This window comes from Streptomyces sp. NPDC059443, from assembly GCF_042750105.1.
Taxonomy (GTDB): Bacteria; Actinomycetota; Actinomycetes; order Streptomycetales; family Streptomycetaceae; genus Streptomyces.
On the sequence record NZ_JBHYVM010000030.1, the window covers coordinates 9,815 to 54,973 of the forward strand.

Below are 45,159 nucleotides of genomic sequence, written 5' to 3' on the forward strand. Positions count from 1 at the left end.
TCGCGGCGGGGGGTGGCTCGGTCCCCCGCCCCCCCCCCCCCCCCCCCCCCCCCCCGGGTCCGGGCAGAGCCCGCCCACGGCGAAGCCGCAATTCGGCGCTGCGGGAAGGGGCGGGGTGGGGGAAAGGCTCCGCGCAGCGGACCTCGCAGCTGCCCGACAGCGGGAGCACGATCCACTCCGACTCCCCGCACTCGTGCGCGTACACCTCCCCCGGTACGAGGTCGAGTACGAGCAGCCTCGTCCACTCCATCACCCGCTCAGACACCACCGGCACGGCCGAGCACCTCCTCCACTTCCCCCGCGAACGGCATCGCCGTCGAACACGCCAGCCGGGAGGCCACGATCGCCCCGGCCGCGTTCGCGTAGCGGACCACCCGCTCCAGCTCCCATCCCGCGAGCAGCCCGTGGCAGAGGGCCCCGCCGAACGCGTCTCCCGCGCCCAGCCCGTTGACCACGGTCACCGGCACCGGCGGGAGCTCCGCCACCGTCCCGTCCCGGTGGACGGCCAGGACGCCTTCGGGGCCCCGTTTGACCACCGCCAGCTCCACCCCGGCCGCGAGCAGGGCGCGGGCCGCCGCGTGCGGCTCGGTCTCGCCGGTGGCGATCGCGCACTCCTCGGCGTTGCCGACGGCCACCGTGGCGAGCGAGAGGGCCCGGCGGTACCACTCCCCCGGCCCCGCGGCACCGTCCGCCGAGGCGCCGTCCGCCGAAGGCCACAGCATCGGGCGCCAGTCCAGGTCGAAGACGGTGATCCCGGCCTTCGCCCGTGCCTCCAGCGCGCCCAGGGTCGCCGTCCGGCTCGGCTCGGCGCTGAGCCCCGTACCCGTCATCCAGAACACCCGCGCAGACCAGACGGCGTCGAGGTCCACCTCCTCCGCGCGGATCTCCAGGTCCGGCGCCTTCGGGTAGCGGTAGAAGTACAGCGGGAAGTGGTCCGGCGGGAAGATCTCGCAGAAGGTGACCGGGGTCGGGTAGTCCGCCACCTCGCCGGCCCAGCGGTCGTCCACCCCGAACCCGCGCAGCTCCGCCCGCAGATAAGCCCCGAAGGGGTCCGCGCCGGTCCGGGTGATCACCGCAGTCCGCCGCCCCAGCCGGGCCGCCGCGACCGCGACGTTGGTCGGGGAGCCTCCCAGGAACTTCCCGAAGGTGTCCGCCTCTCCGAGCGGTACGCCCGTCTTCAGGGGGTAGAGATCCACCCCGATGCGCCCCATCGTGATCAGGTCGAACGCCAACGGATCCGTACTCGTCACCACCACGTCTTTCCTCCCGTCCCCATGCTCCCCGTCCCTCCGAGCCTCGCACTTTAAGGTGGCCGCATGACGTCCTCATCGCCCGCGTTGACCCGTATCCGCATCGGTTCGGCTCCGGACTCCTGGGGCGTCTGGTTTCCCGACGATCCGCGGCAGACCCCGTGGGAGCGGTTCCTCGACGAGGTCGCCGACGCCGGGTACGAGTGGATCGAACTCGGGCCCTACGGCTACCTGCCCACCGATCCCGTCCGGCTCACCGACGAGGTCGCCAAGCGCGGTCTGCGGGTTTCCGCCGGAACCGTCTTCACCGGACTCCATCACGGGCCCGCCGTGTGGGAGGACACCTGGGAGCACGTGTCGCGGATCGCGGAGCTCACCCGGGCCATGGGCGCGGCGCACCTCGTCGTGATCCCCTCCTTCTGGCGGGACGACAAGACGGGCGAGGTGCTGGAGGAGCGCACCCTGACCCCCGCCCAATGGCGCGAACTGACCACCCAGACCGAGCGGCTTGGGCGCCGGGTCCAGGACCTCTACGGGCTGCGGATCGTCGTCCATCCGCATGCAGACACGCACATCGACACCCCTGAGAACGTGGCCCGGTTCCTGGACGCCACCGATCCCGCGCTGGTCTCGCTCTGTCTGGACACCGGGCACTACGCGTACTGCGGCGGGGACAGCGTCCAGGCCGTCGAGACCTTCGCGGAGCGCATCGGCTACCTGCACCTCAAGCAGGTGGACCCGCGGATCCTCGCCGAAGTCCTCGCGGAGCAGGTGCCCTTCGGGCCGGCCGTGGCCCGTGGGGTGATGTGCGAGCCTCCGGCCGGGGTGCCCGCGCTGGAACCGGTGCTCGCGGCCGCCCAGCGGCTCGGCGTGGACCTGTTCGCCATCGTGGAGCAGGACATGTACCCGTGCCCGCCCGACCGGCCGCTGCCGATCGCCCGCCGCACCCGCGCCTACCTGCGCTCCTGCGGCGCCCGCTGACCGAACCCCGGAACCCCGAACCGCCCGCCACCCCTCACGGAGGAACGCGACATGACCAGCACGCTCGGCATCGCCGTCATCGGCACCGGGAAGATGGGCTCCGACCACGTCCGCCGGATCGGGCGGACCGTCGGCGGGGCCCGGGTGGTGGCCGTGGCCGACCCGGACGGGGACCGGGTCAAGGAGGTCGCCGCCGGGCTGGAGGGCGCGAGCGCGCACACCGATCCGGCGGCGGCGATAGCCGCGCCCGGCGTGGACGCCGTACTGATCGCCTCCCCGGGCCCCGCCCACGAGGAAGCGATCCTGCACGCACTGGAACGGGAGTTGCCGGTGCTGTGCGAGAAGCCGCTGACCCCGGAGCCGGCAGGGGCCCTGCGGATCATGGAGGCGGAGGCCCGGAAGGGGCGCCGGCTGGTCCAGGTGGGCTTCATGCGGCGCTACGACGCCGAGTACGCCCGGCTCAAGGAGCTGCTCGACGAGGGCGGGATCGGGCGGCCGCTCTTCCTGCACTGCCGGCACCGCAACGCCGCCTCCCCGTCGTTCTTCACCAGCGACATGCTGATCAGCGACTCGGTGGTGCACGAGGTGGACGCGGCCCGCTGGCTGCTGGGCCAGGAGATCACCGCCGTGACGGTGCTCTCCCCCACGCCCACCTCCGCCGCCCGCGAGGGGCTGCGCGATCCCCGGCTCGTGCTCATGGAGACCTCCGGCGGGGCCGTCGTTGACGTGGAGATCTTCGTCAACTGCGGCTTCGGCTACCAGGTCCAGTGCGAGGCCGTCGGCGAGTCCGGCAGCGCCAGGATCGGCGACGGCCACGCGATGGTCGTCCAGTCGGCGGGCCGGTGGGGCGGGGAGATCGACCAAGACTTCACGGTGCGGTTCGCCGACGCCTACGACCGCCAGCTCCGCCGCTGGGTCACCGCGGCCGCGCGGGGCCGGGTGGACGGGCCCGACGCGTGGGACGGCTACGCGGCGGCGGCCGTCTCCGAGGCGGGCCTGGCCGCGGCACGCAGCGGCGTACGGACCCTCGTGGAGCTGGCGGAGCGCCCGGCCCTCTACCGCTGACCCGGCATTCCGGCCGACCCCTGTGCCACGTGAGCCGCATGAGCTACATATGTCATATGAGCCGCATGAGCGGTATGTGCCGTCTGTGTCACAGGGGTCTCCTTCGTGTCACGCATATCCCCATTACGCGGGTTTTCCGTCACAGCCGACCGACAGCCCCTCCCCTGACCTCACCGTCCGTCGTTCCCCGGGCAGAACCTGAGTGATCGTCAGTGTCCACGCGCCGGCTCCCCCGACGGCCTCCCGGCCGGCCCCGCGGCGTGGACAAGGAGGTGTCGAGGATGAGCGACCGACAGCTGTGGTCGTACAAGGAGATCGCCGCTCACATCCGGGTCCAGCCGGACACCGTGCGCTCCTACCGCAAACACGGGCTGCTGCCCGCGCCCGACCACGTGGAGGGCGGCAAGCCCTACTGGTACGCCGACACCATCCGCACCTGGGTGGCCCGCCGCCCGGGCAACCGGGGCCGTCGCGAGGACTGACCCCGGCCACCCGGCCGCCGGGCCGCCGGACGGGACCCTCCCGGGCCCCGTCCGCCGGCCGCTAGCGGCTTCCCGCCGGTACGGGCTCCACCTCCGCCTCCTCGGGTGCCGGTGCGGCCTCGCCCTCGCTCAGGCCGAACCGTTCGTGGAGTCTGCGCAGCGGCGCGGGCGCCCACCAGGTGGCCTTCCCGGTCAGCTTCATGACCGCCGGGACCAGCAGGCTCCGGACGATCATCGCGTCCATCAGCACGGCCAGTGCGATGCCGAGGCCCAGCATCTTGGTGTTGGTCACCCGCGAGCTGCCGATGGCGACCATCACCACCGCCAGGATCACGGCCGCGGCGGTGATCAGTCCGCCCGTACGGGCCAGCCCGGTGCGCACCGCGCCCTCGTGGTCCCCGGTCCGGTCGTACTCCTCCTTGATCCGGGATATGAGGAACACCCCATAGTCCATGGAGAGCCCGAAGGCGATGCAGAACATCAGCACGGGCAGGGAGGTCTCGATGTCGCCCGTGGCGGTGAAGGAGAGCGGTCCGGAGAGGTGCCCCTCCTGGAAGACCCAGACCACCGCGCCGAACATCGCGGTCAGGCTCAGTGCGTTGAGCAGGACCGCCTGGAGGGGTATCAGCACGCTCCCGGTGAGCAGGAAGACCAGGAGCAGCGTGGCCAGCACCACGACGGCCAGGGCCAGGGGCAGCTTCTCGGCTATGGCGCTGCGGGTATCGACGAGACGCGCCGCCTGTCCGGTCACGGAGGTCTCGAAGGGGGCGTCCACCTTGCGGACTTGGCCGACCAGGTCCTGGGCCCGCTCCCCGATGGCCTCGCCTTCGGTGAGTACCGAGAGGTACGCGTACCCACCGCCGGAGGCGGAGCTCACCGGCCCCTCCACCCGCACCACTCCGGGCAGGGCCTCCACCCGCCGCTTGTAGCCGTCGAGGTCGGCCGGGGCGGGCGCCCCCTCGGTCAGCACGGTCAGGGTGCCGCCGGGGCTGCCCGGGAAGGCGTCGCGTATCTGCTGTTGCACCACGTGCGATTCGGCGGTCTTCGGCAGCTGCCGGTCGTCCACGGAGCCGAACTTCACCCCGAGGAAGGGCAGTCCGAGGAACACCAGTCCGGCCGTGGTGGCCAGCGCGAACAGCGGGGCGCGTCGCATCACGAGCCCGGTCAGCCGGGCCCAGCCCCGCCCGCCCCCGGCCCCGCTGCCGCCGTCTTCAGCGGCCGTCCGACGCCGCCGCCACAGCCGCCGCAGGTCGAGGGAGTTGACCCGCTCCCCGAGCAGCACCAGCGCCGCGGGGAGCAGGATCAGCGCGGCGGCCGCGGCGAGCAGGACCACCGCGACCCCGGCGTAGGCGAAGGAGCGCAGGAAGTACATCGGGAAGAACAGCATGGCCGAGAGGGAGACGGCGACGGTCAGCGCCGAGAAGAGCACCGTGCGCCCGGCCGTCCGCAGGGTGGCTCCGACGGCCGCCACCGGGTCGCGCCCGGCGGCCAGCTCCTCACGGAACCTGCGCACGATGAACAGGGCGTAGTCGATGGCGAGTCCGAGCCCTAGCGCGGTGGTCAGGTTCTGCGCGAAGACGGAGACGTCGGTGAACTCGGTGAGACCGCGCAGCACGGCATTGGTCCCGAGGACGGCGACGATGCCGACTCCGAGGGGCAGCAGGGCCGCGATGGCGCTGCCGAAGACGAGGACGAGCAGGACGAGCGTGACGGGCAGGGCGATCAGCTCGGCGCGCAGCAGGTCTTCCTGGACGGTGGAGGTGATCTCGCGTTGGACGGCGGCCGGTCCGCCGAGGGAGACCTTCACCGGGCCGTGCTCACCCCGGTAGCGCGGGGCGATCCGGTCGAGCACGGTGATGACCGTCTTCTCGTCTCCGAGCACCCGGGCGGCGATCAGTGCCTGCCGGCCGTCCTCGGAGCGCAGGGTGGGCAGGCGGGTCCGCCAGTACGAGCCCACGCCGGCCACCCCGTGCTCGGCGGCGAGCTCGGCCGTCAGGCGCTCGGCTTCGGCGGCGACGGCGGGGTCGTCCACCCCGGCGGCTCCCGCCCCGGTCCCGGCGTCGACGAGCAGGAGCAGATTGGGCTGGGAGCCGGGGAACTCGCGCTCCAGGGCCCGGGTGGCATAGGTGGACCGGGCTCCCGGGTCCTCCCAGCCGCCACTGCCCAGCCGGTCCGCGACTCCGCCCCCCGCGAAGACGGCCAGTGCCGTGACCACGAGCGCGAGCAGCAGCGAGAGCCTCGGACGTGCGGTGACGATCCGGGTCCACCGGCCGCCCTCCCCGGGCGACGGCGGTTTCTTGACTTCGGACATGACTCGGTGTCCCCTTCACCGTGATTGCCAGGCCACATAGACTGGCAAATACGAGCAGTCGCTCGCGTTTTCCAAGAATGCGAGCGATCTCTCGCGTTTGTCAATCACCCACGGGAAGCAACGGGAAGCAAGGGATTGGACATGCGGGAGACCTCCAGGACCGGGAGCACCGACAAAGCGGGTGAAAAGGACCTCACAGAGGCCGCCGAGGCGACCCCCGAAGCGGCCCCCGAGGCGACCCCCGAAGCCGCTCCCCGCCGCCGCCAGGCCCGCGGGGAACGCCGTATCGCCCAGCTCCTGTCGGCCGCCGCCGGGGTGTTCTGCCGCACGGGCTACGCCGCGGCCAGCACCAATGCCATCGCCCGCGAGGCCGGCGTGTCCCCGGGCACGCTCTACCAGTTCTTCCCGAACAAGGAGGCCATCGCCGTCGAGCTGGGCGGCCAGCTGCTCCAGCGTGCCCACGAGGCGCACGGCCAGGCCTTCCTCCCCGAGAACCTGGAACGGCCGCTGCCCGAGGTGATCGACGCCGTCCTGGACCCGGTCATCGCCTTCAACTGCGAGAACCCGGCCTTCTGGGCGCTCATGCACGGCTCCGGCGTCCCCGGGATCGCCCAGGAGCACGACGAACTGCACGCCGGGATGCTGACCCGCATCGAGGGAGTGCTGCAATCCCGCACCCCGCCCGCGGCCGGGCCGGCGGCGGATTCGGCCGAGCTCACCCACGTCGCGCAGATGGTCCTCGTCATCGTCAAGGCCTCGCTCGAACTGATCCTGGCCAGCGAGGGCGCCGAACGCGCCGCGTACGTCGCCGAGCTGAAGATCGTCCTGCTGCGCTACCTGGACCCGATGCTCACCACGCCTCCTCCTCGCTGACCCGCGCCCCGGAACCGCCGCCCGCCACGGGCCCGCCCTCCCTGGTACCGGCACCGACACCGGGGGAACCCGCCCGCAATCGCAGCCCCACCAGCGGAAACACCAGTACGGAGACCATCCCGGCCCCCACCAGCGCCGCCGCCTCCCCCGACCCGAGCTTGCCGTCCTGCACCCCGAGGGTGGTGATCGCCACCACCAGCGGAAGCGCCGTGGACCCGAACAGCGCCAGCGCCGACCGGTCCCGCCGCGCGAGGTCCCGGGGGGCCAGCAGCCACATGGGCAGCCCGCGCACGACGAGGAACAGCAGCAGGAAGACCGGCAGCAACAGCAGCACCCGCCCGCCCCCGAGCAGCGCCTTCAGGTCGAACTCGATCCCGGTGACCACGAAGAACAGCGGAACCAGGAAACCGAAGCCCATGGCCTCCACCTTCGAGAGCACGACCTCGCTGCTCTCCGGGGCGGCCCCTTGCAGGACCAGACGGGTGATCAGCCCGGCGGCGAAGGCGCCGAGCAGCACGTCGAGGCCGAGCACCTGGGCGAGACCCAGGAACGCCACGAGCATCAGCACCACCAGCCGCACCGCGAACTGCCCGCTGCTGTGCAGGGTCCGGGCGATGACCCGGGAGAACCAGGGCGGCTTGGGCCGCATCGCCCAGAACACCGCCGCGGCCGTGAGCACCGCGAAGGCGATCAGCAGGGCCGCCGAGCGGCCCGGCGCCCGCCCGCTGAGCAGCAGCGCCATCGCGATGATCGGTCCGAACTCGCCGACCGCGCCCATCGCCATCATCACGGTGCCGAACCTGCCCTGAAGGTCCCCCGCGTCCCGCAGGACCGGCAGGATCGTGCCCAGGGCGGTGCTGGTGAGCGCGGTGCCGATGTAGACGCCCTTGTCGAACCCGCCGCCCGACAGCAGCAGTCCGATGCCGAGCCCCAACGCGAGGGCGGCCACCCAGGCCCACACCGACCGCTTCAGGGTGTCGCCCTTGACCTGGGCGAACTGGATCTCATAGCCGGCCAGGAAGATCAGCATGGCGAGACCGAGCTGGCTCAGTACGTCGACCACCTCGCCCGAGTGCGCCCACCCGAGGATGTCGGGCCCGACGAGGACGCCCAGCAGGATCTCGAAGATCACCAGCGGAACGGGCAGCCAGCGCGAGACCCCGTACGCGAGCAGGGGGGCGAGCACCGCGATCGCCATGATCAGAATGAGAGTTGTCCCCGAATGCCCCATGGGTGCCATTTACATACGCTTTCCAGCACTTGTCCACTTCACGGCATCGCGGTACGGCGCCGGGCCAAGGCCTCCGCGAAAGATCCCGGAGAATGTTCGCATCCATACCCCCTAGGGGTATAGTCTCTGAGTGTCGGGGCCCGGTGGAGCGATCCACCGCCTCCCGCCGCCCGGATACGCCCTTGAAGAGGAGAACGACATGAGCGCCGACACGGACACCCAGACCACCACCGTCTACCGGGTGACCGGCATGACCTGCGGGCACTGCGAGGGCGCGGTGACCGCCGAGCTCTCCGCCCTGGCGGGCGTCAGCTCGGTCAAGGCCGTCGCCGCGACCGGCGAGGTCACCGTGGTCTCGGCCGCCCCGCTCGACGAGGCCGACGTACGCGCCGCCGTGGACGAGGCCGGGTACGAGCTCGCCGGCCAGGTCTGAGCCCTTCCCCTTCAGCACGCATCTCTTCGGCACAGCCCCGCCGGGCCGTACCGGCCAGCTCATACTGGTTCCGTACGGCCCGGCCCTCCCCCTGGAGCCCGGATCATGAGCAGCAGCACAGTGCACGACGGACCCATAGCGACGGCCGGTGCCGCCGAGGCCACGGCCGCGCCCGCGGCCACGGCCACCGCTGAGGTCGAGCTGACCATCGGCGGGATGACCTGCGCCTCCTGCGCGGCCCGCATCGAGAAGAAGCTGAACCGGATGGACGGGGTCACCGCCTCGGTGAACTACGCCACCGAGAAGGCCAAGGTCTCGTACGGCACGGGCGTCGAGGTCGCCGACCTCATCGCGACCGTGGTCAAGACCGGCTACACCGCCGAGGAGCCCCCGCCGCCGGAGCCCGAGCACGTGGAGGAGTCCGCGGCGCCCGAGGAGGTGCGCGACCCCGAACTGGCCGCGCTGCGCCAGCGCCTCCTGGTCTCCACCGCGCTCGCCCTGCCCGTCGTCCTGCTCGCGATGGTCCCGGCCCTCCAGTTCGACAACTGGCAGTGGCTCTCGCTCACCCTCGCCGCCCCCGTCGTCGTCTGGGGCGCCCTCCCCTTCCACAAGGCCGCCTGGACCAACGCCCGGCACGGCGCCGCCACCATGGACACCCTGGTCTCGGTCGGCACCGGAGCCGCCTTCCTCTGGTCGCTGTGGGCCCTGTTCTTCGGCCACGCCGGAATGCCCGGCATGCGCCACGAGTTCGACTTCGCCATCTCCCGTACCGACGGCTCCTCCGCGATCTACCTGGAGGTGGCCGCCGGAGTCGTCAGCTTCATCCTGCTCGGCCGGTACCTGGAGGCCCGCTCGAAGCGGAAGGCCGGAGCCGCCCTCAAGGCACTGATGCGCCTGGGCGCCAAGGACGTGGCCGTCCTGCGCGGGGGCTCCGAGGTGCGCATCCCCGTGAGCGCGCTCGCCGTCGGCGACCGGTTCGTCGTCCGGCCCGGCGAGAAGATCGCCACCGACGGCACGGTCGTCGAAGGCAGCTCCGCCGTGGACGCCTCCATGCTGACCGGCGAGTCCGTCCCGGTCGAGGTCGCCGTCGGCGACTCCGTCACCGGCGCCACCGTCAACGCCTCCGGCCGCCTGGTCGTCGAGGCGACCCGCGTCGGCTCCGACACCCAGCTCGCCCGGATGGCCAAGCTGGTCGAGGACGCGCAGAACGGCAAGGCCGAGGTGCAGCGCCTCGCCGACCGGATCTCCGGCGTCTTCGTGCCGGTCGTGCTGCTGCTGGCGCTGGGCACCTGGGTGACCTGGCTGCTGATCACCGACAACCCGACGGCCGCGTTCACCGCCGCCGTGGCCGTCCTGATCATCGCCTGCCCGTGCGCCCTGGGCCTGGCCACACCGACCGCGCTGATGGTCGGCACCGGGCGGGGCGCGCAGCTCGGGATCCTGATCAAGGGCCCCGAGGTACTGGAGTCCACCCGCCGCGTGGACACCATCGTCCTGGACAAGACCGGAACGGTCACCACCGGCCGGATGACCCTGGCCGGCGTGCACCCCGCCGAGGGCGTGGACGAGACCGAGCTGCTGCGCCTGGCCGGTTCGCTGGAGCACGCCTCCGAGCACCCGATCGCGCGGGCCATCGCCACCGGCGCCGCCGAGAGGGCCGGGGCCCTGCCGGTCCCTGAGGGCTTCGAGAACCTCGCCGGGCTCGGCGTCCAGGGCGTGGTCGACGGCCACGCCGTCCTGGTGGGCCGCGAGAAGCTGCTGGCCGACTGGTCGATCGCGCTGCCCGCCGCCCTGGCCGGGGCCAAGGCCGCCGCCGAGGCGGCCGGTTCCACCGCCGTCCTGGTGGCCTGGGACGGGGAGGCCCGCGGGGTGCTGACCGTGGCCGACGCGGTCAAGGAGACCAGCGCCGAGGCGGTGTCCCGGCTGCGGGCCCTGGGGCTGACCCCGGTCCTGCTGACCGGCGACAACAAGGCCGTCGCCGAAACGGTGGCCCGCGAGGTGGGCATCGACGAGGTCATCGCCGAGGTCCTCCCGCAGGACAAGGTGGACGTCGTACGCCGGCTGCAGGCCGAGGGCCGTACGGTCGCCATGGTCGGCGACGGGGTCAACGACGCGGCCGCGCTCGCCCAAGCCGACCTGGGCCTGGCGATGGGCACCGGGACCGACGCGGCGATCGAGGCGAGCGACCTGACCCTCGTACGGGGCGACCTGCGGGTGGCGGCGGACGCGATCCGGCTCTCCCGGCGGACCCTGGCCACCATCAAGGGCAACCTGTTCTGGGCCTTCGGCTACAACGTCGCGGCGCTGCCGCTGGCGGCCGCCGGACTGCTCAACCCGATGATCGCGGGGGCCGCGATGGCCTTCTCCTCGGTCTTCGTGGTGACCAACAGCCTGCGGCTGCGCTCCTTCCGCTAGTGACCACCCTTCGCAACTCGCACACACTTCCTTCACGCGAGACGCAGATCACAGCGACCGCAACGTAACCATCGGGCGGGCTCGTGGGTCTAATGGGGCGATGCCGGGAAGTCTTGGGACTTCCCGGCACTTGGACACCCGGTCCGGGTCCCGTGGGGGGAATCCGTTCCGGGGTAAGGAAAGCGCCCCGACCTTCGACCCGTGGGGGGATCGATGGCGGGGCGCTTTTCCTGTCTTTGCGAGAGCCTCGGGTCAGCGGGACTCGACCGGGACGAAGTCGCGCAGGACCTCGCCGGTGTAGATCTGGCGCGGACGGCCGATGCGGGAGCCGGGCTCCTTGATCATCTCGTGCCACTGGGCGATCCAGCCGGGCAGCCGGCCGATCGCGAAGAGCACGGTGAACATCTCGGTCGGGAAGCCCATCGCGCGGTAGATCAGGCCCGTGTAGAAGTCCACGTTCGGGTAGAGGTTGCGCTCGACGAAGTACTCGTCGGCCAGCGCGTGCTCTTCCAGCTTGAGCGCGATGTCGAGCAGCTCGTCGTCCTTGCCGAGCGCCGAGAGGACGTCGTGCGCCGCCGCCTTGATGATCTTCGCCCGGGGGTCGAAGCTCTTGTAGACGCGGTGCCCGAAGCCCATCAGGCGGACGCCGTCTTCCTTGTTCTTCACCTTGCGGATGAAGGCGTCGACGTCGCCGCCGTCGTTCTTGATGCCTTCGAGCATCTCCAGAACGGACTGGTTGGCGCCACCGTGCAGGGGGCCCCACAGGGCCGAGATGCCGGCGGAGATCGAGGCGAACATGTTCGCCTGCGAGGAGCCGACCAGACGCACGGTGGAGGTCGAACAGTTCTGCTCGTGGTCCGCGTGCAGGATCAGCAGCTTGTCGAGCGCCGCGACCACGACCGGGTCCAGGTCGTACTCCTGGGCCGGCACGGAGAAGGTCATGCGCAGGAAGTTCTCGACGTAGCCGAGGTCGTTGCGCGGGTAGACCACCGGGTGGCCGACCGACTTCTTGTACGCGTAGGCCGCGATCGTCGGAAGCTTGGCGAGCAGCCGGATCGTCGAGAGGTGGCGCTGCTTCTCGTCGAACGGGTTGTGGCTGTCCTGGTAGAACGTCGACAGCGCGCTGACCACGGAGGACAGCATCGCCATCGGGTGCGCGTCACGCGGGAAGCCGTCGTAGAACCGCTTGACGTCCTCGTGCAGAAGCGTGTGCTGGGTGATCTCGTTGCGGAACGACGCGAGCTGGTCGACGGTCGGCAGCTCCCCGTTGATCAGCAGGTAAGCGACCTCGATGAAGGTCGAGCGCTCGGCGAGCTGCTCGATCGGGTATCCGCGGTAGCGCAGGATGCCCTGCTCACCGTCGAGGTAGGTAATGGCGGACTTATAGGCGGCGGTGTTTCCGTAGCCGCTGTCCAGGGTGACCAGCCCGGTCTGAGCCCTGAGCTTCGCAATGTCGAAGCCCTGGTCACCGACGGTGCTCTCGACCACCGGGTAGGTGTATTCACCGTCCGCGTACCGCAGTACTACAGAGTTGTCGCTCACGTCATCCCTCACCGACGTAGTGCCTCTTCTTCGAGGTGCCCTGACTGCCTCTACCTTCCCCCATTTGGCGCAGGAGAGTGCACTCGGGGTCGGCCTTTGGCGGTTTCGACGGCACTCAGTGCCGCCAAGCTGCTCATCCTGCCCCTCCGCGCCGGTTGGTGGAACCCCAAATGATCGATCATTTAGGTGATGTTTCCCACCGGTATACGTCCGGACAGTCTGGGTGCTACGGCGGTGTACCTCCTGCCTGCGGAAACGGTACGCACCGCCTGACCGAGGGCTTTGCGGGACCCGACCAGGACGACCAATTTCTTCGCCCGGGTCACCGCCGTGTAGAGCAGGTTGCGCTGGAGCATCATCCAGGCCCCGGTGGTGACCGGGATCACCACGGCCGGATATTCACTCCCCTGGGAGCGGTGGATGGTGACGGCGTACGCGTGTGCCAGCTCGTCGAGCTCGCCGAACTCGTACTCCACCTCCTCGTCCTCGTCGGTGCGCACCGTCAGGCGCTGTTCGTCCAGGTCCAGGGCGGTAACCACGCCGACCGTGCCGTTGAAGACGCCGTTGGCGCCCTTTTCGTAGTTGTTGCGGATCTGGGTGACCTTGTCGCCCACCCGGAAGACCCGGCCGCCGAAGCGCTTCTCGGGCAGGTCCGGCCGGGCCGGGGTGATGGCCTGCTGGAGCAGGGCGTTGAGGTTCCCCGCGCCGGCCGGGCCCCGGTGCATGGGGGCGAGCACCTGGATGTCGCGGCGCGGGTCGAGCCCGAATCTGGCCGGAATGCGCCGTGCGGCGACGTCCACGGCGAGTTTTCCGGCCTCCTCGGTGTCCTCTTCGGGGAAGAGGAAGAAGTCGGGCAGCCCGTCGGTGATCGGCGGCAGGCCGGTGTTGATCCGGTGGGCGTTGGTGACCACGCCGGACTGCTGGGCCTGCCGGAAGATCGTGGTCAGCCGGACGGCGGGGACCGGCCCGCCCTCGGCGAGCAGATCGCGCAGCACCTCGCCGGCGCCGACCGAGGGCAGCTGGTCCACGTCCCCCACCAGCAGCAGGTGGGCTCCCGGTGCCACGGCCTTGACCAGTTTGTTCGCCAGCAGCAGGTCGAGCATCGAGGCCTCGTCCACGACGACCAGGTCGGCGTCGAGCGGGCGGTCCCGGTCGTACGCCGCGTCCCCGCCCGGTTTCAGCTCCAGCAGCCGGTGCACCGTGGAGGCCTCGGCCCCGGTGAGCTCGGCCAGCCGCTTGGCCGCCCGGCCGGTGGGGGCGGCGAGCACCACCTTGGCCTTCTTGGCGCGGGCCAGTTCCACGATCGAGCGGACGGTGAAGGACTTGCCGCACCCCGGGCCCCCGGTGAGGACCGCGACCCGGCGGGTGAGGGCGAGGCGGACCGCGTCCCGCTGCCCGGGGGCGAGCTTGGCCCCGGTCCGGCCGGCGAGCCAGCCCAGCGCCTTCTCCCAGTCCACCTCCCGGAAGGCCGGCATCCGGTCCTCGTCGGCGTTCAGGAGCCGGCGCACCTGGCCGACCAGCGACAGCTCGGCCCGGTGGAAGGGCACCAGGTACACGGCGGTGAGGTCCGGGCCGCCCGCCGGGTCCGGCACGGATTCCCGTACGACCCCTTCCGGATCGGCGGCGAGCTCGGCCAGGCAGTCGATGACCAGTCCGGTGTCCACCTGGAGCAGCTTGACCCCGTCGGAGATGAGCCGGTCCTCGGGCAGGAAGCAGTGGCCCTGGTCGGTGGACTGGGACAGGGCGTACTGGAGGCCTGCCTTGACCCGCTCCGGGCTGTCGTGCGGGATGCCCACGGCCTGGGCGATGCGGTCGGCGGTGAGGAAGCCGATGCCCCAGACGTCGGCGGCGAGCCGGTAGGGCTGGTTCTTGACCACGGAGATGGAGGCGTCGGCGTACTTCTTGTAGATGCGCACCGCGATGGAGGTGGAGACGCCGACCCCCTGGAGGAAGACCATGACCTCCTTGATGGCCTTCTGCTCCTCCCAGGCGGCACCGATCATCTTCGTCCGCTTGGGGCCGAGGCCGGGCACCTCGATCAGTCTCTTCGGCTCCTCCTCGATGACGTCGAGGGTGTCCGTGCCGAAGTGCTCCACGATCCGGTCGGCGATCTTCGGGCCGATGCCCTTGATCAGGCCGGATCCGAGATAGCGCCGGATGCCCTGGATGGTCGCGGGCAGGAGCGTGGAGTAGTTCTCGACGGTGAACTGCTTGCCGTACTGGGGGTGCGAGCCCCAGCGGCCCTCCATGCGCAGCGATTCGCCCGGCTGGGCCCCGAGGAGAGATCCGACGACCGTGAGCAGGTCACCGGAGCCGCGGCCGGTGTCCACCCGCGCGACCGTGTATCCGCTCTCCTCGTTGGCGTAGGTGATGCGCTCCAGCACCCCCTCGACCACTGCCTGTTGCACCGCCGCGTTGGTAGTCATGTGCCGAAACTACCGCCTGCCACCGACGGCCCGCCGGGCCTGTGGACAACCGAAAGGGGGTCCGGCCTTCCGGCCGGACCCCCTCACGGTTACCCCTCCCTCGTCGGACTTCCCGATCCCCCCAGATCCCTCCCTGGAAGCGCCGACGCAACATACGACCCGCGACCCCCGCCGGTGGTTGCACGCCGATTCACACCTTTACTCCGTCATTACCCAAGGGTGATCCCAGCGCGATCCGAGGTGCCGGCGAATCGCCACAGAAGTAGCGTTTCCGGCATGAGCGAACCTTCATTCCAGGACGACGTGATCAACGAGCTCGGCGACGACCGGCTGACCGAGATCGCCGGACTCCTCGGCACCGACGCGACCGGCGCCCGCGAGACCGTCGCGACCACCATCGGCGCGATGACCGGCGACCTCCAGGCGAAGGCCGACACCGATGACGACGACGGCAACGAGGTCCGCCAGGCCTTCGCCGAGGTGACCGAGGCACCGCTGGAGGGCGTGGCCACCCTCGGCGGCGGCCTGGGAGGGATGCTCAGCGGCGGGATGATGGCCGGGGTGCTCGCCAAGGTGAGCAAGCCCGTGGCCAATGCCGTCTCCAAGAAGACCGGCATCCCCGCCCCCACCATCGCCCGCGTCATCGAGCTGCTGATCCCGGTGCTGCTGGCCGTCTTCGCCAAGCGCGCGGCCGCCGGCAAGGGCGGGGGCGGCGGTACGAGCCCTTCGGCCGCCGGGTCCGGCGCCGACTCCCCGATCCCCTCCCCCGGAGCCGTACCGGGCGCGGCGGGCGCCACGCCGGGTGCCCCGGGCGCCACGCCGGCCGGCGGCGGCCTCGGCGACCTGCTGGGCCAGATCCTGGGCGGCGGCAAGAAGTAGTCACCCGCGCGGCGAGGCGGGCAGGTACGGGGGCGGGAGCCATCCCCCGGCCCCGCCCCCTCCGCGCCTCGCTATCCTCGGGCGCCGTGACTCCTCCGCCTCGCGAACGAGGAGGCTTCTCACTCGGGCCCGAGGACCCTCATGACGGCCAAGCCCTGACCGCTCCGTGGGAGGGCACCAACGTATTGCTCGGCCGCTCGCCCGCGGGCTCAAAGCCGAACAGTTCACCCAAGTGGGCGACACCACCTCAAGCGGGTCTGGATCGCCGAGCTGGACGGCCGCCCGGTCGGCCCGGTGATGTGCGTACGGGAGGACGGCGCGCCGGGCGCCTGGGGGCACCTCCCAGCGGTAGCTGGGGGAGGCTGCGGCTGCTCCTGGTGGAACCGGCGGGCCGCGGCCACGGCATCGGGGCCGAGCTCGTCGCCACGGTGGTCGACTTCGCCCGCTCGGTCGGCTACCGCGAACTGGTCCTCTGGACCAACGACGTGCTGACCTCGGCCCGTTCCCTCTACCAGCGCGCCGGATTCACCCTGGTCGCCGAACGCCCCCACCGGTCCTACGGGGTCACCCTGACGGGGCAGGACTGGCGGCTGCCCCTACGGGAGCACCCGTAGGCCCCGTAGCCCTCGTAGACCCCGTAGCGACGACCGCGCCAACGGCCGTACGGGGCTTCGCGCCCCCCGGAGCCAGCGAGGTGAGCGCCACCCCGCCGACGAGCAGGGCCGCGGCCACCCAGCGCAGCCCCGAGATCCCCTCCCCGAGGACCAGCGCGGCCGAGGACATCCCGAACACCGGGACCAGCAGGGAGAACGGCGCGACGGCGGAGGCCGCGTAGCGGCGCAGCAGGTAGCCCCAGGCCCCGAAGCCGAAGACGGTGGACACCCAGGCGACGTACCCGATCACGGCGGCCCCGGACCAGTCGAGGCCGCTCAGAGCGGCCAGATCCCGCTCGGGGCCCTCGATCAGCAGCGAGAGCCCGAACAGCGGCAGCACCGGGACCAGGCACACCCAGACCATGAAGTTGAGCGCGTCGGGCGGCGCGGCCTTGCGGGTCAGGACGTTGGAGACGCCCCAGCAGGCGGCGGCCGCGACCACGAGCACGAAGCCGAGCACCGGCCCGGACGTCCCCTCGTCCACGGCTGCGACGGTGATCCCGCCGAGCGCCACCGCCATGCCCAGGATCCGTACCCGCCCCGGGCGTTCGCGCAGGACGACGGCGGCGAGGACGGCGGTGAAGACGGCCTGGATCTGCAGGACGAGGGAGGAGAGCCCGGCGGGCATCCCGTGCGCCATCCCCGTGAAGAGCAGGCCGAACTTGGCGATGCCGAGGGCGATTCCGACCCCGACGATCCACTTCCAGGCGACCTTGGGCGGACCGACGAAGAAGACGGCGGGAACGGCGGCGACGAGGAAGCGCAGGGCGGACAGGAGCAGCGGCGGGAAGTGGCCGAGGCCGATCTCGATGACGACGAAGTTGAAGCCCCAGACGGCGGCGACGAGTACGGCGAGTGCGATGTGTACGGGACGCATGCTCCGAGCATCGGCCCCTCAACCATTTAGCACCAGCGCGGATCTCTTCCGGGATGGATGAAGCAACGCTTACGCTTCTCCCATGCTCGATCTCGCCCGGCTCCGCGCCCTGCACGCCGTCTCCGTCCACGGTTCGGTCGCGGGCGCGGCGGCCGCCCTCGGATACACCCCTTCCGCCGTCTCGCAGCAGATCGCCAAGCTGGAGCGGGAGACCCGGACCACGCTGCTGGAGCGGCGCGGGCGCGGGGTGGCGCTCACCGAGGAGGCGCGCCACCTGGCGGACACCGCGCAGGAGCTGCTGGCCATCGTGGAGCGCGCCGAGACCACCCTGGAGGAGCGGCGCGGGCAGCCGAGCGGGCTGCTGGCGGTCTCCGCCTTCGCCTCGGCCGCGCGCGGGCTGCTGCCGGGGGTGCTGGCCGATCTGGCCGCCCGGCATCCGGCGCTGGAGGTCCGCCTGACGGAGGTGGACCCCCATCTCTCGGTGGACCTGGTGGCCCGGGGCGTCACCGATCTGGCGGTCGCGCACGACTGGGACATCGCCCCGCTGCCCACCCCCGAGGGGGTTGAGCAGGCGGTGATCGGGGACGATCCCTGCGACCTCGTGGTGCCGGCCGGGCATCCGTTCACCCGCCGCGCCGCCATCCGCAGGGAGGATCTGGGCGGGCTGCGGTGGGTGTGCCAGCCGCCCGGCCGGGTCTGCCACGACTGGCTGGTACGGACCCTGCGCGCGGTCGGGTACGAGCCCGACATCGCGCACGTCGCCGAGGAGAACCACACCATCGTCGCGCTGGTCGCGGCCGGGCTCGGGGTGGCGGTCGTACCGCGCCTGGGCACCGGGGTCCTGCCGCCGGGGGCGGTGGCCGTACCGCTGGAGCCGGGCCCGGTCCGCCGCCTGTACGCCCTGTGGCGGACCGGGGCGGCCCGCCGGCCCGCGATCACCGAGACGGTGCGGACCTTGCAGGAGCACTGGCTCCAGGGCCCGGACAGCCCCCGTCCGGGGGACCTGGCGAGTGTCCGCCGCTCCGGGGGCGCGGCCCGGCAGTAGCGTCCGGCGCGTGCCGTACCAAGCCTCCCGCCGGACCCTGCTCACCGCGGCCGCCGTGGCCGCCGTCACCGCCGCGGGGGCCGTCTCCGCCGCCGTCGGAACCTCCCGGGCCCCTGCCGGACCGGCCCCGGGGGGACCGGCCCCCGACGACCACCGGCCGGGCGACGAGGTCCCCGCGCGGACCCCCGACCGGGCCGCGCTGCGCGAGACCATGGCCCGGATGAGCCCGGCCGAGCTGGTCGGGCAGCTCTTCGTGTCGCGGGTGTACGGGCATTCGGCCACCGATCCCGACCCGGAGGACGCCGCGCAGAACCAGGCGCTGTTCGGGGTGCGCACCGCCGCCGAGCTGGTCTCCCGCTACCACCTGGGCGGGATCGTCTACTTCGGCTGGGCGCACAACACCCGCACCCCGAAGCAGATCGCCGAACTGTCGGCCGGCCTCCAGCGTGCGGCCACGGCCCCGGCCCCGGCGAGCGGGGGCACGGGTACGGGTACGGGCGCGGCTACGGGCGCGGGCATCCCGCTGCTCCTGTCCATCGACCAGGAGCACGGCGCCGTGGCGCGGATCGGCAAGCCCGCGACCCTGCTCCCCGGGGCGATGGCGCTGGGCGCCCTGGCGCTGGGTGAGGGCGGGTCCACCGCCGAGGCCCGCCGGGCCGCGCGCATCGCGGGCGCCGAGCTGGCCGCGATGGGCATCCGGCACAACTACGCGCCGGTGGCCGACGTGAACACCGACCCCGCCAACCCGGTGATCGGCGTACGGTCCTTCGGCTCCGACCCGCACGCCGTGGCGGCCCTGGTCGCCGCCCAGGTCCGCGGGTACCAGGGCGCCGGGGTGGCCGCCACCGCGAAGCACTTCCCGGGGCACGGGGACACGGGAACCGACAGCCATGTGGGGCTGCCGCTGATGACCCACACCCGCGCGCGGTGGGAGGAGCTGGACGAGCCTCCGTTCCGGGCGGCCGTGGCGGCGGGCGTGGACGCGGTCATGACCGCGCACATCGTCTTCCCCGCGCTCGACCCCTCGGGGGATCCGGCGACCCTGTCGAGGCCCATCGTCACCGGCATCCTGCGCGAACGCCTGGGGTTCCAGGGAGTGGTGGTCACCGATGCCCTGGACATGGCCGGGGTGCGCCAGAAGTACGGGGACGACCGGGTCCCGGTGCTGGCCCTGAAGGCGGGCTGCGACCAGCTGCTGAACCCGCCGGACCTGGGGCTCGCGCACCGCAGCGTGCTGGCCGCCCTGGCCTCGGGCGAGCTGACGCGGGCCCGGATCGAGGAGTCCGTCCTGCGGATCCTGGAACTGAAGGCCCGCCGGGGCCTGTTCGACACGGCGCGGGTGGCGACCACGGCCGAGGCGGTGGACGCGACGGTCGGGATCCCGGCACACCTGGCCGCCGCCGACGAGATCGCGGCCCGGACGACGACGCTGCTGGCCAATCCGGTGAAGCTGCTCCCGCTGGACGCGAAGGCCCGGCCGCTGCTGCTGGTCACCGGGACCGACCCGGTCTCCCCCACGGGTACGACGGGGCCCCCTACCTCGGTACTGGCCCGGGAGCTGTCCGCGCTGGGCTGCCGGGCGACGGCCGTGGCCCCCGCCCGCGCGGTGGCGGCCGCCCCCGGGAACGCCGCGGTGCTCGTGTGCACGTACAACGTCCCCGAGGGCGAGAGTCCGCAGCGCGAGCTGGTCGCGGAACTGCTGGCCACCGGGGTGCCGGTGGTCCTGCTCGCGCTGCGCAACCCGTACGACCCGGCCCGGCTGCCGAAGTGCGCGGCCGAGCTCGCGACGTACACCTGGACGGATGTGGAGCTGCGGGCGGCGGCCCGGGTGATCACCGGGGCCGTGCGGCCCACCGGGCGCCTGCCGGTCCCGGTGCCGGGCCGCTACCCGCTGGGCCACGGGCTGGCGTACGGGCCCTAGGGGATGTCCCTGGCGCCCCGGCCGGCCCGTGGACCAGCGGGCCCTACCGGAGAGCTACGGCCGCAGCATCGGCTCGCGCTCCAGGTCCCGCTGGTCGAGCCGCGCGTCCGGCTTGGCCAGCGGCGCGGCCTTCGCCGAGTCGGCGAGCGCGGCGGCCGGGGCCACTCCGGCCCACTGGAGGATCTTCGCGGTGGCGAGGGCCTTCTCGCCGTCCTGGAGCTTGGCCACGTTGGCCCCGTGGTTGGCGCCCGGCGCGATCATCACGTAGCTGTCGTGGACCCCGTAGCCGAGGTGGAACGGTTCCGCACCCCACGGGTCGTTCTGCCCGTAGACGAAGAGCATCTGGTTCGCGTGGTGCTTGACCCAGTTGTCCACGTCCTTCATCGCTCCCGGCTGGAAGGTCATCGGGATGTCGCGGGGCACGAAGCTGCGCGGCGGCTGGTAGCCGTAGCGGCTCAGGTTGCCCAGGTGGGGCTGCTTGATGTCGGGCGAACCGAGCTGCGTACCCGCCTGGTAGTAGTACGGGGTGTACGTCTCCAGTCCCTGGTCGGCGTAGGCCGAGAAGCCGGAGATCGTGTCGACCGTGTCCCAGATCTCCTGGTCGCTCGCGGTCGCGGCGACCGGGATGGAGGCGCAGTCGGAGAGCAGGCTGTACTGCCAGAAGGCCCACACGTAGTCGAGCACGACGGCCTCGTAGGCCTTGTCGAGGTTGCCGACGGTGGTGAAGGTCCAGCCGTTCTCGGCGGCTGCGGCCGCGTACTTGACCTCCAGCGGGTCGCGGCGCACGAGCGCCTCGCGCTGCACCGCGTTCAGCTTGTCGCGGCACTCCTTGGTGCCGACCTTGGTGAAGAACCGGTCGTAGGCCGAGTCCTCGTTGTTGACCACGTCGTTGGGCGCGACGTACGCGACGACCCCGTCCATGTCACGGGGGTAGAAGCGCTCGAAGTAGGTGGCCGTCATGCCGCCCTTGCTGCCGCCCGTGGCCAGCCAGTTCTTCTTGTAGATCTTCTTCAGCGCGGTGAAGATCCGGTGCTGGTCGCTGGCGGCCTGCCAGATGTCCAGGTTCGCCCAGTTGGCCGGGTCGGGCCGGGAGGGGGTGAAGAAACGATACTCCAGCGATACCTGGTTGCCGTCGACGATGGTCGTGGGCTCACTGCGGCGCGGGTTGGTGTTGACGTTGTAGCCGGAGGTGTAGAACACGGTGGGCCGCGAGACGTCCTTGTGCAGCAGGGTCAGGCGCTGCTTGAAGGTGCCCCTCCACGGCGCGCGGTGGTCGACCGGCTGTTCGTAGTTCAGTACGAAGAAGCGGTAGCCGGGATACGGCTTCTCCTCGATCAGGCTCATCCCCGGGATGGAGAGGATCTGGTCCTTGATGTCCGTGGTCGTGCCTGCGGTGGCATCCGTGGCGGCGGCCGGCCCTGCGGCGGTGGCCGCTTGTGCCGTGAAGCCGGCTGCCCCCATGGTGCCGATGAGCACCACGAGCGACAGCAGCCATCCGAGCGTCTTGCGCATTCACCCTCCCCTTGAGTTCACTTCGGTCGCCGTGAACCTAGCGGGGTCAACGCACAGCTGAACAGACCTAGTTGGGCCGGTCCATCAGCACAGTATCCAGCCGGAATCGATGGATCCGGCCCCCACGCTCCCCTTTACATACACGCAGCGCGCGATCGCGTGGACGGTGACAGGTCCGGCATATCGGGTGAATCGCCCTGCGTCACGGACCGGGGCGCCCCCGCGGGGCTGGATGCTCACCGACATCGGGCGGCGTACGCCGGGCTCGCGGGCGACCGCCACCGCGCAGGCCTGATCGCGGGTCCGGTACACGCGCACCTCGCCCGTGGAGAACGGCAGGGTCCGCACCAGCTGCCCCCCGCACCCCCCGGTCGCCGCCTGCGCGGGCGGCGCCCCCAGCAGCCCGGCCACGACGAACCACATCGTCGCCGCGAACACCCCCAGGCCGGCCGCCCGGCGTCCGCGTCGGTTCCGTGCCTTGAACACCCTGTCCCCCATCGGTCGTACGTACAACGCGCGTACGCACGTACGACACCCGATGCCCTCGAAAGGTTGCGGTGGACAAGGAATCAGCCCGCCACCACTGGTTTCGCCTCACCCCCCGCCGCGTGGTCGAAGACCGATTCCCGGGGCCTGACCAGGGTGGCGACGGCGATCGACTGGAGATGGGTGGTGCGCACGGCGGGCTGGTTGGCCTCGCCGAAGATCCCACCCGTGGCGCCCGTGCCGCCGTTGTACGGGAGCACCGGCAGGCAGCCGATGTGCGAATCGTTGACCTTCAGCATGCCGCCGTTGACCACCTCCTCACAGAACCGCTCGACGATCCGCTCGTCCTGCGTCCACAGGGAATTGCGCAGGCCGTAGCGGTTGCCGTTGAGGAAGCCGATGGCCTCGTCGAGGCCCGCCGACACCTCGGGCACGACCACGCACAGCAGCGGGAAGAAGGTCTCCTCGCGGAAGGCGCGCAGCCGGGCGGCCGCGGCCAGCCCGTCCACCCGGACGACCGCCGGCCGGATGAACGGTCCCGCCTCCGTCGGCACGTCGTCCACGTCCACGAACTCCCCGCCGCACAGCAACCGCCCGCCGGCCGCCAGCACCTCGTCGAGGAACTCGGTGAACTCCGCCCGCTTGACCACGGGGCTCAGCACCGTGTGCGGATCCTCCGGCACACCGGGCCGGATCTCCCCCACCCGCTCCAGCAGCTCCTTCAGGAGCCGGTCCGCCGCCTCCGGGTGGACGATGGCGAACTTCGGGGTCATGCAGATCTGCCCGGAGCCGTAGTACCGCTCGCACAGGGCCCGCGCGGCGAGACCGGTCTCGGCGTCGTGCCACACCAGCACCCCGTCGTTGCCCGACAGTTCGAGTACGGGCTTCTTCCCCGCGGCCACGCACTCCCGCTCCAGCCTGAGGCCCTGCTCGGAGCCGCCGAAGAAGACGAGGTCGTCGCAGTCGGGGCTGTCCAGCCACTGGCGCAGCACGGCGCGGGCGTGCGTCGAGACCACGTTCAGGGTGCCGGGCGGGGCGCCGAGCCGCTCCAGGAGCGGGGCCACGATCTCCCGGTAGACGAAGCTGACGCCCAGCGGGGCGGTCGGCGGCGCGTTGACGACCAGGCTGTTGCCCGCGGCCAGCGCCGTCACCCCGTAGAAGGAGTTCGAGGTCGGGGCGTTGCGCGGCGGGCTCAGGCACACCACCCCGTCCGGCTTGCGCACCATCCGGATCCGCCGGCCCGCCGCGGTCCGTTCGGGCTCCCGCAGGCGCTCGGCGAAGTCGGCCACGGAGTCCGGATGGAGGCCGCAGGCCACCGAGTCCAGCTCCCAGGCCGCCAGCCGTACGGGGTGCCCCTCGGCGACCAGCAGGTCCGTCAGCTCCTCGCGCCGCTCGACGACGGCCCGGTGGACGCCGCGCAGCAGCTCCAGCCGGTCGGCGAGCGGCACCCTCGCCCACGCCGGCTGGGCGGCGCGGGCGGCGGCCAGGGCGCGCAGGCCCTGCTCCGGGGTGGACATGGCGACGCGGCCGGCCAGTAGACGGTCGTCGTAGGGCAGGTCCTCGCCGCGTTCCAGCCGGGCCTTGAGGCCGAGCACCGCGAACGGCTCGCGCAGGAGTTGACCCACCCGGGGCCAGTAGACCCAACGGGTGCCGGGCTCTTCGGCACCCCCGACCCATACCTCGTAAGAGTGCATCCACAACTTCCTAGCGGGATAACGGGAGTTCACGATCAAGAAGGAGATTACGCTAGGTGAGCACAGGACCGCGCACCGTAGCCGTGAGAGGCATCAGAAATGACGACCGACCTGCTCGACCGCAAGCTGGACCGCGCCTTCGCCCACATGGACGTCAACGGGGACCAGGTGATCGACGAGCACGACATCATCGGGCTCGGTTCCCGCCTGCTGTCGGCCCTCGGGGAGCCGGCCACCTCTCCCAAGGCGACCCAGGTGATGGGCGGGCTCGTCGACTTCTGGCAGGAGCTCTTCACCGAGCTGGACGTCGACCGGGACGGCAAGGTCACGCCGCAGGAGTACAAGCAGGGCATGACGCGCCTCTACCAGGGCGGCGGCGCGGCGTACGACAGGTCGTTCCGGCCGATGGTCCAGGCGATGCTCCTGGTCGTCGACACGGACGGCGACGGGCGCATCAGCACCGAGGAGTTCCACAAGGCCCAGCTGGCCTTCGACACGAAGCTGAACCGCGAGGACGCGGACGTGCTCTTCGCCCGGATCGACACGAACCACGACGGGTTCCTGTCGGTGGACGAACTCCTCGATGCCGTACGCGAGTACTACACCGGTGACGACGAGGACGCCCCGGGGAACCTGCTGTTCGGCGAACTCTGATCCGACAGGCCCCCAGGGGTGCCTAAGCCGCGGCGGCCGGCTCGTCCTCGCCCACGAAGGTCCGCCAGAGCTCCGCGTACCGGCCGCCGCGGGCCAGCAGTTCGGCGTGGGTGCCGTCCTCCGCCACCCGGCCGCGGTCCATGACCACGACCCGGTCGGCGCGCGCGGCGGTGGTCAGCCGGTGCGCCACGACGAGGGTGGTGCGCTTGCCCGCGAGCCGGTCGGTGGCCTGGTTGACCAGGGCCTCGGTCGCCAGGTCGAGGGCGGCCGTGGCCTCGTCGAGCAGCAGCACGTCCGGGTCCACCAGCTCGGCGCGGGCCAGCGCGATCAGCTGGCGCTGGCCGGCGGAGAGGTTGCGGCCGCGCTCGGCGACGGTGTGCAGGTAGCCGCCGTCAAGGGTGGCGATCATCTGGTGGGCACCGACCGCGCGCGCGGCGGCCTCCACCTCGGCGTCGCTCGCCTCGGGCCGCCCGTAGGCGATGGCGTCGCGCACGGTCCCCGGGAAGAGGTACGGCTCCTGGGGGACGACCCCGAGCCGGTGGCGGTACCCCGTCAGGTCCAGCTCGCGCAGGTCCGTGCCGTCGGCGGTGACCCGGCCGGACGTCGGATCGTAGAACCGGGCCACCATCTTGACCAGCGTGGACTTGCCGGCCCCGGTCTCGCCGACGAAGGCGACGGTCTGGCCGGCCGGTATGCGCAGGCTGATTCCGGCCAGCGCCTGCTCCTTCTCGCCGCGCTCCTCGGCGGTGCCGTACCCGAAGTGGACCTGCTCGAACGCGATCTCGCCGCGCAGCGCCGGGACGGGCCGGGGGTCGGCCGCCCGGGGGGTGCTGGTGGGCTCGCGCAGCAGGCCCTGGATCCGGCCGAGGGAGACGGTGGCCTGCTGGTAGCCGTCGAAGACCTGGGAGAGCTGCTGGACGGGGGCGAAGAACAGGTCGATGTAGAGGAGGTACGCGACCAGCGCGCCCGTGGTGAGCGTGCCGGCCTCCACCCGGCCCGCGCCGACGATCAGCACGGCGGCCGCGGCCCCGGAGGACAGCAGCTGGACGAAGGGGAAGTAGACCGATATCAGCCACTGGCCGCGGACCCGGGCCTCGCGGTACGAGTCGCTGCGCTCCTTGAACCGGGCGGCTCCGGCGCGCTGGCGGCGGAAGGCCTGGACGATGCGCAGCCCGGCCACGGACTCCTGGAGGTCGGCGTTGACCAGGCCGACCCGGTCGCGGGCGAGCTCGTACGCGGCCACGGACCTGCGGCGGAAGACGACCGTGCCGAGGATCAGGACGGGGAGGGTGGCGAAGACGATCAGGGCCAGCTCGACGTCGAGGACGAGCAGGGCGATCAGGATGCCGAAGAAGGTGAAGACGGAGACGACGGCGGTGACGAGCCCGGTCTGCAGGAATGAGGACAAAGCGTCAACGTCGGTGGTCATCCGGGTCATGATCTTGCCGGTCAGCTCGCGCTCGTAGTAGTCGAGGCCGAGGCGCTGGAGCTGGGCGAAGATCTTGACGCGCAGCGCGTACAGCACGCGCTCACCGGTGCGGCCGGTCATCCGGGTCTCGGCGAACTGCGCGGCCCACTGGGCGAGGACCACGGCGAGCGCGAGTCCGGCGGCCACCCAGACGGCGGCGAGGGCGGCCTGTTCCACGCCCTTGTCGATGCCGTGCCGGATCAGGATCGGCAGGAGCAGCCCGGAGCCCGCGTCGACGGCCACGAGGCCCAGGGATATGGCGAGCGGCGCCCAGAACCCGCGCAGCAGGCGGCGCAGGTTGTAGCTGTCCTCGGCGGAGGCGGCACGGGTCTCGTCCACGTCCGGGGTGTCCTCGGCGGGCGGCAGCGCGGCCACCTGCGCGAGCAGCTCGGGGGTGGCGGGCATGCCGGCCGGGGCGGTGGTCTTCTCGTCCGCCTCCTCCTGGCGCTGCCAGAGCTCGGGGGTGATCCCGCCGGCGACCCGGCGCTTTGCGTTGACGGGCTCGGAGTCGATCTCCGCTTCGAGCTCGATGTCCCGCTCGATGTCGCGGTCGAGCTCGCGCTCGAACTCGCCCATGGCCGGGGCCTCGGGGGTGCGCGGCGAGCCTGCGCCCAGCGCGTCCGGGTCGGTCAGCAGCCGCCGGTACAGGGCGGAGCGGCGCTCCAGCTCCTCGTGCGTACCGATGTCGGAGAGCCGTCCGTGGTCCAGTACGGCGATCCGGTCGGCGAGCGCGAGCGTGGAGCGGCGGTGGGCGATGAGGAGGGTGGTGCGGCCGGCCATGACGGCCCGCAGCGCCTCGTGGATCTCGTGTTCGACGCGGGCGTCGACGGCGGAGGTGGCGTCGTCGAGGAGCAGCAGGCGGGGGTCGGTGAGGATGGCGCGGGCGAGCGCGATGCGCTGGCGCTGGCCGCCGGAGAGGGTCAGGCCCTGCTCGCCGACCTTGGTGTCGTACCCGGCGGGGAGGGCCTGGATGAATCCCTCGGCCTGGGCGGCGCGGGCGGCGGCCTCGATCTGCGCGTCGGTCGCGCCGGGGTGCCCGTAGGCGATGTTGGAGCGGATGGTGTCGGAGAAGAGGAAGGAGTCCTCGGGCACCAGCCCGATCGCGGAGCGCAGCGACTCGTAGGTCAGCTCGCGGACGTCGTGCCCGCCGACGCGGACGGTGCCGTGGTCGGCGTCGTAGAAGCGGGGCAGGAGGAGGGAAACGGTGGACTTTCCACTACCCGACGACCCTACGAGGGCCACGGTCTCGCCCTCTTCGATGGCGAGCGAGAACCCGTCCAGGACCGGCCGCTCGGGGTCGTACCCGAAGCGCACGTCCTCGAACGAGACGGTGGCGGGCGCGTCGCCGGGAAGCTCCCCGGTCCCCTCGTCCATCACCGGCTCGGTATCGATGAGCTCGAAGACCCGCTCGGCGCCGGCGCGGGCCTGCTGGCCGACGGTGAGGACCATGGCGAGCATGCGGACGGGCCCGACGAGCTGGGCGAGGTAGGTGGAGAAGGCGACGAAGGTACCCAGCGTCACCTGTCCCCGGGTGGCCATCCAGCCGCCGAGGGCCAGCATCGCGACCTGCCCGAGGGCGGGTACGGCCTGGAGGGCCGGGGTGTAGAGGGAGTTCAGCCGGATGGAGCGCATGCGCCCGGCGAACAGCCCGCGGCCGGCGTCGCGGAGCTTGCCGGTCTCCTGCTCCTCCTGCCCGAAGCCCTTGACGACGCGGACGCCGGTGACGGCCCCGTCGACCACGGTGGCGACGGCGGCGGCCTGGCTCTGGGCGTACCAGGTGGCGGGGAAGAGCCTCTTGCGGCTGCGCTTGGCGATGAACCAGAGGGCGGGGGCCATGAGCAGCGCGACGAGGGTCAGCAGCGGCGAGAGCCACAGCATGATCCCGAGGGATATCCCGAAGAGGAGGAAGTTCCCGATGGTCATGGGCAGCATGAACAGCAGCCCTTGGATCAGCTGGAGGTCACTGGTCGCCCGCCCGACCACCTGGCCGGTGGACAGCTCGTCCTGCCTGCGCCCGTCGAGGCGGGCTATGGAGTCGTACATGTCGGTGCGCAGGTCGTGCTGCACGTCGAGGGCGAGGCGGCCGCCGTAGTACCTACGTATGTAGGTGAGCACGTAAACGAGAACCGCCGCGCCTATGAGCATCCCGGCCCAGGGGCCCATGGGCTTGGTCTTGTTCCCGATGACGTCGTCGAGGATCACCTTGGTGACCAGCGGCACGAGCGCCATGACGGCCATACCGCCGAGCGAGGACCCGAGCGCGAGCAGCACATTGACCTTGTAGCGCCAGGTGTAGGCGGCGAGCCGCCTCCCCCACCCCTGTTTGTCCCCAGCCGCCGTTCCCGCCGCCGTAGCCACGTACTGCCTCCCCGTTCGTCCTGTCCTGCCGGAAGCCCCAACGCTCCGACCGGCGGATTTCATCCCGCCGCAACAATCGAACGGGTTTACGCGGAGGCGGGCGAGGCGGCCGGGGCCATCCGGGCAGACGGTTCCGGGGGCACGCAGAACTCAGCGGCGGTAGGCGGCCTTGTCCAGCAGGATGTCGAAGTCGCCGCGCTCGCCCATCGCCAGGAGCTCGTCCAGCGCTCGCAGCCTCTGGAGGCGGCGCTCGGCCTCGGCCTGGACTTCGTCGTCGTCTTCCACATGCTCCTCCTACGGGGCGTCGAACTCGTACTCCAGGACGTACGCCGAGGCGTCGAGGACCATCTCGTTGACCTCGACGACCTGCCCGTCAGCGGCGAAGGCGGTACGGACAACCAGGACGACGGGGGTCCCGGCGGCCAGCCCCAGGCTCTGCGCCTCCTGATCGTTCGGCATCCGCGAGCGGATCTCCTCGCGGAAGCGGGCCGGCTTCTGCCCGAGCTCGGCGAGGCGGGCGTAGATGCCGCCGGGGCCGGTGTCCGGCTCGGTGATCGGCGTGCCCGCCACGAGGGCGGCGTCGAGGTACGAGGTCGCGTGCATGACGGGTTCACCGTCGAGCAGGAACCTGCGGCGGCGGACGCAGACGGGCGCACCAGCCGCCAGCCCCAGAACCGCGGCCACGGCGCCGGGCACGGGCTCTTCGGCGACCCCGAGGAAGTCGACCTCCGGGTCGTGGCCCTTGCCGTCCGCACCCCAGATGGACCCTCCGGCACCCCACACCTCGACGGCGAGCCGCTGGATCCCGCGGCGCCGGAAACCGACCCGGAACTCCCGCACGAAAACCCCGGCCCCCTTGCGAGGCTCGGCGAGCCCTTCCGCCACGAGGACCCCGAACGCCTGTCGGGCCGTCATCCGGGCGACGTCGTACGTGCGCATGAGGTCGCTCTCACCGGGCAGCCGGTCGCCCGGACCGTACTCACCGGAGGCGATGGCGTCCTTCAGTTCAGCGGCGATCCGCTGGTACTTGGGCTGCCGTCTCGCGGCGTTCTTCGGCATGCGGTCCTCCCCGGTCATCCCCCGACAGCCTAGGGGCCGGATCACGACGGCAAGCGCCTCTCGCACGTCAACACACGCCAGCATCGAACATATCTAGATATCTCCTGACCCGGATCCGCAGCGCCGCTTCACTTGAACTACGTATCTAGATAGGTGAGGTTGATGACCCTGCCCTCTGTCGATGAAGTCTTCTGGCTGCTCCCCCGCAGTCCCCGCGCTCCGGGCCGGGCCCGCGCGCTACTGCGTGAGCAGTTCGCCGTGTGGGCCGTAGCCCTGGGCCCGACCCACACGGCGGAGCTGCTGCTCTCCGAGCTGGTCACCAACGCCGTACGGCATGCCCGCGCCCCGCAGGGCCGGGACATCGGAGTCCGGCTCGCCCGGTACGACGGGTTGCTGCGCGTGGAGGTCGCCGATGCAGGGGAACTCGTAGAGCTGGCCCCGCAGTCCGCCACCGCCTGGGACGAGTCGGGCCGCGGGCTCGCCATCGTCGCCGCGCTCGCGGTGCGGTGGGGGCAGTGCCCCCGGCGGCATGGGATCGGGAAGGCCGTGTGGGCCGAGGTCAGAAGTGCGTCGGGGCGAACATTTTGAGGGTGGTCGGGAGGAGCAGGAGCGAGGGGCCCGGGGTGGCGAGGGACTTCTTCAGGTCCTCGCGGAGGGATTCCGGGGTGGTGGTGGCCGCCGGGATGTCGAAGGCGGCTGCCAGGGCCACGAAGTCGGGGCGGGTCAGGGTCGTGCCCGTCTCGCAGCCGTACTCGCGGAGGATGCCGTAGCCGCCGTCGTCCACGATCAGCCAGGTGACGTCCAGGTCGTGCTGGCGGGCGGTGGCCAGGTCCGCGATCGAGTACATCGCGCCGCCGTCGCCGGAGACGGCCAGGACCGGGGTGCCCGGGTCGGCGAGGCAGGCGCCGAGGGCCGCCGGGAAGGCGTAGCCGAGGCCGCCCGCGCCCTGGGCCGAGTGCATGGTGTTGGGGTGCTTCGGGTCGAAGGCCGACCAGGCCCAGTAGGACAGGATCGTCATGTCCCAGAAGGACGGGGAGCGCGGGGGGAGGGCCGACCTGATCGAGGTCAGCAGGTGCTGTTCCAGGGTCAGGTCCTGGGTGGCGAGGCGGGACGTGACGGCGGACAGGAGCGCGCGGACCCGGTCCGGGGCGCCGGGGTCCTCTCGCTCCGCGACCGTTTCCAGGAGCGCCTGGAGGGCCAGGCGGGCGTCCGCGTGGATGCCCAGGGCGGGGTGGTTCGACTCCAGCTTGCCCAGGTCGGCCTCGATCTGGACGACCCGGCCCTCCGGGAAGAACGTGTGGTAGTTCGAGCTGAGTTCCCCGAGGCCCGAGCCGACGACGAGCAGGACGTCCGCGTCCTCCAGGAAGTCCGTGGTGTGGCGGTCCTCCAGCCAGGACTGGAGGGAGAGCGGGTGCGTCCAGGGGAAGGCGCCCTTGCCGCCGAAGGTGGTGACCACCGGGGCGTTCAGGCGCTCGGCCAGTTGACGCAGCTTGCCCGCCGCGTCCGAACGGATGACTCCGCCGCCCGCGATGATCACCGGGCGCTCGGCGTTCTCCAGCCAGTGCGCCGCCAGCGCCGTCAGCTCCGGGCGCGGGGCCAGCTCGTGCGGGGTCGCGTCCATGCCCGTGACCTGGGGGATGACGGTCTCGGCGCGCAGGACGTCTTCCGGAATCTCCACCCAGACCGGGCCGTGCGGGGCCGTCAGGGCCGATTCCCAGGCCTCCGCGATCACCGAGGGGATCTGCGAGGGGGTCCGGGCCGTGTGGACGGACTTGACCACGTCCCGGAAGGAGGCTGCCTGGTCGCGCAGCTCGTGCAGGTGGCCGCGCCGGCCGCCGCCCAGGCCCGGGGTCGGAACCTGGGAGGAGATCGCCAGGACGGGGGCGGAGGCGGCGGCGGCTTCCGCGAGGGCGGGCAGGGCCATCAGTGCGCCCGGGCCCGTCGACAGGAGGAGCGGGACCGCCTCGCCGGTCATCCGGCCGTACGCGTCGGCCGCGAAGGCCGCGTTGTTCTCCGTACGGAGGCCGACGAGGCGGAGGTCGGAGCGGCCGACGGCGTCGAAGAGGGCCAGCGCGTGCTGGCCCGGCAGTCCGAAGACGGTGGTGGCGCCGAGCGAGCGCAGCGTCTCCACGACCAGGTCCCCGCCCGTGCGCCCCGGCGGCGGCGCGAGCGCGGCCGCCTTCTGGGCTTCGGTGGGACGGAGTACCAGGTCGTGGTCGTGCGTCACGTGCGTTTACTCGCCCTTCGTGCTGCTTACTTCGCCTTCGCCGCCGCGATCTGACGGCTCATGATCGTGGTCAGCTCGTACGCGGTGTGCGAGGCCGCGACCGAGGTGATCTCCGCGTGATCGTACGCCGGGGCGACCTCCACGACGTCGGCCGAGACCAGGTTGCAGGAGGACAGGCCCCGGATGATCTCCAGCAGCTCCCGCGAGGTCATGCCGCCGGCCTCGGGCGTGCCGGTGCCGGGCGCGTGCGCCGGGTCCAGCACGTCGATGTCGATCGAGATGTAGAGGGGACGGTCGCCGATGCGCTGGCGCAGCTGGTCCGCGACCTCGTCGGCGCCGCGCCGGTAGACGTCGGCGGAGGTGACGATGCCGAAGCCCATCTTGGCGTCATCGTCCAGGTCCTGCTTGCCGTACAGCGGGCCGCGGGTGCCGACGTGGGACAGCGCCTCGGTGTCGAGGATGCCCTCTTCCACGGCGCGCCGGAACGGGGTGCCGTGCGTGTACTCGGCGCCGAAGTACGTGTCCCAGGTGTCCAGGTGCGCGTCGAAGTGCAGCAGCGCGACCGGGCCGTGCTTCTTGGCCACCGAGCGCAGGAGCGGGAGGGCGATGGTGTGGTCGCCGCCGAGGGTCATCAGGCGGGAGCCGTTGCCGATCAGCTCGTCGGCCGCGGCCTCGATCGTCTCGACGGCCTCGTTGATGTTGAAGGGGTTCGCCGCGATGTCACCGGCGTCGGCGACCTGCGCGAGCGCGAACGGGGAGGCGTCCTGCGCCGGGTTGTACGGGCGCAGGAGGCGCGAGGCCTCGCGGATGGCGTTGCCGCCGAAGCGGGCGCCGGGGCGGTAGGAGACCCCGGAGTCGAAGGGCACGCCGACGACGGCCACGTCCGCCTTGCCGCCGACCTCGTCGAGGCGGGGCAGCCGGGCGAAGGTCGCGGGGCCCGCGTAGCGCGGGATGCGGGAGGAGTCGACGGGGCCGCGCGGCTGCGTGCTCATGAGGGGGTGCCCTTCTGGATGACTGAACGGTGCGGTCCTTCGAGCGTACGGCGCGGCCCGGCGCACCCGAAGTGTAGGTTTCATCCATAGGGCGGACTCGAACTGTACGGAGTATCCATGCCAGAGCTTCCGGAGGGAGCCGGAGCCCCTCCCACCACGCCGGTGCCGCTGGCGGCACTGGGCCTGCGGCTGCTGGCCGGGCCGGAGGCGGCCGAGGGCGCCGAGGGCACGCAGGTGCACGGTGTGCACGCCTCCGAGATGGCCGATCCCTCGCCCTACCTGTTGGGCGGGGAGCTGCTGCTCACGGCGGGAGCCTGGTCCGGGGACCCCGGTGAGTACGTGGCCCGGCTGGTCCGGGCGGGGGTGGCCGCGCTCGGCTTCGGCGTGACCCCGGTGCACGAGCGGGTGCCGGAGCCGCTGGTGGAGGCCTGCGCGGCGGCGGGGCTGCCGCTCGTGGAGGTGGAGCCGGGGACCCCGTTCGCGGCGGTCGCGCGCACCGTGTGGCGGCTGATGGCGGAGGCCCGGACCCGGGAGCTGCGCCGGGTCGCCGAGGCCCAGCGGTCGCTGGCCGCGGCGGCTTCCCGCCCGGACCCGGTCCCGGCCGTCCTGGGCCGGCTGGCGGCCGCGCTGGGCGGGCACACCGAGCTGGTCGACCCGTCCGGGCCGCCCGGCCCGTCCGGTCCGGACGGCCCGGGCGCGCAGACCTCCGAACGGGCGGTCCCGCCGCCGGTGCGCGAGGCCCTGGACGCCCTCGCCTCCCGGGTGGGCGGCGGCGGACCGGTGACCGCGACGGACACCGCGGCGGGCTGGCAGCTGGCCGCCTACGCCCTGGGCCGCAGGGCAGCCCGGGACGCGGCCGGGGTCACGCCGGGCCCGCCCGGCCCGCCCGGCCCGGTGCTCCTCCTCGCCACCCCGCAGCGCACCCCCGGCGACCACACCATCGCGGGCGCCGCGGCCGTCCTCCTCACCCTGCTGACCGCGCCCCGGCAGGCCGCCGTCGGAGCGGGCGCGCGGTCGGCGGCCCTACTGTCGCTCCTGCTGGGCGGTCCGGCCGCCGAGGCGGCCGCGCTGCTGGGCCCGGGCCCGTGGACCGTGGTCCACGCCCGGCCCCTGCCGGGGTCCGGCGCCGCGTCCGGGTCCGGGTCCGCCGACGCGGAGGCCGTGGCCGCCCTGGCCGCCGGTCTCGGCGCGACCCTCGCCGCCCCCGCCGGCGCCGGCGGCACCGTACGCCTGCTCCTCGACCGGGAGCCCGCGCCCCGGCCCGGGTGGCGGCTCGGCATCAGCGCCCCGGCCGCCGCCGGGGACCTCGCAGCGGCCGACGCGCAGGCCGCCGGAGCGCTGCGCCGCGCCGAAGCGGCCCGCGCCGCGCTGCTGCGGCACCGCGAGGGCGGCCTCGCGGCCCTCGTCCCGCCCGGCGCGGCCGAGGCCCACGCCCGCGCGCTCCTGGCGCCGCTCGGCCCGTCGCTGCGCGAGACGCTGCGGGTCTGGCTCACCCACCACGGCGGCTGGGACCGTACGGCGGCCTCCCTCGGCGTGCACCGCAACACCGTCCGCCAGCGCGTCGCGCGCTGCGCCGCGCTCCTGGAGCGGGACCTGGACGACCCGGAGGTCCGGATGGAGCTGTGGTTCGCACTGGGCACCGAGTCGCGGGCCGGTGGGGACCGGGACGCACATGAGTGAGGCGGCGCACGGCCGTGAACTCTGGACAGGACGGACAACCCGCCAGTAACTTAATCTGAGCAAGCGCTTAGAGCTCAGCCATCAATGGAGCAACCACGGCGGCGCGCAACCACCTCCGCGAGAGCGGCGGCGGTTGAGCCGCAAAAAGGAGGGCCGGCCCGTGCGCCGTACCGTTTTCAACGAGGACCACGAGGCGTTCCGCGAGACCATCCGCGCCTTCATCGAGGCCGAGGTCGTCCCCGTCTACGACGAGTGGTTCACGGCCGGGCAGGCGCCCCGCGAGTTCTACTACAAGCTCGGCGAGCTGGGCATCTTCGGCATCAACGTGCCCGAGGAGTTCGGCGGCGCGGGCCTGGACACCCACAAGTTCGAGGCCGTCCTCTACGAAGAGACCTCGCGCGCCGGCGTCCAGTTCGGCGGCTCCGGCGTCCACGTGCTGCTCGCCCTCCCCTACATCAAGATGCTGGCGGACGACGAGCAGAAGAAGCGCTACCTGCCGAAGTTCGTCAGCGGCGAGGAGATGTGGGCCCTCGCGATGACCGAGCCGGGCACCGGCTCCGACGTCGCGGGCATGAAGACCACCGCCAAGCTCTCCGAGGACGGCACGCACTACGTCCTCAACGGCTCCAAGACCTTCATCACCGGTGGCGTGCACGCCGATCGCGTGATCGTCTGCGCCCGCACCTCCTCCCCGCGCGAGGACGACCGCCGCTTCGGCATCTCCCTCTTCGCCGTGGACACCAAGTCCGAGGGCTACTCGATCGGCCGCAAGCTCGACAAGCTCGGCCTGCGCACGTCCGACACCGCCGAGCTGGCGTTCGTCGACGTCAAGGTCCCGGTCGAGGACCTGCTGGGCGAGGAGAACAAGGGCTTCTACTACCTCGGCGCCAACCTGCCCTCCGAGCGCTGGGGCATCGCCTTCGGCGCGTACGCGCAGGCCAAGGCCGCCGTCCGGTTCGCCCAGCAGTACGTCACGGACCGCACCGTCTTCGGCAAGCCGGTCGCGCACTTCCAGAACACCAAGTTCGAACTGGCCGCCTGCCAGGCCGAGGTGGACGCCGCCGAGGCCGTCGCCGACCGCGCGCTGGAAGCCCTGGACGCCGGCGAGCTGACCGCCGCCGAGGCCGCGTCCGCGAAGCTGTTCAACACCGAGGTCGCGCACCGCGTCATCGACAAGTGCCTCCAGCTGCACGGCGGGTACGGCTACATGAACGAGTACCCGATCGCCCGCCTGTACGCCGACAACCGCGTGAACCGCATCTACGGCGGCACCAGCGAGGTCATGAAGTCGATCATCGCCAAGTCGATGGGCCTGTAGGGCACTTAGCCTTACCCCCATGAACGAGGCACTGACGACGCTCCTCGATCTGCTCGACCTTGAGCAGATCGAGGAGAACATCTTCCGCGGTACCAGCCGTTCGGCGCTGGTACCGCGGGTCTTCGGCGGCCAGGTCGCCGCCCAGGCCCTGGTCGCGGCCGGGCGCACCGTGCCCGAGGACCGTACGGCGCACTCGCTGCACTCGTACTTCCTGCGCGCCGGGGACCCGGGCGCGCCCATCGTGTACTCCGTCGACCGGATCCGCGACGGGCGCTCCTTCACCACGCGCCGGGTCGTCGCCGTCCAGCACGGGCAGCCGATCTTCCACCTCTCCGCGTCGTTCCAGACGCACGAGGAGGGCCTCGACCACCAGGCCGCGATGCCCGAAGCGCCCGACCCCGAAACCCTGCCGACGGCCGCCGAATCACTCCCGCTCTACCGGGAGATCTTCCGCGACCCGGGCACGGTGGAACGGCTGATCGAGGCGCGCGGAGCGGTGGACCTGCGGTACGCGACGGTCCCGCCCTGGGGCAGCGTCGGCGAGCCCGTCGAGCCGCGCTCGCAGGTGTGGTTCCGTACCGCCGGCAAACTGGACAGCGCCGACCCCCTGCTGCACACCTGCCTGGCCACGTACGTCTCCGACATGACCCTGCTCGATTCCGTGTTGCTCGCGCACGGGCGGGGCGGGTGGGCGGTCGGCGACGTCGTCGGAGCGTCGCTCGACCACGCGATGTGGTTCCACCGGCCGTTCCGCGCGGACGAGTGGCTGCTGTACGACCAGGAGTCCCCCTCGGCCGCCGCCGGGCGCGGCCTCGGCCAGGCCCGGATCTGGACCCAGGACGGCCGGCTGGCCGTGACGGTCATCCAGGAGGGCGTGGTGCGCGTCCCGCGCGCGCGGTAGGGCCGCCCGACGTACCGTCACTTCATGTCCAGCAGCAGTGGAAGTGAAGAAGAGGAAAGCGTCGGCACGGTGGTCGTGGCCGTGGTCACCAACCTCGGCATCGCGGTCGCCAAGGCGGTCGGCGGGGTCGTCAGCGGGTCGAGCGCCATGCTGTCCGAGGCCGCGCACTCGGTCGCGGACACGGTGACCGAGGTGCTGCTCCTGGCCTCGCTGAAGCGCAGCGCGAAGCCGGCCGACGAGGCGCACCCGCTGGGGTACGGGCCCGAGCGGTACATCTGGGCGCTGCTCGCGTCGATCGCCACGTTCGTCGGCGGCGCGGTGTTCGCCGTCTACGACGGCATCCACACGCTGGTCCACGGGGAAGAGCCGGGGAACCCGACGCTGTCCTACGTCATCCTCGCCATCGCCTTCCTGCTGGAGGGCTACTCGCTGCTCGTGGCCTGGCGGCAGGTACGGCGCGAGGCGGCGCGGATGGGGGCACCGCTGGGGCTGTACGTGAAGCACACCCCGGACACGGCGGTGAAGGCCGTGCTCCTGGAGAACGTGGCCGCGCTGATCGGCCTGGCGCTGGCGGCGGGCGGCCTGCTGGGCGCGCAGCTGACCGGGTCGGGCGCGTACGACGGGGTGGCCTCGCTGCTGATCGGGCTGCTGCTGGTGTGGGTGGCGTGGGAGCTGGGCCGCTCGAACGCGCAGTACCTGATCGGGCGGCCGCTGCCCGCCGCGATGCGCGCGGACGTGCGCGAGGAGCTGCTGTCGGTGCCGCACATCGAGGCGGTGCTGGAGCTGACCACGCTGGTGCAGGGGCCGGCGGAGGTGCTGATCGCGGCAAAGATCGACTTCCACGACCTGGCTTCGGCGCGGCAGGTGGAGCAGTCGTGCGAGGAGGCGGAGGCACAGCTGCGGGAGCGGTTCCCGGCGGTCCGCCGGGTGTACCTGGACCCGACGCCCACCCCTGCCCCTCCCCCGTCCGCTACGCCTGCGCCTGCTCCGTCGGACGGGCCTTGAGCTTGGCCCAGATCCCCTCCAGCGCGGCGATGTCCGCGTCGTCGAGCCGGTCGTCGAACACCTCGGCCAGCGCCTCGCGGCGGGTGGCGTCGGCCTCGGCGAAGGCCCGGCGGCCCGCCGCCGTGAGGGCGATCCGGATCGAGCGGGCGTCCGTCGGCGACGGTATCCGCTCGACCAGCCCCCGGGCCTGGAGCGCGTCGGTGACCCGGGAGACCTGGCTGCGGCTGAGCAGGGTCCTGGCCCCCAGCTCGGAGGGGGCGACCGGCTCCGTCTGGCCGTTCAGCCACAGCATGACCTCGAACCAGGACAGCGGCAGGTCGTGGTGGCGCGTGAGGGCCTGGTCGACCCGTGCGGTGAGGGTGGTACCGGCCCAGACCAGTCCGTAGAAGGCGTGGTCGCGGGGGGTGAGACCGCCCATGGTGAGCTCGTTGTGCGCCATGCGGACCAGGGTACCGGTTGCGTGCACACGCACACAGAGATAATGTGTGTGTGCACGCACAAACCTAAGGAGACTTCCATGGACACCGCGAAGACCGCCGCCAAGACCGTCCTCATCACCGGCACCTCCTCCGGCATCGGCCTCGCGGCCGCGGTGGCCACCGCACAGGCCGGCTGGCACACCGTCGCCACCATGCGCGACACCGGCCGGGCCGACGCCCTCCTCAAGGCCGCGAGCGAGGCGGGGGTGAGCGACCTGGTGCAGGTCAAGCGGCTGGACGTGACGGACGCGGCCTCGGTCGCCTCCTGCGTGGCCGAGGTCGTCGCCGAGCACGGCCGGCTCGACGCCGTCGTGAACAACGCGGGCGCGGGCTCCGTCGGCACCATCGAGCAGCAGGGCATGGAGCAGGTCCGCTCCGCCATGGAGGTCAACTACTTCGGCGTCGTCGAGCTCACCCGCGCGGCCCTCCCCCACCTGCGGGCGAGCGGTGGCCGCGTCATCACGGTCACCAGCGTCGGCGGAGTGGTCGGCCAGCCCTTCAACGAGTCCTACTGCGCGGCCAAGTTCGCCGTCGAGGGGTTCATGGAGTCGCTAGCGCCGGTCGCCGCGACCGTCGGGGTCCAGATCAGCCTCATCGAACCGGGGGCCGTGACCAGCGAGTTCGTCGCCAGCCTGGGGCTCGACATCCCGGCCATGCTGACCGAGGCCGGTCCGTACGCCCCCGCGCTGAAGGCCTACGTCGAGCGCACCACGCAGTCCTACGCCGGCGCCCAGACCTCCGAGCAGGCCGCCGCCCCGATCGTCGCGACGCTGACCGCCGAGCGGGCCCCGTTCCGCGTCCAGACCTCGGACTGGGCCCGCGAGTTCGTCGCCCCCAAGCTCGCCGACCTCGACGGCTCGGCCGTCCAGAGCCTCACGGGCAGCTGGGTCCGCTGACCCGGCCGGGCCCTGCGGACGGCTACAGCAAGCCCGCCGCGTCCAGGAGGTAGGACACCATCGGGTCGTAGAAGCGCGGGTCGCGGACGTGGTCGTCCAGGGGGACCGCCACCTGGAGGGTGCCTTCGGCCTCGGCGAGGAAGAGCGCCGGGTCGTTGCAGTCCGCGTAGCCCACCGCGTCCAGGCCCCGCTGCGCGGCGCAGCCCGCCCAGCCGTGGTCGGCGACGACCAGGTCCGGCTGCGGGCGGTTCAGCGCGGCCAGGCCGTCGAGGATCGCCGCCATCGGCTCCGGGGAGTGGGTGTGCCACAGCGTCGCGCCCCGCTCCAGGACCGCGACGTCCGCGAACTGCCACACCGAGCCCTCGTCGGCCGTCAGGCCCTGCGGGATCACCACGATCTCGCAGCCCGCCGCGCGCAGGGCATCGGCCGTCGCCCGGTGAACGTCCAGCAGGCCCCCGGGGTGCCCGGTGGCCAGCAGCACGCTCTGCCGGTCCAGCGCGGCCTTGCGCAGCCGCGCGGCCAGCCGGTCCAGGCCCGAGACGGTGAGTTCGGGGTCGATGGTGTCCTGGCCGAAGCGGTGGCCCGCGTCGTCCACGACCCCGCAGCGCTCCGCCATGACAGCAAGCACGTCCTGCTCGTCCGTCCAGCGGTCGCCCAGCTCCAGACCCAGCCAGTAGTGGCGATCTCCGTTGGCGAGTTTCCGGTAGTGGCTGAGGTTGTTGTCCCGGGGGGTCGCCACGTCACCCGCGATCCGCGTCCGGACCAGGTGGTCGATGAGTTCGGCTCGGCTGGGAACAGGCGTCTCTATCGGCTTCGGCATGCGGCCCATTCTGCCGCCGCCCGCCCGGAGCCGTCCCTTCCGTCCCGGCCAGCGGACGCGCGCCCTCATCCCGACAGCGCCCCGAAGGCCCCGTTCGCGAGCCTCCGCAGCAGTGATTCCGTCGACTCCCGGCCGAGCGCGGCCAGGTGCGGGGTGGAGTTCAGCAGGCCGAAGACCGCGTGCACGCAGACCCGCACCTCCGCCTCGCCCACCTCGGGGTGCAGCTCCCGTACGACGTCGACCCACAGCTCGACGTACTGGCGCTGGAGCTGCCGCACGCGCTTGCGGTCGGCGTCGCGCAGCCGGTCGAGCTCCCGGTCGTGGAGGGTGATCAGCGCCCGGTCGTCGAGCGCGAAGTCGATGTGGCCGTTGATGAGGGAGGCCAGTACGCCGGACGGGTCCCCGCCGGCCTCCTCCACCCGTCGGCGGCCGCCGGTCAGCAGCCGCTCGCTGATGCCGACGAGCAGCTCGGCGAGCATCGCGTCCTTGCCCGCGAAATGCCGGTACAGGCCGGGGCCGCTGATGCCCACCGCGGCCCCTATCTCATCCACGCCGACTCCGTGGAATCCACGCTCGGCGAAGAGGCGGGCAGCCTCGCCGAGGATCTGCTCGCGCCGGGTCGGGGCGGCCGCTCTGGTGCTCATGGAAATCCATTCTAGACAGGGCCGTTAGCGGTCGTTAACCTAAGTCCCACATGCGTTAACGCTCATTAACAAGAGCGCACCGAGCAAGGGAGCTCGACCGATGCAGCAGGCACCAGTGCTGACGAGCGCCGCCGACCCGGCGTCCGATGCCTGGCGGGCCAACGAGGCCGCCCACCGCGAGCTCACCGAGGGCCTGCGCGCCCGGCTGGAGGCGGCCCGGCTCGGCGGCGGAGAGAAGGCCCGCGCCCGCCACACGGCCCGCGGGAAGCTGCTGCCGCGCGACCGCGTGGACGCCCTCCTCGACCCCGGATCCCCCTTCCTGGAGCTGGCCCCGCTGGCCGCCGAGGGCATGTACGGCGGCGCGGCCCCGGCCGCCGGGGTCATCGCCGGCATCGGACGGGTCAGCGGCCGCGAGTGCGTGATCGTCGCCAACGACGCCACGGTCAAGGGCGGCACGTACTACCCGATGACCGTCAAGAAGCACCTGCGCGCCCAGGAAGTGGCCCTGGAGAACCGTCTCCCCTGCCTCTACCTCGTCGACTCCGGCGGCGCCTTCCTCCCCATGCAGGACGAGGTCTTCCCCGACCGCGACCACTTCGGCCGCATCTTCTACAACCAGGCCCGCATGTCCGGCGCCGGCATCCCGCAGATCGCCGCCGTCCTCGGCTCCTGCACGGCCGGCGGGGCGTACGTACCGGCCATGAGCGACGAGGCCGTCATCGTGCGCGGCCAGGGCACGATCTTCCTCGGCGGCCCGCCGCTGGTGAAGGCCGCCACCGGCGAGGTGGTCACGGCCGAGGAGCTGGGCGGCGGAGAGGTGCACTCCCGGATCTCCGGGGTCACCGACCACCTCGCGGAGGACGACGCGCACGCGCTGCGGATCGTACGGAACATCGTGGCGACCCTGCCCGAGCGCGGGGCCCTGCCCTGGTCGGTGGAGGCCCCCGAAGAGCCCAAGGTGGACCCGTACGGGCTGTACGGCGCGGTCCCCGTCGACTCCCGCACCCCCTACGACGCCCGCGAGATCATCGCCCGGCTGGTGGACGGCTCCCGGTTCCAGGAGTTCAAGGCCGAGTTCGGGCAGACGCTGGTCACCGGCTTCGCCCGGATCCACGGCCACCCGGTCGGGATCGTCGCCAACAACGGCATCCTGTTCTCCGAATCCGCCCAGAAGGGCGCGCACTTCATCGAGCTGTGCGACCAGCGCGGCATCCCGCTGCTCTTCCTCCAGAACATCTCGGGCTTCATGGTCGGCCGTGACTACGAGGCGGGCGGCATCGCCAAGCACGGCGCCAAGATGGTCACGGCCGTGGCCTGCACCCGGGTCCCGAAGCTGACGGTGGTGGTCGGCGGCAGCTACGGCGCGGGCAACTACTCGATGTGCGGGCGCGCGTACTCGCCGCGCTTCCTGTGGATGTGGCCCAACGCCAAGATCTCGGTGATGGGCGGCGAACAGGCCGCGTCCGTGCTCGCCACGGTCAAGCGGGACCAGATCGAGGGCGCGGGCCAGGAGTGGTCGGCGGAGGACGAGGAGGCCTTCAAGGCCCCGGTCCGGGCGCAGTACGAGGCCCAGGGCAACGCCTACTACGCCACCGCGCGGCTGTGGGACGACGGGGTCATCGACCCGATGGAGACCCGGCAGGTGCTGGGGCTGGCCCTGACGGCATGCGCGAACGCCCCCTTGGGCGACTCGGGCTTCGGCATCTTCCGTATGTGACGTGTGACGTGAGGACCTCTTCGATGTTCAGCACTGTTCTGGTCGCCAACCGCGGCGAGATCGCGGTCCGGGTCATCCGCACGCTGCGGGAGCTCGGGATCCGCTCCGTGGCCGTCTTCAGCGACGCGGACGCCGACGCCCGGCACGTACGGGAGGCCGACACGGCCGTCCGGATCGGCCCGGCGGCCGCCGCCGAGAGCTACCTGTCGGTGGAGCGGCTGCTCGACGCCGCCCGGCGTACGGGCGCGGAGGCCGTCCACCCGGGGTACGGCTTCCTCGCGGAGAACGCGGCCTTCGCGGCGGCGTGCGCTCAGGCGGGTCTGGCCTTCATCGGCCCGCCGGCCTCGGCGATCTCCCTGATGGGGGACAAGATCCGGGCCAAGGAGACCGTGAAGGCGGCGGGCGTCCCGGTGGTCCCGGGATCGTCCGGGAGCGGGCTCTCGGACGCCGAACTGGTCTCCGCCGCCGAGAAGATCGGCATGCCGGTGCTGCTCAAGCCCTCGGCGGGCGGCGGCGGCAAGGGCATGCGGCTCGTACGGGACGCGGCGGCGCTGGGCGAGGAGATCGCCTCCGCCCGGCGCGAGGCGCGGTCCTCCTTCGGCGACGACACGCTGCTCGTGGAGCGGTGGGTGGACCGGCCCCGGCACATCGAGATCCAGGTCCTGGCGGACGCGCACGGGAACGTGGTGCACCTGGGCGAGCGGGAGTGCTCGCTCCAGCGGCGCCACCAGAAGGTGATCGAGGAGGCCCCCTCGGTCCTGCTCACCCCCGAGCTGCGGGAGTCGATGGGCGCGGCGGCGGTGGAGGCGGCGCGGTCGTGCGGGTACGTGGGCGCGGGCACGGTGGAGTTCATCGTGCCGGGCGGCGACCCCTCTTCGTACTACTTCATGGAGATGAACACCCGGCTCCAGGTGGAGCACCCGGTGACCGAGCTGATCACCGGCCTGGACCTGGTGGAACAGCAGCTGCGGGTCGCGGCGGGGGCCCCGCTCGGCTTCGGTCAGTCGGACGTGGTCCTGACCGGCCACGCGATCGAGGCCCGGATCTGCGCGGAGGACCCGGCGCGCGGGTTCCTGCCCTCCGGGGGCACGGTCCTGGCCCTGTCCGAGCCGTCCGGGGGGTCCGTCCGCACCGACTCCGGGCTGACGGCCGGGGTGGACACCGGGTCGACGTACGACCCGATGCTGTCGAAGGTCATCGCGTACGGTCCCGACCGGGCGGCTGCCCTACGGGTGCTGCGGGGTGCGCTGGCCGACACCGTGATCCTGGGTGTCCAGACCAACGCGGGGTTCCTGCGGAGGCTGTTGGCGCATCCGGATGTGGTGTCCGGCGACCTGGACACGGGCCTGGTCGAGCGGGACCTGGCCGGCCTCCTGCCGGAGGGAGTCCCGGCCGAGGTGTACGCGGCGGCTGCGCTGCTGGGGGGCTCTCTCCCCCACCCCGCCCCTTCCCGAAACCGGGCTCTGCCCGGACCCGCGCCTCAAACGCCGGCGGGGCTGGACAGTTGGGTCGACCCGTTCGACTCCGCCAACGGCTGGCGCCTCGGCGGCACCCCGGCCTGGACGGTCCACCACTTCCGCCTACCGGGTCAGGACCCGGTAGCGGTCCGCACCCGCCCGGCTGGGCCCGGCATCCTGGGGCAAAGCCCCAGCGCCTCCGGCCCGCACACGGAGCTCCTCCTGGACGCGGCCCTACCCGCACCTGACGGCGGCGCCGCCGCAAATCCAGCCTCGCCGGCGTTTGAGGCGCGGGGTCTGGGGCAGAGCCCCAGCGCACCGGCCCGGGGCCGGATCGTCCAGCTCACCCCCGAGCACGTCACGGTCGAACTCGACGGAGTCACGCACCGGTTCAGCCACGCCACCTCCCCGGAGGGGGTCTGGCTCGGCCGCGACGCCGACAGCTGGCACGTCCAGAACCACGACCCCGTGGCGGCAGCCCTGCGCGGCGGGACGAGGACCGGCGCGGACACCCTCTCGGCCCCCATGCCCGGCACCGTCACCATCGTCAAGGTCGCGGTCGGCGACAAGGTGGCCGCCGGTCAGAGCCTGCTCGTGGTCGAGGCGATGAAGATGGAGCACGTCATCTCCGCCCCGCACTCCGGCACCGTCACCGAGCTCGACGTCTCCCCCGGCACCACCGTCGCCATGGACCAGGTCCTGGCCGTGGTCACCCCGGACGAGGAAGAAGAGGAGGCGGCCAAGTGAACGAGCTGCCCATGACCGTCCCCGCCCCCGGGCTCCCGGCCCGCGTCCGGATCCACGAGGTCGGAGCCCGTGACGGGCTGCAGAACGAGAAGACGGCCGTCCCGACCGCCGTCAAGGCCGAGTTCATCCACCGGCTGGCCGCCGCCGGGCTGACCACCATCGAGGCCACCAGCTTCGTACACCCCAAGTGGGTCCCCCAGCTGGCGGACGCCGAGCAGCTGTTCCCGGGCCTCGGCGACCTGCCCGGGGTCCACCTCCCCGTCCTCGTCCCCAACGAGCGCGGCCTCGACCGCGCGCTCGCGCTCGGCGCCACCCGCATCGCCGTGTTCGGTTCGGCCACCGAGACCTTCGCCTCGCGCAACCTCAACCGCACCGTCGCCGAGTCCCTCGCCATGTTCGAGCCCGTCGTGGCCCGCGCCAAAGAGGGCAAGGCGCACGTCCGCGGCTATCTCTCCATGTGCTTCGGCGACCCCTGGGAGGGCCCGGTCCCGGTCCACCAGGTGGTGCGCGTGGCCAAGGCCCTGCTCGACCTCGGCTGTGACGAGCTGAGCCTCGGGGGGGGCCGCCGGGTGGGCCCCCCCCGGCCCCGCCCCCACCCCCCCCCCCCACCCAACCAGCGGGGGGGGGGGGGGGCGCCGGGCGGGGGGGGCGGGGCGCCCAC

The 45,159-nt window shown here is 72.3% G+C and carries 35 protein-coding genes and 2 pseudogenes; 20 read left to right on the forward strand and 17 right to left on the reverse strand.

Annotation, left to right across the window (positions count from 1 at the left end; genetic code table 11):
- Positions 1–257: 257 nt before the first annotated feature.
- On the reverse strand, positions 258–1,250 hold the full coding sequence (gene iolC, locus ACFXDJ_RS25955; protein WP_384658325.1) for a 5-dehydro-2-deoxygluconokinase: 993 nt from the start codon (positions 1,248–1,250) through the stop codon (positions 258–260).
- Between the two features lie 66 nt (positions 1,251–1,316).
- On the opposite strand from iolC, the gene ACFXDJ_RS25960 reads away from it, so the two are divergent.
- The 3 genes from ACFXDJ_RS25960 to ACFXDJ_RS25970 all read left to right on the forward strand — a co-directional run bounded on the left by ACFXDJ_RS25960 (position 1,317) and on the right by ACFXDJ_RS25970 (position 3,778).
- Entirely contained in the window at positions 1,317–2,231 is a 915-nt protein-coding gene (locus tag ACFXDJ_RS25960; RefSeq protein ID WP_384658327.1) for a sugar phosphate isomerase/epimerase family protein, read from the forward strand.
- 51 nt (positions 2,232–2,282) lie between these two features.
- The gene (locus ACFXDJ_RS25965) at positions 2,283–3,296 is read left to right on the forward strand and encodes a Gfo/Idh/MocA family protein (RefSeq protein WP_384658330.1); all 1,014 of its coding nucleotides are present in this window, start codon (positions 2,283–2,285) and stop codon (positions 3,294–3,296) included.
- Positions 3,297–3,577: 281 nt separating this feature from the next.
- Complete coding sequence (locus ACFXDJ_RS25970; RefSeq protein ID WP_030297784.1) at positions 3,578–3,778, forward strand: AlpA family transcriptional regulator; 201 nt, start codon at positions 3,578–3,580, stop codon at positions 3,776–3,778.
- 61 nt (positions 3,779–3,839) lie between these two features.
- On the opposite strand, the gene ACFXDJ_RS25975 is transcribed toward ACFXDJ_RS25970, so the two are convergent.
- The gene (locus tag ACFXDJ_RS25975; protein ID WP_384658333.1) at positions 3,840–6,089 is read right to left on the reverse strand and encodes an MMPL family transporter; all 2,250 of its coding nucleotides are present in this window, start codon (positions 6,087–6,089) and stop codon (positions 3,840–3,842) included.
- A gap of 141 nt (positions 6,090–6,230) precedes the next feature.
- Between ACFXDJ_RS25975 and ACFXDJ_RS25980 the strand changes: the two genes are divergently transcribed.
- Positions 6,231–6,962 (forward strand): TetR/AcrR family transcriptional regulator, encoded by a 732-nt coding sequence (locus tag ACFXDJ_RS25980; protein WP_384658336.1) that lies wholly within the window; start codon positions 6,231–6,233, stop codon positions 6,960–6,962.
- On the opposite strand, the gene ACFXDJ_RS25985 is transcribed toward ACFXDJ_RS25980, so the two are convergent.
- Positions 6,940–8,193: a cation:proton antiporter gene (locus ACFXDJ_RS25985; RefSeq protein WP_384658348.1), complete on the reverse strand. Its 1,254-nt coding sequence runs from the start codon at positions 8,191–8,193 to the stop codon at positions 6,940–6,942. The genes ACFXDJ_RS25980 and ACFXDJ_RS25985 overlap by 23 nt on opposite strands.
- A gap of 199 nt (positions 8,194–8,392) precedes the next feature.
- On the opposite strand from ACFXDJ_RS25985, the gene ACFXDJ_RS25990 reads away from it, so the two are divergent.
- Both ACFXDJ_RS25990 and ACFXDJ_RS25995 read left to right on the forward strand, forming a co-directional pair.
- Positions 8,393–8,626 carry a heavy-metal-associated domain-containing protein gene (locus tag ACFXDJ_RS25990; protein ID WP_384658338.1) on the forward strand — a complete coding sequence of 78 codons (234 nt, stop codon included), beginning with the start codon at positions 8,393–8,395 and terminating at the stop codon, positions 8,624–8,626.
- 105 nt (positions 8,627–8,731) lie between these two features.
- Positions 8,732–11,041 (forward strand): heavy metal translocating P-type ATPase, encoded by a 2,310-nt coding sequence (locus ACFXDJ_RS25995; protein WP_384658340.1) that lies wholly within the window; start codon positions 8,732–8,734, stop codon positions 11,039–11,041.
- A 252-nt stretch (positions 11,042–11,293) separates the two neighbouring features.
- Here the strand turns inward: ACFXDJ_RS25995 and ACFXDJ_RS26000 are convergent, their stop codons facing one another.
- Complete coding sequence (locus ACFXDJ_RS26000) at positions 11,294–12,583, reverse strand: citrate synthase (protein ID WP_384658342.1); 1,290 nt, start codon at positions 12,581–12,583, stop codon at positions 11,294–11,296.
- A gap of 182 nt (positions 12,584–12,765) precedes the next feature.
- Positions 12,766–15,009, reverse strand: coding sequence for an ATP-dependent RecD-like DNA helicase (locus ACFXDJ_RS26005; RefSeq protein WP_384658345.1), 2,244 nt, complete (start codon positions 15,007–15,009; stop codon positions 12,766–12,768).
- 276 nt (positions 15,010–15,285) lie between these two features.
- On the opposite strand from ACFXDJ_RS26005, the gene ACFXDJ_RS26010 reads away from it, so the two are divergent.
- Both ACFXDJ_RS26010 and ACFXDJ_RS26015 read left to right on the forward strand, forming a co-directional pair.
- Positions 15,286–15,888, forward strand: a complete 603-nt coding sequence (locus ACFXDJ_RS26010) for a DUF937 domain-containing protein (RefSeq protein ID WP_384656323.1) — start codon at positions 15,286–15,288, stop codon at positions 15,886–15,888.
- Positions 15,889–16,131: 243 nt separating this feature from the next.
- Positions 16,132–16,502: pseudogene (locus tag ACFXDJ_RS26015) on the forward strand (GNAT family N-acetyltransferase); the annotation flags it as partial.
- Here the strand turns inward: ACFXDJ_RS26015 and ACFXDJ_RS26020 are convergent.
- Complete coding sequence (locus ACFXDJ_RS26020; protein ID WP_384850405.1) at positions 16,453–17,418, reverse strand: EamA family transporter; 966 nt, start codon at positions 17,416–17,418, stop codon at positions 16,453–16,455. The pseudogene ACFXDJ_RS26015 and the gene ACFXDJ_RS26020 sit on opposite strands and share 50 nt — an antisense overlap.
- An 82-nt stretch (positions 17,419–17,500) precedes the next feature.
- On the opposite strand from ACFXDJ_RS26020, the gene ACFXDJ_RS26025 reads away from it, so the two are divergent.
- Positions 17,501–18,463 (forward strand): LysR family transcriptional regulator, encoded by a 963-nt coding sequence (locus ACFXDJ_RS26025; protein WP_384656331.1) that lies wholly within the window; start codon positions 17,501–17,503, stop codon positions 18,461–18,463.
- Between the two features lie 10 nt (positions 18,464–18,473).
- Positions 18,474–20,384, forward strand: a complete 1,911-nt coding sequence (locus ACFXDJ_RS26030; RefSeq protein WP_384850408.1) for a glycoside hydrolase family 3 protein — start codon at positions 18,474–18,476, stop codon at positions 20,382–20,384.
- A 54-nt stretch (positions 20,385–20,438) separates the two neighbouring features.
- Here the strand turns inward: ACFXDJ_RS26030 and ACFXDJ_RS26035 are convergent, their stop codons facing one another.
- The 3 genes from ACFXDJ_RS26035 to ACFXDJ_RS26045 all read right to left on the reverse strand — a co-directional run bounded on the left by ACFXDJ_RS26035 (position 20,439) and on the right by ACFXDJ_RS26045 (position 24,076).
- Positions 20,439–21,896: a S28 family serine protease gene (locus ACFXDJ_RS26035; protein ID WP_384850411.1), complete on the reverse strand. Its 1,458-nt coding sequence runs from the start codon at positions 21,894–21,896 to the stop codon at positions 20,439–20,441.
- Between the two features lie 84 nt (positions 21,897–21,980).
- Positions 21,981–22,319 (reverse strand): hypothetical protein, encoded by a 339-nt coding sequence (locus ACFXDJ_RS26040; RefSeq protein ID WP_384850488.1) that lies wholly within the window; start codon positions 22,317–22,319, stop codon positions 21,981–21,983.
- Between the two features lie 146 nt (positions 22,320–22,465).
- Complete coding sequence (locus tag ACFXDJ_RS26045) at positions 22,466–24,076, reverse strand: aldehyde dehydrogenase family protein (RefSeq protein WP_384656340.1); 1,611 nt, start codon at positions 24,074–24,076, stop codon at positions 22,466–22,468.
- Between the two features lie 99 nt (positions 24,077–24,175).
- Between ACFXDJ_RS26045 and ACFXDJ_RS26050 the strand changes: the two genes are divergently transcribed.
- Positions 24,176–24,730, forward strand: a complete 555-nt coding sequence (locus ACFXDJ_RS26050; RefSeq protein ID WP_384656343.1) for an EF-hand domain-containing protein — start codon at positions 24,176–24,178, stop codon at positions 24,728–24,730.
- A gap of 22 nt (positions 24,731–24,752) precedes the next feature.
- On the opposite strand, the gene ACFXDJ_RS26055 is transcribed toward ACFXDJ_RS26050, so the two are convergent.
- From ACFXDJ_RS26055 to ACFXDJ_RS26065, 3 genes are all read right to left on the reverse strand, one after another.
- On the reverse strand, positions 24,753–28,619 hold the full coding sequence (locus ACFXDJ_RS26055) for an ABC transporter ATP-binding protein (RefSeq protein ID WP_384656346.1): 3,867 nt from the start codon (positions 28,617–28,619) through the stop codon (positions 24,753–24,755).
- An 87-nt stretch (positions 28,620–28,706) separates the two neighbouring features.
- Positions 28,707–28,841 (reverse strand): hypothetical protein, encoded by a 135-nt coding sequence (locus ACFXDJ_RS26060; RefSeq protein WP_384656349.1) that lies wholly within the window; start codon positions 28,839–28,841, stop codon positions 28,707–28,709.
- Between the two features lie 9 nt (positions 28,842–28,850).
- Positions 28,851–29,615 (reverse strand): GntR family transcriptional regulator, encoded by a 765-nt coding sequence (locus tag ACFXDJ_RS26065; RefSeq protein ID WP_384656352.1) that lies wholly within the window; start codon positions 29,613–29,615, stop codon positions 28,851–28,853.
- A 162-nt stretch (positions 29,616–29,777) separates the two neighbouring features.
- Between ACFXDJ_RS26065 and ACFXDJ_RS26070 the strand changes: the two genes are divergently transcribed.
- Positions 29,778–30,203, forward strand: a complete 426-nt coding sequence (locus ACFXDJ_RS26070; RefSeq protein ID WP_384656354.1) for an ATP-binding protein — start codon at positions 29,778–29,780, stop codon at positions 30,201–30,203.
- Here ACFXDJ_RS26070 and ACFXDJ_RS26075 read toward each other — a convergent pair.
- Positions 30,175–31,842, reverse strand: a complete 1,668-nt coding sequence (locus ACFXDJ_RS26075; protein ID WP_384850414.1) for a thiamine pyrophosphate-binding protein — start codon at positions 31,840–31,842, stop codon at positions 30,175–30,177. The two genes, ACFXDJ_RS26070 and ACFXDJ_RS26075, sit on opposite strands and share 29 nt — an antisense overlap.
- A gap of 26 nt (positions 31,843–31,868) precedes the next feature.
- Entirely contained in the window at positions 31,869–32,834 is a 966-nt protein-coding gene (gene speB, locus ACFXDJ_RS26080; RefSeq protein ID WP_384850417.1) for an agmatinase, read from the reverse strand.
- A 117-nt stretch (positions 32,835–32,951) separates the two neighbouring features.
- Here speB and ACFXDJ_RS26085 point away from each other — a divergent pair, with 117 nt between their 5' ends.
- From ACFXDJ_RS26085 to ACFXDJ_RS26100, 4 genes are all read left to right on the forward strand, one after another.
- A complete protein-coding gene (locus ACFXDJ_RS26085; RefSeq protein ID WP_384850420.1) occupies positions 32,952–34,514 on the forward strand; it encodes a PucR family transcriptional regulator in 1,563 nt (520 codons plus the stop codon).
- Between the two features lie 160 nt (positions 34,515–34,674).
- Positions 34,675–35,832, forward strand: a complete 1,158-nt coding sequence (locus ACFXDJ_RS26090) for an acyl-CoA dehydrogenase family protein (protein ID WP_384661624.1) — start codon at positions 34,675–34,677, stop codon at positions 35,830–35,832.
- A gap of 19 nt (positions 35,833–35,851) precedes the next feature.
- Positions 35,852–36,733 carry an acyl-CoA thioesterase II gene (gene tesB, locus ACFXDJ_RS26095; RefSeq protein ID WP_384661627.1) on the forward strand — a complete coding sequence of 294 codons (882 nt, stop codon included), beginning with the start codon at positions 35,852–35,854 and terminating at the stop codon, positions 36,731–36,733.
- Positions 36,734–36,757: 24 nt separating this feature from the next.
- On the forward strand, positions 36,758–37,738 hold the full coding sequence (locus tag ACFXDJ_RS26100) for a cation diffusion facilitator family transporter (protein WP_384661630.1): 981 nt from the start codon (positions 36,758–36,760) through the stop codon (positions 37,736–37,738).
- Here ACFXDJ_RS26100 and ACFXDJ_RS26105 read toward each other — a convergent pair.
- A complete protein-coding gene (locus ACFXDJ_RS26105) occupies positions 37,704–38,177 on the reverse strand; it encodes a MarR family winged helix-turn-helix transcriptional regulator (RefSeq protein WP_384661632.1) in 474 nt (157 codons plus the stop codon). The two genes, ACFXDJ_RS26100 and ACFXDJ_RS26105, sit on opposite strands and share 35 nt — an antisense overlap.
- Positions 38,178–38,219: 42 nt before the next feature.
- On the opposite strand from ACFXDJ_RS26105, the gene ACFXDJ_RS26110 reads away from it, so the two are divergent.
- On the forward strand, positions 38,220–39,113 hold the full coding sequence (locus ACFXDJ_RS26110; RefSeq protein WP_384661646.1) for an SDR family oxidoreductase: 894 nt from the start codon (positions 38,220–38,222) through the stop codon (positions 39,111–39,113).
- 22 nt (positions 39,114–39,135) lie between these two features.
- Here the strand turns inward: ACFXDJ_RS26110 and ACFXDJ_RS26115 are convergent, their stop codons facing one another.
- On the reverse strand, positions 39,136–39,942 hold the full coding sequence (locus ACFXDJ_RS26115) for a phosphatase (RefSeq protein ID WP_384661635.1): 807 nt from the start codon (positions 39,940–39,942) through the stop codon (positions 39,136–39,138).
- Positions 39,943–39,998: 56 nt separating this feature from the next.
- Entirely contained in the window at positions 39,999–40,577 is a 579-nt protein-coding gene (locus ACFXDJ_RS26120) for a TetR/AcrR family transcriptional regulator (RefSeq protein WP_384661638.1), read from the reverse strand.
- 100 nt (positions 40,578–40,677) lie between these two features.
- Between ACFXDJ_RS26120 and ACFXDJ_RS26125 the strand changes: the two genes are divergently transcribed.
- The 3 genes and pseudogenes from ACFXDJ_RS26125 to ACFXDJ_RS26135 all read left to right on the forward strand — a co-directional run.
- Entirely contained in the window at positions 40,678–42,294 is a 1,617-nt protein-coding gene (locus ACFXDJ_RS26125; RefSeq protein WP_384850423.1) for a carboxyl transferase domain-containing protein, read from the forward strand.
- A 23-nt stretch (positions 42,295–42,317) separates the two neighbouring features.
- The gene (locus tag ACFXDJ_RS26130; protein WP_384850426.1) at positions 42,318–44,498 is read left to right on the forward strand and encodes a biotin carboxylase N-terminal domain-containing protein; all 2,181 of its coding nucleotides are present in this window, start codon (positions 42,318–42,320) and stop codon (positions 44,496–44,498) included.
- 11 nt (positions 44,499–44,509) lie between these two features.
- Positions 44,510–45,074, forward strand: a pseudogene (locus tag ACFXDJ_RS26135) (hydroxymethylglutaryl-CoA lyase); the annotation flags it as partial.
- Positions 45,075–45,159 lie beyond the last annotated feature (85 nt).

What these genes read in the sequence shown, in the direction of transcription:
- ACFXDJ_RS25960 (WP_384658327.1), top strand. Translation starts at nt 1,317, where the DNA reads ATGACGTCCTCATCGCCCGCGTTGACCCGTATCCGCATCGGTTCGGCT.
- ACFXDJ_RS25965 (WP_384658330.1), top strand. Translation starts at nt 2,283, where the DNA reads ATGACCAGCACGCTCGGCATCGCCGTCATCGGCACCGGGAAGATGGGC.
- ACFXDJ_RS25970 (WP_030297784.1), top strand. Translation starts at nt 3,578, where the DNA reads ATGAGCGACCGACAGCTGTGGTCGTACAAGGAGATCGCCGCTCACATC.
- ACFXDJ_RS25975 (WP_384658333.1), bottom strand. Translation starts at nt 6,089, where the DNA reads ATGTCCGAAGTCAAGAAACCGCCGTCGCCCGGGGAGGGCGGCCGGTGG.
- ACFXDJ_RS25980 (WP_384658336.1), top strand. Translation starts at nt 6,231, where the DNA reads ATGCGGGAGACCTCCAGGACCGGGAGCACCGACAAAGCGGGTGAAAAG.
- ACFXDJ_RS25985 (WP_384658348.1), bottom strand. Translation starts at nt 8,193, where the DNA reads ATGGGGCATTCGGGGACAACTCTCATTCTGATCATGGCGATCGCGGTG.
- ACFXDJ_RS25990 (WP_384658338.1), top strand. Translation starts at nt 8,393, where the DNA reads ATGAGCGCCGACACGGACACCCAGACCACCACCGTCTACCGGGTGACC.
- ACFXDJ_RS25995 (WP_384658340.1), top strand. Translation starts at nt 8,732, where the DNA reads ATGAGCAGCAGCACAGTGCACGACGGACCCATAGCGACGGCCGGTGCC.
- ACFXDJ_RS26005 (WP_384658345.1), bottom strand. Translation starts at nt 15,009, where the DNA reads ATGACTACCAACGCGGCGGTGCAACAGGCAGTGGTCGAGGGGGTGCTG.
- ACFXDJ_RS26010 (WP_384656323.1), top strand. Translation starts at nt 15,286, where the DNA reads ATGAGCGAACCTTCATTCCAGGACGACGTGATCAACGAGCTCGGCGAC.
- ACFXDJ_RS26020 (WP_384850405.1), bottom strand. Translation starts at nt 17,418, where the DNA reads ATGCGTCCCGTACACATCGCACTCGCCGTACTCGTCGCCGCCGTCTGG.
- ACFXDJ_RS26025 (WP_384656331.1), top strand. Translation starts at nt 17,501, where the DNA reads ATGCTCGATCTCGCCCGGCTCCGCGCCCTGCACGCCGTCTCCGTCCAC.
- ACFXDJ_RS26035 (WP_384850411.1), bottom strand. Translation starts at nt 21,896, where the DNA reads ATGCGCAAGACGCTCGGATGGCTGCTGTCGCTCGTGGTGCTCATCGGC.
- ACFXDJ_RS26040 (WP_384850488.1), bottom strand. Translation starts at nt 22,319, where the DNA reads ATGTGGTTCGTCGTGGCCGGGCTGCTGGGGGCGCCGCCCGCGCAGGCG.
- ACFXDJ_RS26045 (WP_384656340.1), bottom strand. Translation starts at nt 24,076, where the DNA reads ATGCACTCTTACGAGGTATGGGTCGGGGGTGCCGAAGAGCCCGGCACC.
- ACFXDJ_RS26050 (WP_384656343.1), top strand. Translation starts at nt 24,176, where the DNA reads ATGACGACCGACCTGCTCGACCGCAAGCTGGACCGCGCCTTCGCCCAC.
- ACFXDJ_RS26055 (WP_384656346.1), bottom strand. Translation starts at nt 28,619, where the DNA reads ATGAAATCCGCCGGTCGGAGCGTTGGGGCTTCCGGCAGGACAGGACGA.
- ACFXDJ_RS26065 (WP_384656352.1), bottom strand. Translation starts at nt 29,615, where the DNA reads ATGCCGAAGAACGCCGCGAGACGGCAGCCCAAGTACCAGCGGATCGCC.
- ACFXDJ_RS26070 (WP_384656354.1), top strand. Translation starts at nt 29,778, where the DNA reads ATGACCCTGCCCTCTGTCGATGAAGTCTTCTGGCTGCTCCCCCGCAGT.
- speB (WP_384850417.1), bottom strand. Translation starts at nt 32,834, where the DNA reads ATGAGCACGCAGCCGCGCGGCCCCGTCGACTCCTCCCGCATCCCGCGC.
- ACFXDJ_RS26085 (WP_384850420.1), top strand. Translation starts at nt 32,952, where the DNA reads ATGCCAGAGCTTCCGGAGGGAGCCGGAGCCCCTCCCACCACGCCGGTG.
- tesB (WP_384661627.1), top strand. Translation starts at nt 35,852, where the DNA reads ATGAACGAGGCACTGACGACGCTCCTCGATCTGCTCGACCTTGAGCAG.
- ACFXDJ_RS26100 (WP_384661630.1), top strand. Translation starts at nt 36,758, where the DNA reads ATGTCCAGCAGCAGTGGAAGTGAAGAAGAGGAAAGCGTCGGCACGGTG.
- ACFXDJ_RS26105 (WP_384661632.1), bottom strand. Translation starts at nt 38,177, where the DNA reads ATGGCGCACAACGAGCTCACCATGGGCGGTCTCACCCCCCGCGACCAC.
- ACFXDJ_RS26110 (WP_384661646.1), top strand. Translation starts at nt 38,220, where the DNA reads ATGTGTGTGTGCACGCACAAACCTAAGGAGACTTCCATGGACACCGCG.
- ACFXDJ_RS26115 (WP_384661635.1), bottom strand. Translation starts at nt 39,942, where the DNA reads ATGGGCCGCATGCCGAAGCCGATAGAGACGCCTGTTCCCAGCCGAGCC.
- ACFXDJ_RS26120 (WP_384661638.1), bottom strand. Translation starts at nt 40,577, where the DNA reads ATGAGCACCAGAGCGGCCGCCCCGACCCGGCGCGAGCAGATCCTCGGC.
- ACFXDJ_RS26125 (WP_384850423.1), top strand. Translation starts at nt 40,678, where the DNA reads ATGCAGCAGGCACCAGTGCTGACGAGCGCCGCCGACCCGGCGTCCGAT.
- ACFXDJ_RS26130 (WP_384850426.1), top strand. Translation starts at nt 42,318, where the DNA reads ATGTTCAGCACTGTTCTGGTCGCCAACCGCGGCGAGATCGCGGTCCGG.